The organism is Kitasatospora sp. NPDC005748 (assembly GCF_040630735.1).
In the GTDB taxonomy this organism is placed as follows: domain Bacteria; phylum Actinomycetota; class Actinomycetes; order Streptomycetales; family Streptomycetaceae; genus Kitasatospora.
Window position 1 is genome coordinate 1 of record NZ_JBEXYD010000034.1, and the last position, 55,740, is coordinate 55,740.

A 55,740-nucleotide genomic window follows, 5' to 3' on the forward strand; every position below is an offset into this window, starting at 1 on the left:
CGCCCCTTGCGAGTGCACGGCGACAACCAGCGGTCTTTGGCTTCGGTAACACTAGCCGGACTCGGCCGTCCGGGAGCACCGGCCGACCCCGTGCCGGGAGCGCCCGGGCGGGCGTCACGGGAGCCGGTCGGGGTCGGAGGCCGGCAGGTCGGACGGCTGCCACTCGATCATCATGATGGTGGCGTCGTCGGTCAGCGTGCTGTCCTGGTTCTCCAGGAGGGCGTGGATGAGACGGCGCAGCGCCTCGGGGGCCGCCTCGCCGGCCGCGGTGGCGCGGATGACGAAGTCGGCGAAGCGCTCCAGCCCGAACATCTCGTGGTTGGTGCCCTTGGCCTCGATGACGCCGTCGGTGTAGAGGAGGATCCGGTCGCCCGGCCGGAGCGAGAAGGTGTGCACGGCGCGCGGACCGCCCGACAGACCCGACAGCCCCAGCGGCGGCTCGGCGGTACGGGTCAGGGCGTCCGCGACGACCTCGTGGCCCCGGATCAGCAGCGGGGGCGGGTGACCGCAGTTGGACCAGTGCAGGGTGCCGGTGGCGAGGTCGAGCCGGGCGAAGATGCCGGTGGCGAAGCGGTCCGGGAACCAGCGCCGCAGGGCGTCGTCGATGGTGTCCACGAGGTCCGGGAGGTCGGCGCCGTTGCGACGGGCGTTGCGGCAGGCCGCCAGGGCGACCGCGGCGGTCAGACCGGAGGCGAGGTCGTGCCCCATCGCGTCCAGCACGGCGGCGTGCAGGACGCCGGCGGCCAGCGAGTGGTCGAAGGCGTCACCGCCGAGATCGTAGGCGGGCTCCAGGACGGCGGTCGAGATGACCTGGCCGTTGCAGACGGTCCGCAGGGGGAGGAAGGCCCGCAGCATCTCGGCCGGCAGGCTCATCGTCTCCACCCGCGTCCCCCGGGCGTAGCTGTCGCTGGTGTCGCGCTTCGAGGTGATCACCATCGCCAGCATCGCGGCGAGCAGCCGGCAGCGGCGCACCGCGGCGTTGTCGAGCGCGGCGGTCCGCACGCCCAGGACGCCGAGCCGCTCGGCGCCGTCGACCAGCGGGAACCAGGCGAGCAGCTTGCCGTCGTCGCTCTCCGCCACCCGCAGCCCCCCGGTGCGGTACGTCCAGCCGGCCAGCGTGCCCTCGATCGGGAGGGCGGCACCGCCGCCGAGGGCGAACAGGTGGTTCTGCTGGATGTCGGCCAGGTACACGGTGCTCACGCCGATGCCGAGGGTCTGGGCGTACTGCTGGGCCAGCACCGGGACGTCGGCCGGGTCGAGCGTGCGTCGCGTGGTGAGGAACTGTTCCATCAGCTGCTCACCCAGGTTGAGCGGCAGGGTCTCGTCGGTCATCGCTCCAGCCGAGCCGGGCCGGACCGCGCCGTCCAGCCGACGCGGAGGGAACCGGGCCGGAGTCACCCGCACGTGGGCCGCGCGGTCGGCCGGACGGTGGACCGGGACCGTCCCCGGCACGCCGGGGGCGGTCAGGCGGGGTGCCCCGCGTCGATGTCGGTGACGTCGCGGAAGGTGAGCGACGCTCGGTCCGCGGTGGTCCGGGTGTCGACGGGGTCGAGGAGGAAGCCGGTGTGGTCGCCGCCGTCGGTCCGGGCGTGGACGCGGCCGGCGAAGTGGGCCGCCGCGTCCGCCAGGACGGGCGCCCCGCCCGGTCCCGGCGTCCAGCGGACGTCCGCGAACTTGTCGGTGTCGTCGCCGGTGCGCCCGCCGAACAGCTCGGCGAGGTCGTGGCGGTGCCGGGGCAACAGGTGGACCACCAGGAACTCCGCGCGCGACGCGACGGCGTGGGTGTGGTTCGCCTTGGAGATCCACACCGCGAAGCGCACCGGCCGGATCGAGCACTGACCGGCGAAGCCGACCAGGCACCCGGCGCGCTCCCGGCCGGCGGCCGCGGTGACGACGTACACCGGGTAGTCCAGTAGGGCGGCGAAGGCGTCGAAGTCGGGCATGGGTGTCGCTCCTTCCGTGCGGAGGCCGCGGTGGCGGCGGTGGGGTGCGTCCGGTCCTTCGCTGCCCGCTCCCGCGGCCGCCATTCCCGGGCGGCCGTTCGTCGGGCCCTCGCACGCGCGCCCCCGGCCGAAACCTACGTCGGTCGGTCCGGCGGCGCCCGCCGGGAGGACGGCGCCCCTCAGCGGCGGTGGCGGCCGGTGGGGCGCCAGGAGGTGAACGCCGGCCGCGAGGCCGGGAGGAAGAGGCGGGCCACCTCTCCCCCGAGGTTGACGCCGATGGCCAGGGCCATCGCGGTGGCGCACGCCCGGCCGACCCAGCTGCACCCGGCCTCGGGCCGGCCCTGGACGAAGGCGAGCATGCCGAAGTACAGCACCGAGCCGGGCATCAGCGGCCCGAGCGCCGCCGTGACGTGCGGCAGCGCGGACATCGCCCGGTAGCGGGCCATCAGCTGGCCGAACAGGCCGACCAGCCCGGCGGCGAGCCCGGTGGCCACGATCGGCTCGACGCGGGCACCGGCCAGGACGGCGTAGGTGGTCCAGCCGACGGCGCTGTTGAGGACGACCGGGGCCAGGGTCGCCCGGTCGGTGCGCAGCAGGACGGCGAAGGTCAGTGCCAGCAGCATCGCGGCCGCGAGTTGGAGCGGCGGGTTCACCGTGCTGCCCGGCGCCCCGTCGGGGGTCAGGTCGGCGTCGTTGCTGACGCCCAGGTACAGCACCGTCATGACGCCGATCACGATACCGGCCATCAGGTACAGCACTTCGAGCAGCCGGGCGGCCGCGGTGAGGTAGAAGCCGGTCAGGCCGTCCTGGGCCGCGGCCACCAGCGGGCGGCCCGGCAGCAGGGCGAACAGCCCGCCGGTGATGACCACGGAGCCGCGCAGGTGGAGCCCGTTCAGCGAGAGCAGGCTGCCGATCGTCGCGGCCGGTGTCGCGGCGGCCACGAAGCCGTAGAACTCGGGCAGGTCGTGGCGGGCGACCAGGGCGGCCAGCCGGTCACCGGTCAGGGCGGCGACGAAGGCGGTCCCGAAGACCAGCCAGGCCCGGCCGTCGGCCCGGCCGCCGACCAGCAGGGTCGCGGAGCCGGCCAGCAGCCCGGAGGCGAGGACGAGGAGCCAGCCCGGGTACGGGGGCCGGCGGCCGAGCAGGACGGTCAGCCGGTGCCGGGCCTCCTCGGCCGCCACCTCGCCCGCCGTGATGGCGGTGACCAGGCGGAAGACGGCGGCGAGCCGGGTGTAGTCGCTGGCCGGACGGCGGACCGCCCGTTCGGCCGTCAGCGGCGCGACGTCCGGCGTCGGCTGGTAGGAGATCGCCACCAGGGTGTAGGTCACCTGCGGCTCGCAGGGGTACACGCGGTAGGCGTGGGCGACGCCCAGCATCGCGCCCTCCACGTCCTCCGCGGACTCGCCGCTGGCGAGCAGCGCCTCGCCCACCCGCAGGGCGAGGTCCAGGACGCCCGACGCCTCCGCCGGGCCGGGCCGCTGCCGCGGTTCTCCGCCGGCCGCGAGCGGGCGTTCGGCCATCGGCATGCGCACCAGTGGCCGCATCCGGTCCGGCCAGGGCGTGTCGCCGCGACCGCCGCGCCCCGGGACGCTTTCCCCGTCGGCGGGCGGCCGGGGGGCGACCAGCCCGCCGCGGGCGTCCTCGGGCCCGGGGCCGCCCGGCGCCGCGGGGTGCGGGGCGGGGGTCGCGCCCGGCTCCGGCCCGGGGTCGCCGGCGTCGGGCCGCCGGCCCGGGTGACCTTGCTCCGACACCGCCGCTCCTCATCGTCGTGCCGCGCACCGGGGCGGTCACCTGCGGCAGGGTGGCCGCTCGGCGGCGGTGCGGGACCATCACGATCCACTACGGATGGTCATGATCGTGCTACCCAACGTGACCTGCGGGGGAACGCCCAGGGCGGCGCGCGGGCCGCTGCCCGGCGTCCGGCCGGTTCCGTACGCTCGGCCGACCGGGTGGCCCCACCGCCTGCGGAGCACGGCCGGCCCGCCGTCGAGAAATCCGCTGGCGGGCCCAGTCCCGCAATGGCGATCATCGGCGGTATGAACGATCAACCCGTGCGATGGACCCAGGCGACCGTCTACCCCGACATGTGGGTCGATCCGGACAACGACCCGCGCAACGGCGACGGAGCCGCTCCGGACGGCGAACTCGCGACGCTGATGGGCTACCTGACGGACTACCGTGCGACCCTGCTGATGAAGTGCGAGGGCCTGGAGCCGGAGCAGCTCGCCCGCCGGTCGGTCCCGCCGTCGACGATGTCGCTGCTCGGCCTGGTCCGCCACCTCGCCGAGGTCGAACGGGACTGGCGGAACTGGCTGGACGACGCCGAGCCGCTGCCCAAGCTGTACGGCAGGCGTGACGCGGACTTCGACGACGTGGTCGGCGAACGGTCCGCCGTCGACGCCGCGTACGCCGACCTGGCGCGTGAGCAGGCGGCGACCGACGCCGCGCTGGCCGGGCACACCGACCTCGGCGCGCGCCTGGAGAAGGACGGGATCGCCGTCCGGGAGCTGCTGGTGCACCGGATCGAGGAGTACGCCCGGCACTGCGGGCACGCCGACCTGCTGCGCGAGTGCGTCGACGGCCGGGTGGGCCAGTAGCGCCCCCTCCCACCGGAGCCCGGCCGAGGCCTGTAGCGGGCGCGTTCACGGCAGTCCGGGGCCCGGTTGGGCCGGCCGGGCGGATCCGCGGGTGAGACCGTCGGCCGGTCGCCACCCCGGGCCCCCGGGCCGGTCGGGCAGCCGGCCCACCCCGAGCCGGTCGGCTGTCGGTGCGGGGTGCGAGAGTCGGCCCATGGACACCGTCACCACGCCCCACGACTGGGCGCACTGCGCCGCTCTCTTCGAACAGCGGCAGCTCCCCGCCTCCTCCTACCGCAACCTCTACGAGGAGGACTACGACGTCCACCCCGGCCCCCTGACGGTCGCCGGTGACCTGGACCTGGACGCGATGGAACCGGACGGCAGCGGCCTCGTCGTCGACGGCGACCTGGACGTCGCCGGCGCCGTCCTCAACCTGGACGACGGCTGCCCGGCGCTGATCGTCCTGGGCGACCTGCGGGCCGCGGCCGTCTACCTGGAGGGCGATGCCAGACTGCTGGTCCGCGGGAGCGTCCGGGTCGGCGCCTTCGTCGGGAACATGACGGACAAGCTGGTGATGATCCACGGCGACCTGCGCGCGGACGTGACGGTGCTGTCCGCCGAGTTCGCCCCGGACCTCGTCGGTGGGGCGCTGCACGGCCCGGTGATCGCGCCCCTTTACCTCGACGGCTACGCCCAGGACATCGACCCGGCCACCGTCCTGGTCCCCGAGGTCCTCCGCACAGAGGCGGACGACGACCCGGACGAGTACCGCGGCTTCGACGCCCCGAAGGTCCACGGCGGCCGGCTGCTGCGCCGCATCGAGGAGGGCCTCCCGATCACCCTGCCCCGGTGAACCCAGCGGGGGTGCGGCCGGGCCGTCCGGGCAGCCTGGGCTGCCCCTTTGTCGCTCGTCCCACGGGGGTAAACCCCCGCATCAATCGGAGGCCATCCGCAGCGCGCCGCCATGGAATCGCAGGCGATGATCGGTCCCACGACACGGTAGGCGAGTTGAGGGGTCGAAGACATGGCACGGCATCACCAGCACATCGGTCGACGGGGGCTGCTGGCCGCGGCGGCCGTCGCGATCGGAGCGGTCCTCGCTCCGGTCGCGGCCCAGGCGGCGCCGGCGGCACCGCCCGTCGAAGCGGCCGGGACGAGCGGCGTGGTCCGCGCGCTGGACCGGGCGGCCCACCCGCTGCGCTCGACCGAACCGGGCCGCGGCACGGCCGACCTGCGCGCCCTGGGTGCGATGATCGGCGACGCGAAGGTGGTCGGGCTCGGCGAGGCCACCCACGGCTCCCACGAGTTCTTCGCCATGAAGGAGCGGGTCTTCCGCCACCTCGTCGAGGAGAAGGGCTTCACCACCTTCGCCCTGGAACTCAGTTGGTCCGCCGGACTCCGGATCGACGACTACCTGCAGACCGGCCGCGGCGGCGACGCCCGCAGCGTCGCCAAGGCAGCCCTGGCCGACTCCCCCTGGGACCGCGAGGAGTTCGTCAGCCTCATCGAGTGGATGCGCGACTACAACCGCCACCACCCGGACCGCACCGTCCACTTCATGGGCGACGACATCGGCGCGCCCTCGCTCGACGACGCGTTCTTCGCCCGGATCACCGACTACGTGCGGCGGACCGACCCGCAGGCCCTCGCCCGGCTCGACGCGCTCTACACCGGACTGCGCCCGATCGACGACGCCTTCGCCTACCTGGGCAGGCCGCTCGCCGAGCGCCGGCGACTCGCCGCGCAGGCCCGGCAGGCCCTCGACCTGGTCGGCGGTCTGCGGGGCAGCGACCCGGAGGCAGCCGCCTGGGCCGAGCAGAACGCCCGCTCCGTCGCCCAGACCGCCACCTTCCTCTCCCTCGACCCCGGGGACGCCACGACACTGCCCGAGTTCGAACGCTTCCGGGACGAGGTGATGGCACAGAACGTCACCTGGTGGCAGCGGCGCACCGGCGGGAAGGTGCTGCTCTCCGCCCACAACGACCACGTCGGCCGCCTCGCCGGCGACCCGGCGCTGTACCCCAGAACGCAGGGCGCCTACCTGAACGACACGATGGGCCGCGACTACCTGCCGATCGGCTTCACCTTCTACCAGGGATCGCTCCTCTCCAAGGACGCCGCCCTGGGCGGCCCCTGGAAGAAGTTCACCGAGGGGCCGCCCACCCCGGACATGAGCGAGTACACCCTCGACCAGGTCCGCCACCGGGACTTCTACCTGGACGTCCGCACCGCCCCGGCCGCCGCCAGGGCCTGGCTGAGCGGCACCCGGCCCGTCCGCACCTACGGCACGCAGTACCCGTACCCGCCCGGGAACGTCGCGCTCGGCACGTCCTTCGACGTCCTGGTCCACCTCCACGACGTCCGGGAGGCCGACCGGACGCCGTAGCGCCGGGGCGGGCCGGGCTCGCTACTTGCTCCGGACGCTGCCCAGAGGCTCGGGGTCCGCCCCGAGGGCGGTGAGCGCCGCCTGCCAGTCGGCGTCCTCGGCCTGGAGGGTGCTGCGGAGGAAGGCCGTGGTGAGCCGCCGGATCAGGGCGACCCGCGCGGGGCTCTCGTCGGTCGTCTCGGCGACCTCGTACCCGACGATTCCACCGAGCGAATGCTCCGCGCCGAACAGGGTGAGCAGGCTCTTGCGGCCCGGGCTGTGGGTGTAGGGGTCGGTGAACCAGTCCGGGCCGCGGGTGGACAGGTGGGACTGGTCGCGGTCACCGGCGACCACGAGGGCCGGTGTGGTCATGGCGTCGAAGGACGGCTTCAGGAAGGGCAGGTGCTCGGCGGCGAACGCGGTCAGGTCGTCGCCCAGACCGGCTGCCGCCAGCAGGACGCCCGCCTTCACCCGGGGATCGGCCATGGACTCGCCGGGAACGCCGTCGGCGTCCAGGACGCGTGCGCCGAGCAGCGCGCTCGCCGTCTGGGCGCCCCAGGAGTGGCCGGCCACGGCGACGCGGCCGCGGTCGACGCGCCCACCGAGGCCCGGCACGGCGGCCTCCAGGACGTCGAGCCCGTCCAGCACGCGCGTGAGGTCCTCGATGCGCAGGCGCCAGATCCGCGGGGTGCGCGGGTCGTCGGCCGGGATGCCGAGGGTGCGGGAGTCCAGGTGGGTGGGCTGCAGGACGACGAAGCCGTGGGCGGCCCAGTAGTCCGCGAGCGGGGCGTAGCCGTCCATCGACCAGCCGAAGCCGTGCGAGAGGAGGACCACCGGCAGGCCGCGGCCGGTCGCGGGGGCGGACACCCGGACCTGGAGGTCCTCACCGCGGCCCGGGGCGGGCAGGACGACCGGCTTGGCGGAGAGCACCGTGGCGGGTGCGTCGGTGCTGGGGGGAACTGACATGGAGGTGGCTTCCGTTCGGGTTCGCTGCGCAGGTGGCTTCGGTGGGCCCGGCGGCAGCTGGCGCCGCCGGGCCGGGAATCGGCGATCGTGGGCGTTCCGCCGTCCGGAGGCGACGGGACAGCCGGTGGACGGCATGGCCGGTGGTCCCGTGTTCTGCCATCATGGGCGAAACGGAACCTAGCTCCGCAAACGATACGGAACGGCGTTCCGCTTTACAAGCGTCGGTCGTCGATCGTCATTCGTCGACCGGGTCCGTCACGGCCCCGGTCGGCCATGGGAGGAGGGCCGTGGTGAACGACAGCGGCCAGGGCGCGGAGAGCGCAGCCGGGTCCAAGCGAAAGGACGCCCGGCGCAACCAGCAGGCCCTGCTGGACGCGGCCGCCGCGGCCTTCGTCACCTCGGGGGTCGAGGCGCCGGTGCGCGACATCGCGGCCGCCGCCGGCGTCGGGATCGGTACCATCTACCGCCACTTCCCCACCCGGGCGGACCTCGTCATCGCGGTCTACCGCCACCAGGTCGAGGCGTGCGCCGAGGCCGGCCCTGCCCTGCTGGCGAGCAGCCCGTCACCGCACGCGGCGCTCGCGCGGTGGGCCGACCTCTTCGTCGACTTCCTGGTCACCAAGCACGGCCTGGCCGCCGCGATGCAGACCGACAGCGCCGGCTTCGAGACCCTGCACGCCTACTTCCTCGACCGCCTCCTGCCGGTGTGCACCCTGCTCCTCGACGCCGCGGCCGCCGCCGGCGAGACCGACTCCGACCTCACCGCGTACCAACTCATGCGCGGCATCGGCAACCTCTGCATCGGCGCCGACAGCGACCCCCGCTACGACGCGCGCCCGCTGGCCGCGCTCCTCGTCGCCGGCCTGCGCCGCCGGCCCTGACGGGCCGCCCGCCCCCGCTCCCCACGCCCGACGACCGCGCCCGAGGAGCTGTTCGCGCATGCCGCGCGGGTCAATGGGGATGGCATGGCATGGCATGGCGGCTCGCCGACGCATCAGCGGCGGAGGCGGACGCTCCCCGGCCGCCGGCCGGTCCGGGGGATGCCGCCGGCCGCCGCCGCGGGCGAACTCCGGCGGGTGGCATTTCGCCGGTACTGCGTCACCGTCGAATTACTGTGCGTTCCGCCGGGAGTGGATATGACGCCCCGTCATCGGAATGTCACGCATTTCCCCGAATCGATACCGGACCCCCTTCAACGGGCGGCCGGCGGTAATCGGTTCATCACGCATCGCTTTCGCTCCGCCCGGCAATTGCCGGGCGGAGCGCGGTCCGCCGCATTTCGCCTGGCCGGGGTGGCCGGTTCCGGTGGGCGGGCTCAGACGTCCAGCCCGGCCTCGATGCGCTTGAGGCTGTGCCGGGCGAGTGCCAGGTTGGCCCGCGAGCGGTCCAGGGCCAGGTAGAGGAAGAGCGAACCACGCGCGCCCGCAAGGGGCCTGATCAGGTGGTACTGGCCGCCGAGGGTGATCAGGATGTCCTCGATGACATCGTCGATCGACAGCGCCGCCATGGCCCTCAGCTTCGCCCGGACGACCTCGGTGTTGCTGGCGGCCGCGACCTCCAGATCGAGCTGCTGGTTCCCCCCGAGATGCCCGAGCGACATACCGCTCTCGTAGTCGACCAGGGCCACGCCGATGGCGCCCTCGATGCCCATCGCGTCCGTGAGTGCGCTGTCAATGTTCATGACCTGTTCGTCCTTTGCGTGCCATCCGGGCGGAACCCCCGTGTGCAGGAATCAAAGTAGCAAGAAGGTCATCGGGTGTGGCCACCGCACGGAAATGGTGAAATAAAGTACGCTGCCATCGGTTCAGAAAGCGAAGGGGTACTGGTGCACGCGCTCGAAGCTTCCCTCTCCGATGTGCTCGACTCCCCCGGAGTGGTCGGCGCCGCGCTCGTCGACGCCGTCACGGGCCTCACCTATCGGTCCGCCGGGGAGCACCGACTGCTCGGGACCGGAGCCGAACTCGCCGAGCTGGCCAACCTGATCGGCGAACGGCTGTGCGAGGCCGGGGCGGAGGGCGAGTTGGAGAGCCTGGTGGTCACCAGCACCCGCCACCACCACGTCGTCCAGGTGGTCCCCCGGCAGGGCGACCCGCTGCTGCTGGCCACCGTGCTGGACCGCGGGCAGACCAACCTCGCCCTGGCGATCCGCCAGAGCGCCGACCGGGCAGAGGGCCTGCTGGCATGACGGGCCGTCTCCACGACCCGGCCGCGCCCGCGTCCCCACGCGTGTCTCCCGCCGCACGCAACGTGCCCGCCCTCCTGCTGACGCTGCGCCAGGGCGAGTTCACCGGCTCGGTCACCGTCTCCAGCGCGCCGGGCGGCACCATCCACCTGGAGCGGGGGCTGATCACCGCGATCGAGACGCCCGGGGCCCCGACCGTCGAGACCCTGCTGCTGAAGTCACGGCGCGTCGGCGAGGCGGACTGGTCCGCCGCCGAGACGGCCGCCGCCGCCAACGCCCAAGGCGTCACCGGCCTCCAGGGCGGCGACCTCGGCGCGGCACTGGTGGCCCAGGGGTCGATCGGCGCCGCCGAACTCGAAATGGTCTGCGCGGCCGCCGCCTTCGACGGCGCCTTCGCCCTGGTCCTGAGCCCGCCCGGCAGTTGGGAGGTGGCCGAAGCGGCCGCCCCCGCCAGGATCGCGCTGCGCCCCGGCATCGAGCCGCAGCGGCTGTTCGAGGAGACCGGCCGGCGGGTGGCCCTGTTGACCCGCCTCTGGGGGCCGCCCGGACAGCTCGCCCGCAGCCGGATCCGCCCGGCCACCCCGGCCGGGTCGACGGCCCCGCGGATCCCGGACCGCTACCGGGAGATCCTGGTCGCCGCCACCGGGCGGCGCACCGCGCGCGACATCGGGTTCGCCCTCGGGCGCGGACTGTTCGCCGTGCTGCTCGACCTCGCCCGGATGGACGCCCGGCAGCTGCTCCACCGCGAGCCGGTGGTCCCGCCCGCCGCCGTGCCGAGCGTGGCGCCGCGCGCGCCGCACACCGGCCCGCCGCCGGCGACGAACGGGCCGCTGCCCCGCCGGGTCCCCGTGCGGCGCGGCCCGGAGGTCCTGGACGGACCGACCGCAGCCGGCGGGCTCCCCCGCCTGCCCACCCGGCCCGAGGGCCCGGCTGCCGTCTCCGGCCAGCCATCGAACGTTCACCGCGCCGAGCGGACCGAGAAGACCGAAGAGACCGAGAAGAGCGCACCATGAGCAGCCAGACGTCATCCGCAGCACTCGTCGACGAGTTGAAGTCCCTCCGTGACCGGGTCGTGGGCATCTCCGAGAGCGTCGTCTCGACCGCCGACGGCCTGCTCGTGGCCGCCGACACGGCCGCCGTCCATCCCGAGTCGGCCTCCGCGCTGTCCGCCGCCATGCTCGGCCTCGGCCGGCGCACCGCCGCCGAGGTCGGCCTGGGCGGCCTGCGCGACGTGGTCACCCGCTGCAACGGCGGCTACGTCGTGGTGCTGGCGATCGGTGAGCAGGCGCTGCTGATGATCCTGGGCGACGAGGGCATGGACGTCGCCGGTCTGCACCGCGAGGCTCCCGCCACGATCCAGCGCCTGGGCGAACTCCTCGGACTGGTCCCTACGCGCTAGGCCCGGACCGGGGCCACCGGCGCGCCCGGGTCGCCGACGGGGCCCGGACCGGGGCTACCGGCGCGGGCCGTAGTCCCAGTAGTGGTCGGGGTAGTCCCCGCACGGGTACTGCATCAGCGGCGCCTGCGGAGCGGTACTGCGGTAGGTGACGGCGAGGCACTGGTGGCTGTTGTCGTTGACGAACCGCATGCCGCGCGGCCACTTCTCGATCTTCCAGGACTGCCCGGGGCTGCTCCGGCACTCCGACTGCACCACCTCGGCGGTGGCCCGGGTACTGGAGTCCCGGACGGACAGACAGAGGGCACTGTTGTAGCTGACGATCCGGTAGTAGGTGTCGCCGTCCGGGTCCGTGTAGGCCTTCTGCGCCTCCCAGAAGTGGTCGGGGAAGTCCCCGCAGGGGTACTGCTGGACCTCCCGGCCGTCCTCCCGGGTGCCTCCGGGCGTGGCGATGCACTGCTGGCTGTTCCCGTTCCTGATCTCCACCGATCCCGTCGGCGGAACCACCGGGGCGCCGCCGAGCCGGCCCGGTGCCGGGACCTCCGCCGTCGGTGTGGAGCTGGCGGGCGCCGAGGGCGTACCGGCGGGCGTGGCCTCGGCCGAGGGGACGGCGGGAACGGCGGGATCCGGCGGCTGGCCGGCTCCCGTGCTCCGAGCGGCCGTCCCGCCCGGTTCGGGTGCCACCGGAGCGGACGGCAGCGGCACCGGCGGTGCGGTCGGCGTCCCGCCGGACCGGTCGGGCGCACTGCTCGGGGTGGCAGGAGCGGAAGGGGTCGGCGAGACCGGCCCCGGAGCCGGTGCCGAGGGGCTCCCGGCCGCCGGTGAGGGGGCGCCGGAGCCCGGCCTGCCCCAGGCGCCGGCCGCCTGCGGGACGGCGTCGAAGGGTCCGTGCGCCGCCGCGCCCAGTCGGACGCCCACCAACACCCCGGCCAGCACCAGGATCCCGGCCAGCACCGCCCCCGTCGCCCCGACGACCACCCCCGCCCCGGCCTTACGGCGCCATCGCGCACCCGTGGGCCCGCCGCGCGGCGGGCCGAGGACGGTCGCACCGACCGCGACCTCGCGGGTCGGGCCGGTCGGGCCGCTCCGGCCGTGGTCCACGACCCGGACCAGCTCCCCCCGGACGATCCGGGGCCCGGCCGGGACGAGAGCCATCCCGCTCACCTCCCGGTACTGGCCGGCCAGCGCCTCCCGCACCCCCACGAGGTCGGCCTCCAGCCGCCGCAGCACCGGCAGGTGCGCGTCCACCCCGTTGCTCGCCGGCTCCGCCCCGACCCGTGACCGTTCCTGGTCGACCAGGAGCCCGACGGCCTCCTGCTCCCGGCCGGCCGTGTGCCGCGCCTCACGGGCGCTCTCCCTGATGCGCCGTACCTCGGCCAGACACCAGGTCGCCTCCCGCAGCCGGACCTGCCGGACCTGCCGGAGCGGCGCTGCCACCGGGTCGGTCGTGGCACCTTCCGGGTCGTCGGTACCGCCGGTACCACCGACACCCTCGACACCCTCGACACCATCTGCACCACCGGCCAGCTCACTCCGCAGCTCGGCCACGATCGCGACCAGCACACGGATCAGGTCCTCCGCCTCCGCCATGCCCTCCTCGGCCTGCCGCTGCGCGTCCCGGGCCCGGTCCAGCGCCTGCTGCGCGGCCGACCGCCGGGCCGCGGGCGGCTGGATCCCCTCGGCCGCCCGGGTGGCCTGCTCGTGCAACTGGGCGGCCCGGGCCAGCAGCGCCGCCCGGGCCCGCGGGTCCTCCACCTGGTCGTGGACCAGCCGTTGGAGCAGGTGCCACGGGATGTCCTTCTCCGCGGAGCGGTACGCGCTCCAGCTCGTCCGACCGGCGGGGTAGCGCTGGGCGAGCCTGCGGAGGGTCACCCCCGAGGTCACCTCCCGCACGAACCGTGCCAGGGCGTCCGCCTGTTCGGTCTCCCCCTTCAGGCGCCCCTGCGGGCGTCCAGCACTACCCACCTCTTGCCCCCTCCCGTGTACGCGGACGATCCGGGCTGTCCGCCGCTCGGTCGGCCCTCGGCCGATTCCTCGTAGCCGGACAATCCAACATGGCGCGCCGTGGGACCTCCACCGGTTCTTCGGACAACTTCCCGGTTCCGTCAGTACACCACCGGGCCGGGTGCGAAGACCGAACTTCTGCCGGGATGGCACCCCCTGAGCGCCCGCCAGGTGGGGCCGACCGCTCCGCCGCAGCTCTCCCGTCGATGGCGACCGGCACCGTCGCCCCCTCCACCCGGGCCGTCGGCCCTCCGGTAGTCTCCGCTGTCAAACGGCCGGGCGCGGCGCGGCCGGGAGGCGGACCGTGGCGACAACGTACGGAGTGGGCATGACCGGTGAGGTCGTAGTCGTCGGTGGCGGGGTCATGGGGTCGTCGGCGGCCTGGCACCTGGCGGCGCGGGGCCGGCGGGTGACGCTCCTGGAGCGGTTCGCCCCGGGGCACGACCGCGGCAGCTCGCACGGCAGTTCACGGATCTTCCGGCTGGCCTACCCGGAGCCCGAGTACGTCGCCCTCGCCGTGCGGGCGCTGCCGCTGTGGCGGCGGCTGGAGGAGGAGACGGGCACCGCCCTCCTGGAGCTCACCGGAGCGGTGGACCACGGCCCGGCCGCCGCGACCTCGGCCCTGCACGCCGCGCTGGCCGCCGCCGGGCGGCCCGCCGAGCTGCTCGACCCGGCGCGGGTGGCCGAGCGGTGGCCGGGATTGCGGGCCGACACCTCCGCGCTGTTCCACCCCGAGGCCGGGCGGCTGCACGCCGACCACGCGGTGGCGGCGTTCCAGCGGGCGGCCGCGGCGCACGGGGCCGAGGTCCGGCACGGCGTCCGGATCGCCCGGATCGCCGTACGCGGCGGCGGGAACGGCGACGGGAGCGGCGGCGGGGGCAACGGCGGCGCAGGCGTCGAGCTGGTGACCACGGAGGAGGAGGTGATCCTCGCCGAGCAGGTCGTGGTGGCGGTCGGCGGGTGGGCGCCGGGCCTGCTGTCGGGGCTCGTGCCCGGGCTGCCGCCGATGCGGGTGACCGAGGAGCGGCCGGTGCACTTCCCGGCCGCCGCACCGCTGGACTGGCCGAGCTTCATCCACCACGGCGGGGCGCAACTGGTCTCGGACGTCGGCGTGTACGGCCTCGGGAGCGTCGACGGCGTCAAGGTCGGCTTCCACGGCGTCGGCCCGGTCGTCGACCCGGACCACCGCACGGGCGACCCCGACCCGCGCGCGGTGGAGCGGGTGCGGGAGTACGCGCGGCGCTGGCTGCCGGGCGTCGACCACACCGCGCCGACCGCCACCACCTGCCTGTACACCACCACCCCGGACCACGACTTCGTGGTCGACCGGCGGGGCCCGGTGACGGTCCTGGCCGGGTTCTCCGGGCACGGGTTCAAGTTCGCGTCGGTGCTCGGCGCCCTCGCCGCGGACCTGGTCGAGGGCCGCCCGGCCGCGCGCCGCTTCGCCCTCGGGGCCGGCCGGGGGCGCTGACCGCCCGCACCGGAGCGGCCGGCTCAGCCGTGGCCGTCCTCGGCCGCCTCCGCCCGCTCCCGGGCCGCCATCACGCCCTCGCCGTGCTCGAAGGCCCAGGCGCCGAACGCCTCGACCGGCTCCAGCAGCGTCCGCCCCAGCCCGGTGAGGGTGTACTCCACGTGCGGCGGCGACCCGGCGTACGCGCGGCGCTCCACCAGACCGTTGAACTGGAGCCGGCGCAGCGTCTCCGTGAGGACCTTGGGGCTGATGCCGCCGATCCGCTCGCGCAGTTCGCCGGGCCGTGCGGGACCGTCGCGCAGCGCCCACACCACGACGGCGTTCCAGGTGTTGGCGAGCAGATCGAAGGCGAGCCGGGCTCGGCAGTCGGCGAGGAAGCCGTGGTCGGTGGTCACTTACCAGATGGTGCCCCAGCGGTTTCGTAGTGTCGTCCCGATTCTGAAGGACGGGTCACGACAGAGGGGTCGAGCATGATGAGGATCGGGATCGTCGGCACCGGAACGATGGCGCGGGCGCTGGGTGAGCAGTGGGCGCGGGTCGGCCACGAGGTACTGGTGGGCGGGCGGGACGCGGACCGCGCCGGCGCCCTCGCCGACCGGATCGGCGCACGGGCGGGGACCGCGCGGGAGGCGGCCGAGCACGGCCGGGACGCGGTGCTGCTGGCCGTGCCGTACGCGGCGGCGGTCGGCGTGGTGTCCGGTCTGGCCGGCGCTCTGCGGGGCAGGGCACTGATCGACTGCACCAACCCGGTGGCCCCGGGCTTCGTCCTCGAAACCCGGGGCGGCCCCTCGGCCGCCGAGCGCATCGCGGCCGCGGCGCCCGGCGCCTCCGTGGTCAAGGCGTTCAACCTCTGCCACGAGAGCGTGTGGCGCAGGACGCCGCCGGTCTTCGACGGACGCCCGCTCGCGGTGCCGCTCTGCGGTGACGACGCGTCGGCCCTGGAGACCGTACGGGGCCTCGTCCGCGACCTCGGCTGCACACCGGTCGACGGGGGCGGCCTCGACCGGGCGGGCCTGCTGGAGGCGACGGCAGCGTTCCTGATCGGTCTGTGGGTCGGCGAGGGCGCGGACGCCCAGGCGATCGCCCCACCGCTGGCGTACGCGGGGGGCCGGCCCTCCTGATCCGCGCGCGGGCCGGACCGCCCGCCACGTGGTCGCCGGGGGACGTGCCGGCCCTCGGTGACCACGTGGTGGCCGGGTGTTCGGACCCCGGGCGGGTCACCGGTCCTTGAACTCCTCGATGGCCGCCCGAGAGGCCTCGGCCATCGCCTCGCTCCCGACGTGCCCGGAGTCCTCGAAGATGTGGAGCCGCGCGTCCGGCCACACCTTCGCCAGCGCCCACGCCGTCTCCACCGGGCTCCCCATGTCGTGCCGGCCGTGCACCAGCACCCCCGGGATCCCGGCCAGCCGGTGGGCGTCGCGCAGCAGTTGGTCCTCCTCCAGCCAGGCACCGTTGCTGAAGTAGTGGGCGCAGATCCGTACGAAGGCGATCTGCTCGTCGACCTCGCGGTCGCTGTACATCCCCGGGATGCCGTTGGGCTCGTTCGAGACGACGGCGTCCTCCCAGGCGAGCCAGTCGGCGGCGGCCTTCGCGCGGACGGCCCGGTCGGGGTTCTCCATCAGCCGGGCGTAGGCCGCGAGCAGGTCGCCGTCCCGCTCGCCCTCCGGGACGCCGTCGCGGAACCGGTCCCAGGCCTCGGGCTGGAACCGCCCGGCGCCCCGGTAGAGCCAGTCGGTCTCGGCGGGGCGGGTCATCGTCACCGCCTGGATGAGGATCCCGGTGACCCGCTCCGGGTGTCGCTGCGCGTAGGCCAGCGCGAGCGTGGATCCCCAGGACGCGCCGCTCAGCAACCACCGTTCGACACCGAGGTGTTCGCGCAGTCGCTCGATGTCGTCGATGAGGTGCCGGGTGGTGTTCAGGCGCATGTCCGCCGCCGGGTCGCTCGCGTGCGGGGTGCTGCGGCCGCAGTTGCGCTGGTCGAAGCGGATGAGCCGGTAGCGCTCCGGGTCCCAGGCCCGTGTCGGCCGGCGCGGGGCACCCGCCCCCGGGCCGCCGTGGACGGAGAGGGCGGGCTTGCCTTCGGGGTTGCCGAGCTCCTCGTAGTAGATCCGGTTGCCGTCCCCGGTGTCGAGGAAGCCGTGGCTGTACGGGTGGGTGGGAGCGTAGAGGTCGACCATGGCCGCCGATCCTACGGGAGCGGTCGTGCTCGAACCAGGCCGTGACAGAGGCCGGTTGGGGCTCCGCCGCACGTCGGCAGGACGTTCGGCGGAGCCGCCAGGGGCCCCGTCCCGCTACGCGCCCTCCCGGGTCAGGACGGCGGGCGGGGGCGCCGGGGCGGGGTCGGTGAGGAGTCGGGCGGTGAGGGCGTACTGGGTGAGGGCGCCGGCGAGCAGGACGGCGACGCCGCCGACGGCGTCCAGCACCCAGTGGTTGGCGGTGGCCACCACCACGAGGAAGGTGAGCAGCGGGTAGACCGCCGCCAGGGGTGCCAGCCGGCGGTGGCCGACGGTGGTGATGACGACCAGGGCGCACCAGCAGGACCAGGCGATGTGCAGCGACGGCATCGCCGCGTACTGGTTGGAGAGCGAGGTGAGCACGCCGAGCGGGGCCTCGCCGGGGATGCCGGACGGGTCCTCCCGCAGGTTGAGCCCCGGGACGAGCCGGGGCGGGGCGAGCGGGTAGCCCCAGAAGCCGACCAGCGCCAGGCCGGTCGCGGCGAACAGGACGGTCCGGGCCGTGCGGTAGCGGTCCGGGTGCCAGACGTAGAGCCAGACCAGCACGCCGAGCGGCACCACGAAGTGCAGCACCTTGTAGTACCCCTGGGCCGCGTCCAGCAGCCAGTCACCGGTCCGCAGGGCCCAGGCGTTGACGACCGGCTCGATGTCCACGTGCAGCAGCTGTTCCAGCCGGAAGACGCTGCGGGCGTGGCCGGTGGCGGTGGCGACGCGCTCGGGCGCGACGTTGCGGATGTAGGAGTAGACGCCGTAGCCGACCTGGACGAAGAGCAGCTCCAGCACCGGGTTCGGGCGGGAGACCGGCCGCAGCGGAGCCGGCAGCAGGGGGATCCAGGGCAGCGCGGGACGCCGCCGCAGGGGCGGGCCAGGGGCGCGGCGCAGGTGCCAGAGCGGGTCGTCGCGGGCCAGGAACGGCAGGGCGGCGGCCGCGGCGAGGGCGACCAGGGTGGGGGCCTTGCGCAGCAGCAGGCCGCTGACCGGTTCGATCTCCGGGTCGAGCAGCGTGCTGGGCAGCAGCGCGACGGTGACCGCGATCACCGGCCACAGCGCGCGGGACTCGGGCCGGCGGCCGAGCCGACCGGTGGCGGCGAGCAGCAGCCACCCGAGGTGGCCCGGCCCGGCCACCGGTGCGGCGACCAGGGTGGCGCAGCCGAGCACGCCGACCGCCAGCAGCGGCTGGCCGTCCCGCGCGTAGCCGCCGGAGCGGCGGACGGCGAGCAGCACGGCGGTGACGGTGACCGCCAGCCAGCCGACCAGCAGCGCCGGGCCGTGCAGGCCGAGCCGGAGCAGCACGCCGAGGGCGGTCTGGTCGGACGGGTCGCCGGTGACGGCCGGGGCGTCGAAGCGGCGCCAGAAGCGGGCGGCGCGGTCCGGGTCGGCGATCAGGACGGTGCCCTGCACCAGGGCGGCCACCGCGAGGGCGGTCAGGGCGGCGGACGCGGGGACGGCGCGCCGGCGCGGGAGGGCGACGGCGAAGAGGGCCAGGACGGGGTGGAACGCGATCGCCAGGCCGAGCGCGAACCCGGCCCGGCGGTTCGGGCCGCGCGGCAGCACGTCGAGCAGCACCAGGGCGGTGCCGGCGAGGCCGACCACGGCGTCCACGGGGTGGCCCCGCTGTTCGGCGCTGATCAGCAGGGTGGCGGCCGCGACCGGGGCGACGGCGGCCGGGGCGGGCAGGTCCGGGGGCGGGTGGCGGGCGACCAGGGTGCCGATCACGGCCACCGCGGCGACGGCGGTGAGCACCAGGCCGACCCGGGTCGCGGTGGCGGGCCAGCTGCCGAGCAGCAGCGGGAGGAGGGGCCGGTCGTCGGCCTCGTCGCCGAGGGACGTCCAGGTGACGACCGCGGCCGCGGCGAGGGCGAGCACCAGGCAGGTGGTGGTGAGGAGGGCGGCCGGGGGGTGCCGGGTGGGCGCTCCGGGCGCCGGCCTGCTCGCGCCCATCCCGCTCCTCCCGTCGTGCCGCCGCGCCCCGGGCCGGTCCGCCGGTCGGGTCGCCTTCCTGCCGACTCTCGGGGGTCGGCGGCCGCCCCGCACGCCGGACGGCGCCGCGTGGGGGACGGCCCGGGCGGCGGCGGCCCCGACGGCGGGCGACGCCCACACACACCGCTCACCCGTGCGGCGGACGGCGGCTCCCGGCCCGGTGCTCGGCGAGGGCCTGCCCCACCTTCTCCCACAGGAACGGCGCCTCGGTGAAGCGGATGCCGGTGGCGTCGCGCAGCGCGCTGGCGAAGGCCGGCGGCACGGGGTTGAACGGGCTCTCGCTCATCGACTGGGCGCCGAGCGGGTCGATCGGGTCGGAGGTCTCGGCGAAGTGCACGGCGGTGCGCGGTACGTCGGCGTGGGCGGGCAGCCGGTAGCGGCGGAAGGCGCGGGGCTCCTCCCCGTGCTTGACGCCGCGCACCGAGTCCTCGATCGCCCGGTAGCCGGTGCAGCGGCCCAGGTTGCCCTTCAACGACCTGGGCGGATCGTCGAGTCGTCCTTCGTCCAGGTGGCCGCGATCTCCAGGTCGCTCCCGGCGGTCACCCGTAGCGGCTCCCGGCCGACCCGGCTCAGGTCGATCAGCCGCCGGATCTGCGGCTGCGGCTCGGAGAACGGCTGGGTGCCGCCGCCGAGGAAGGCGCCCCCGGCTGCCACACCCCGCGACGGCGGGCGTCCGCAACTCATCGTGGCGTCGCAAGAGCAAGCCGGGCAGCCCGACCGGGCCGTCGCTGCCCCGGGCATACCGGCCCCGCCCCGGGCGGCGTCGGCCACCGCTCAGTAGACGTCCCGGACGTAGCGCTTGTCGCTCGCCAGCTGCCGGACGTACGCGGCGGCGGCCTCCTCGTCCAGGCCGCCGTGGGCGGCGACGATCTCGCGCAGCGCCAGGTCGACGTCCTTGGCCATCCGGCCCGCGTCGCCGCACACGTAGAAGTGCGCGCCGTCCTGGAGCCAGCGCCACAGGCGCGGGCCGTGCTCGCGCATCCGGTCCTGGACGTAGACCTTGTTGCGCTGGTCGCGCGAGAAGGCCACGTCCAGGCGGTCCAGGTGGCCGGCGGCGCGGAAGGCCGCCAGGTCCTCCCGGTAGTAGAAGTCGGTGGCTTCGCGCTGCTCGCCGAAGAAGAGCCAGTTGGGGCCGGTGTGGCCGCGGGCCTGCCGGTCCTCCAGGAATCCGATGAACGGCGCCACCCCGGTCCCGGGGCCCACCATGATCATCGGCGTGGTCGGGCCGGTGGGCGGCCGGAAGTGCGGGGAGCGCTGCACGAACACCGGCACCGGGCCGTCGTCGGCGCAGTCGGCGAGGTAGGTGGAGCAGACGCCGCCGCGGTCGCGGCCGAGGTCGTTGGTGTAGCGGACGACGGACACCGTGAGCCGGACCTCGCCGGGGTGGGCCAGGGGGCTGGAGGAGATCGAGTACAGGCGGGGCTGGAGCCGCTTGAGCACTCCGACCCACTCGGCGGCGGTGGCGCGCAGGGGGAAGGCGCCGACCACGTCGGCGGCCTGCCGGCCCCAGCTCCACTTGGCCAGCTCGCCCTTGTTGTCGGGGCGCAGCAGCCGCTTCAGGACGCGGTCGCCGGTGCGGTCGGCGACGAACCCGAGCAGGTCCGGGGTGAGGCGGGCGATGTCGAGGCGGGTCCGCAGCGCCTCCCCCAGCGGGAGGTCGTCGCCGTCGGCCAGCCGGACGTGCTCCTCGGGGTCCAGGCCCGTCAGGGCGAGCCATTCGGCGACCAGTCCGGCGCCGTTGGCCGGCCACACGCCGAGGGCGTCGCCGGCCTCGTAGGCGAGTTCGCCGCCGCGGGTGTCGAAGGCGAACTGCCGCACCTCCTTCTGCGATCCGGGCAGGCTGAGCAGACGGTTGCCGACCAGCAGGGTCGGGAAGGGGGCCGCTCTGGTGAAGCCGCCCGGTGTGGCGGCCGGTGTGGCGGCCGGGGTGGCGGGCGGGGTGGCGGGCGCGGCGGACACGGGCACGGGCACGGCGGGAACAGCGGGCGCCGGCGCCCGCTCCACCGGCGCCACGAGCGTGCCGGTCACCTGGTCGAGCCACTGCCCGGCGGGCCCGTCGTCGTCGGCCTCGCAGTCGGTGCGCGCGTGCAGGCGGGTCGCGCCCAGCTCGGCGAAGCGCTCGTCCAGCCGGCGGCCGTGACCGCAGAAGTCGTCGTAGCTGGAGTCGCCGAACGCCAGGACGGCGTAGCGCACGCCCTCCAGGCGCGGGGCGTCCGGGGCGGTGAGGCCCTGCCAGAAGTCGGCGCCGTTGTCGGGCGCCTCCCCGTCGCCGAAGGTGCTGGTGACGACGAGCACGTCGGTACCGGCGGTGAGCCGCCGGGGGGTGGTGTCGGCCATCGCGAGCAGGGTCGGGGCGCGGCCCGCCCCGGCCAGGCGGGCCGCGGCGGCGGCGGCGAACTCCTCGGCGTTGCCGGTCTGCGAGGCCCACAGGACGAGCAGTTCCCGGGCCGGCGCGGCGGGCTCGGCGCCGGCCGCCACCGGCGCGGCCGGGACAGCCGGCCCGGGCGCGCCGGCGGCGCCCCGGGAGAACATGCCCGCCAGCACCCCGTCCACCCAGAGCGCCGTCGCCGGGGCGAACGGCGCTCCCGCCGGGAGCACCGGAACGGCGCCGGACGGCGCCGTGGCGGCGGCCGCGACGTACCCGGAGAGGTATCCGGACAGGTAGCGGCGCTCCGGTTCGGCGAGTACCGGCGGGGCGAGGTCGGCGAGGCCGAAGAGCGCGGTCAGGGCGGAGACGGCGTCGGACGCGCCCCCGGGCACCGCCGGCACGGGCAGCACGGCGAGGGGCGGCTGCCCCGTCCCCGCACTCGGGTCTGCGGTCACCGGCACGGGCGCGGTCTCCTCGGGGGTCGGGGCGGGCACCACGCGCAGCGCCACGGCGCAGGCCTTGAACTCGGGCTGGAAGGAGACCGGGTCGACGGCGTCGTTGGTGACGGCGTTGATGCCGAGGTACTCGCCGAAGAGGTCGTTCCAGTGGAACGGCGCGAAGCAGTTCCCGGGGCGGACCCGGTCGGTGACGACGGCGGGCAGCACGGCGCGGCCGCGGCGGGAGGCGACCTCGATGTGGTCGCCCTGCCCGGCGCCCATCGCGGCGGCGTCGTCGGGGTGGAGCTCGACGAACGGGCCGGGGTCGAGCTTGTTGAGCTTGGCCACCTTGCCGGTCTTGGTGAGGGTGTGCCACTGGTGCTGGAGGCGACCGGTGCTGAGGACGAACGGGTAGTCGTCGTCCGGGAGTTCGGCGGCGGGCAGGTGCGGGCGGCCGAAGAACCGGGCGCGGCCGGTGGGGGTGGGGAACGCGAGTCGGGGTCTGCTCCCGTCGGCGCGCTCCAGCAGGGTCTGGCTGACGCCGTCGTTGAGGTACCGGATCGGGTTGCGGTCGGGGCCGTCCGCGGCGGGCGCCGGCCACTGGACGGGCGTCCCGCGCAGCCGCGGGTAGCTGACGCCGCGCAGGTCCCAGCCGGTCGCCGGGTTCCAGGCCCGCTTGAGCTCCTCGAAGACCTCCTCGGCGCTCGTGTAGCCGAAGGCGTCGGCGTAGCCCAGCTCGCAGGCGACCCGGGCGATCAGCTGCCAGTCGGGCAGGGCCTGCCCGGGCGGGTCGACCACGCCCTCGACCAGGGTGAGGTTCCGCTCCGAGTTGATCATGACGCCGTCGGACTCGGCCCAGAGCGTGGCGGGCAGCAGCACGTCGGCGTAGGCGTTGGTCTCGGTCTCCGTGAACACGTCCTGGGTGATGACCAGTTCGGCGGCCTCCAGGGCGGCGATGACGGTCTTGCGGTTGGCGACCGAGGCGACCGGGTTGGTGCAGATGATCCAGCAGGCCTTGATCTCGCCGGCGGCCATCCGCTCGAACATCTCCACCGTGCCGCGCCCGGCCTCGGTCCGCAGCGTGCCGGCCTCGACACCCCAGAGCTCCTCGACGAAGGCCCGCTCCTGCGCCACCAGGACGGAGCGCTGGCCGGGCAGGCCTGGGCCCATGTACCCCATCTCGCGGCCGCCCATCGCGTTGGGCTGGCCGGTGAGCGAGAACGGACCGGAGCCCGGGCGGCAGATCGCGCCGGTTGCCAGGTGCAGGTTGATCAGGGCGTTGGTGTTCCAGGTGCCGTGGGTGGACTGGTTGAGGCCCATCGTCCAGCAGCTCATCCACTCCCCCGCCTCGCCGATCCACCGCGCGGCCTGCCGGATGTCCGCCTCGGGTATCCCGGTGATCTCGGCGACCTTCGCGGGCGGGTAGTCCGCCAGGAAGGCGGGCATCTCCTCCCAACCCTCGGTGAACTCCGCGACGAACGCCTCGTCGGTGTGCCCGTTCTCGACCAGCAGGTGCAGCAGTCCGTTCAGCAGGGCGAGGTCGGTGCCCGGCCTGATCTGCAGGAAGAGGTCGGCCTTCGCGGCGGTGGCGGTGCGCCGCGGGTCGACGACGATCAGCTTCGCCCCGGCCGCCTTGACCCGGTCCATCATCCGCAGGAACAGGATCGGGTGGCAGTCGGCCATGTTGGCGCCGATGACGAGGAACGCGTCCGCGTGGTCGAAGTCCCGGTAGGAGCCGGGCGGCCCGTCCGCGCCCAGCGAGAGCTTGTAGCCGGAGCCCGCGGAGGCCATGCACAGGCGGGAGTTGGACTCGATCCGGCTGGTCCGCACGAACCCCTTGGCGAGCTTGTTCGCCAGGTACTGCGCCTCCAGGGACATCTGCCCGGAGACGTAGAGGGCGAGCGCGTCGGGGCCGTGCTCGTCCAGGATCGCCCGAAGCCGCCCGGCCACCGCCGTGATCGCCTCGTCGACGTCCACCGGGACGGGTTCGGCGCCGCGCCCGGCGCGGATCAGCGCGGTGGCGGCCCGCCCGGAGACGGCCATCATCTCGGCACTGGTCGCGCCCTTGGTGCAGAGCCGCCCGGCGTTCGTCGGGTGGCCCTTGTCCCCCGACACCTTGGCGACGGTGCGCCTGCCGGTGGCGGCGTCCCGGCCGATGTCGAGCACGACGCCGCAGCCGACGCCGCAGTACGAGCAGACCGTCCGTACGCTGTCCGCCTTCGAAGCCGGCATCGTCACCGAGACTCCCTCCCCAGGGATCACGCGGTGGGAAGGTCCCACGATCGTGACCCTAGGAAGAGCGCATTACCGCCTCGTCACAGCGCCTGTTTCGCGAGGTTAACCGGACCGCACGGGCGCCTCCCGGTGGACGTGAGCACCACGGCGCGCTGCCATGCCTCCCGCCAAGCCGTCGATCACGCCACGCCCGGCACGATCCGGGGTGCGGCCCGCGACGAGGGCCCCGCGAGGCGGCGCGGCGCCCCTGCGTTCCCGGCCCTGCGTGCCCGGGCCGGTCGCCCTAGGGTGGAGGGGTAACGGCGCCGCCGGGCGGCCGGTGGACCTGCCGTCGGGCCCGCTCCCGCACGAGGTGCCCCGGGGGAGGGCGGCCCGGTCCCGACCCACCGGCGGAGCGAGGTGCGATGCGGTTGCCCCACCGGCCGGCGTCCCCGCTCCTGCCCCGCCCCGATCCCCCGGTGGCGCACCGCGCGGTCCGGGTCACCGCCGCCGCGTGCACGGGCTTCTACGTCTTCCGCTACGGCTTCGACCAGCCGGTGACGGCCACCTACGCCCTGTTCGGGGCGATCGCGGTCGGCGTACTGGCCCGGGTGGAGGGCGGCGCGCGCGCCCGGGGTCGGACGCTGCTGCTGACCCTGCCCTTCGCCTGGGCGCTGGTCTGCCTGGGCACCGCGCTGGCCGTGCACGCCTGGACGGCGGCGCTGGGCATGGTGGGCGTGGGCTTCGCGGTGTCCTTCGCCTCGGTGGGCGGACCACGGCTGGTCGGGCTCACCAACGGGCTCCAGCTCTTCTACATCCTGCCGTGCTTCCCGCCCTACGCCCCGGACACCCTGCCGCAGCGGCTGGCCGGCGTGACCGCGGGCCTGCTGCTGCTCGCCGCCGCGGAGCGGCTGCTGTGGCCGGAGCCGCCGCCGAGGGACTACCGCGACCGCGTGCGGAGCGCCGCCCTGGCGCTGGCCGGGCTGGCCGACCGTGCCGCCGCGCACTTCGGCGGGCCGCCGCCGACCGCCACCGGCGCCGTGCCGGACGATGCCACCGCAGCGGACCGCGCCCGGGCCCTCCTCGACGACCTGCGGTTCTCCCGGATCCCGCTGATGCAACGGCCCGCCGGCCCGGGCGCCGCCGACCGCGCGCTCACCCACTGCGCGACCACGCTGCAGTTCATCGGAGCCGAGCTGCTGCGGATCCGCCGGCTGGGCGCCACCGGCGGGCCCTACCCGGAGGCGGCCGCCCTGGTGGCGACCACCGCCGGTGCGCTGCGCGCGGCCGCGGCGGGGGTTCGGCCGGACGGTCCGGTCCCGTCCGCCGCGCCGGTCGAGACGCGGATCGCCGCCTTCGGCGCCGACCGCACCTCACCGGCCGGCGGTACCGACGCGTCGGACGGCCCCACCGGCCCCACCGTCGCCCGGCTGGCGCTCGGCACCCTCGCCCTGAGCGCCGCCGAGGGCGCCCGCTTCCTCACCCTCGCCACCCGCACCAGCCGCCGGGCACCGCCGCCGCCCGACAGCACCCCGCCCGACCAGCGCCCCGGCCCGTTCTGGTACGCCTACGAGCCGACGCCGATGCTCTGGTGGCGCCGGATCCGCGGCAACCTGACCCCTCGCTCGGTGTACTTCCGCAACGCCCTGCGCACCGCCGGCGCCCTCGGCGCGGCCCGTCTGGTGGTCGGCGCCCTCGATCTCACCCACGGGTTCTGGGTCCTGCTGGCGACCCTCACCCTGATGCGCACCAGCGCGGCCGACACCCGGATCACGCTGCGCCCCGCCCTGGCCGGCACCGCCGGCGGCGCCGCCGTGACGGCGCTGCTGCTGATCGCGGTCGGCGAGCACCCCGTCTTCTACGCCGCCGCGCTGCCGCCCGCGATGCTGTTCGCGTTCGCCTTCAGCCCGGGGCTCGGGCTGGCCTGGGCGCAGGGGACGTTCACCGTCGTGGTCGCCATGGTCTTCACCCAGCTCGCCCCGGCCGGGTGGCGGCTGGCCGAGGCCCGGCTGGTCGATGTGGCGACCGGTGCCACGATCGGCATCCTCGCCGGGCTCTGCGCCTGGCCGCGCGGCGGCGGTCACGACCTGCGGCGGCGTACCGCCGAGCTGCTGGACCGCAGCGCCGCCGCGCTCTCCGAGACCGTCGCCGTGGTCACCGGGTCCGGCCCGGCCCGGGGCGCGCTGCAACGGGCCCGGCACAGCACGCTGCTCACCGAGGCGCTGTACGCCCAGTACCGCAGCGAGCGCCACCAGCCGGCCGGGGAGGGCCCGAACTGGCAGGCCGCCGTGCTGACCGGGCAGCACACGGTGCGCGGGGCCGAGCCGCTGCTCGCCCGGATCCCGCCGGGCACCGCGGCCTCCGGCCCGCACGGCGGAGCGGCCCTGGTCGGCCGCGCCGAGCAGGTCGCCGCGGCATTCCGCCGCGAGGGCGCGGCGCTGCTCGACCCGGCCGGGTCCGCCGCGGCGGACCGGGCGCTGGCCGAGGCCCTCGCGGCCCTGCACGAGGACCGCGTCACGGCCACCCGAACGCCCGAGGACCCGGTCTCACTGCATACCGTGGACGTCACGCTCTGGCTCACCGGGCTGCTGGACGACCTCGGCCGGGTCCACGACTCCGCCCGTGCCGCCCCGGGCGGCACGCCGGCCCCGGCAGAGCGCCACGCTTGACAGGTAGGCAAGGCTTACCTAAGTTCAACGTCCATGTTCCGCAACCGCCCCGACACCACCCACCCGGCCGCCCTGCTGCGACGCCTGCGTCCGGGACCGCTGCCGATCGACCCGCAGGCCGATGTCGGGCGGCGGGCCTGGGCGGCCTGTCCGGGCTGCGACGACGCCCGCGGGTGCGCCGGCTGCGCGGAGCGGCGCAACTGCCGCGAGCACTGGCGCTACCTGCTCTCCCACACCGGCAGCGTGCTCCACCTCCAGTGCCCCACCTGCACCCACGTCTGGGACCACGAGACCGGCTTCGGCGCCACCCGGCAGGAGATCCGGCGACCGGCCTGAGCGGCGCCGCCGAGAGCACCGCCGAGAGCACCGCCGAGAGCACCGCCGAGGGCACCGCCCGGCCACCGGGCGGGCGGCCGTGTTCGGGTAGAGTCACCGGCACGGGGCGGCCGTTCGCCGTCCCACGGCCTGCGCGAGGCGCGCGGGCCGACCGTCGTACCGGGGCCGATGACGCCCCCGCGAGGATCCGCCGGCAGGAGAAGAAGCGTGTGCGAGCCCCGGGTACCCGGCGCCACCGCCTGCCCGCCGTGAGCTTCCACGCCTGAACCGCCCGGCCGCCCCCACGGGGCCACCGCACTCACGCGTCGGAGCCCCGGGCCACCGGAGCACCCGCCCCCGGGCGACGCGTGGGACGTGGCCACGGCCGTCCGCACCCCGTCCGTCCCCCGCGCACCCGCCGGTCGCGCCCGAGCACGACAGGTCCACGCCGTCTTGCAGACTCCCCCGCCCACCGCTGCCGCACGCCTGCGCGCCGCACGCCCCGACTGGCTGACCGACCCGAAGGTCTGGCGCACCGAGGTACTGGCCGGCCTGGTGGTCGCGCTCGCGCTCATCCCCGAGGCGATCTCGTTCTCGGTCATCGCCGGCGTACCCCCCAAGATCGGCCTGTTCGCGTCCTTCACGATGGCGGTGACGATCGCGATCGTCGGCGGGCGCCGCGCGATGATCTCGGCCGCGACCGGCGCCGTCGCGCTGGTGATCGGGCCGCTGAACCGCGAACACGGCTTCGGCTACCTGGTCGCGGCGGTGATCCTGGCCGGCGTCTTCCAGATCGTGCTGGGCGCGCTCGGGGTGGCGAAGCTGATCCGGTACGTGCCCCGCTCGGTGATGGTCGGCTTCGTCAACGCGCTGGCGATCCTGGTCTTCATGGCCCAGGTCCCCGAGATGACGGACGTGCCGTGGCCGGTCTATCCGCTGATCGCGGCCGGCCTGGCGCTGATGGTGTTCTTCCCGAAGGTCACCACCGTCGTCCCCGCGCCGCTGGTCTCGATCACCGTCCTCACCGTGGTCACCGTGGCAGCCGGCCTCGCGGTACCGACCGTCGGCGACAAGGGCGGCCTGCCGTCCTCGCTGCCGGTGCCCGGGCTGCCGGACGTGCCGTTCACCCCGCACACCCTGGCGGTCGTCGCTCCGTACGCCCTCGCGATGGCGCTGGTGGGGCTGATGGAGTCGCTGATGACCGCCAGGCTCGTCGACGACATCACCGACACCCGCTCCGACAAGACCCGGGAGTCGGTCGGCCAGGGCGTCGCCAACATCGTCACCGGCTTCTTCGGGGGCATGGGCGGCTGCGCGATGATCGGGCAGACCATGATCAACGTGAAGGTGTCCGGCGCCCGGACCAGGCTCTCCACCTTCCTGGCCGGTGCCTTCCTGATGGTGCTGTGCATCGTCTTCGGCCCGGTCGTCTCCCGCATCCCGATGGCCGCGCTGGTCGCCGTGATGGTGATGGTCTGCTTCGCGACCTTCGACTGGCACTCCGTCGCGCCGAAGACCCTGCGGCGGATGCCGGCCGGCGAGATCGCCGTCATGGTGATCACCGTCGCCCTGGTCGTCGCCACCTCCAACCTCGCCGTCGGCGTCGTCGCCGGCTCGATCACCGCCATGGTGATCTTCGCCAAGCGCGTCGCCCACCGCGCCGACCTCACCGCCGTCACCGACCCGGACGGCGGCCAGGTGACCTACTCGGTCACCGGGGAGCTCTTCTTCGCCTCCAGCAACGACCTCGTCGCCCGCTTCGACTACGCGGGTGATCCGGACCGGGTGGTCATCGATCTGAGCCGGGCGCACATCTGGGACGCCTCCTCGGTGGCCGCCCTCGACGCGGTCGAGGCCAGGTACGCGCAGCGCGGCAAGTCCGTCGAGATCACCGGCCTCAACCGGCCCAGCGCCGAGATCCACCGCAGCCTGAGCGGCGAACTCGCCGGCCACTGAGGCCGCCACCGGTACCACCGCGCCCGCCCTCCGGTCCGTCGGAGGGCGGGCGCGGTGCTGTGCCGGCGCCGATCAGCCCGGCAGCGCGTCCAGCAGGAGCTCCGGGCGCACCGGGAGGTCCCGCACCCGGACCCCGGTGGCGTGGTGGACGGCGTTGGCGACGGCCGCGGCGGTGCCGACGATGCCGATCTCGCCGATCCCCTTGGAGCCCATGGGGTTCAGGTGCGCGTCCTCCTCGTCGATCCAGTGGGCCTCCACGGACGGGATGTCGGCGTTCGCGGCCACGTGGTACGCGGCCAGGTCACGTTCGGCGTGGTCTCCGAACTCCCGGTCCATCGTGCTGTGTTCGAGGAGCGCCATCGAGACGCCCATGATCATCCCGCCCACCAGCTGCGACCGGGCGGTCCGCTCGTTCAGGATCCGCCCGGCCGCGAAGACCCCGAGCAGCCGGCGCAGCCGCACCTCTCCGGTGTCGGCGTCGACCGCGACCCGGACGAACTGGGCGCCGAAGGCGTGCCGGGCGTACTCGCGACCGGCCTTGACCGCCCCCGTGGTGTCCGCCAGGTGGCGCAGCCCCTCGGCGGGCAGCGGCGCGGTGCCCCGTTCGGCCAGCGTGCGGCGCAGCCCGGTGCACGCCTCGTGGACCGCCCAGCCCCAGGACGCGGTGCCCGACGACCCTCCGGCGAGCGGAGCCCGGGGCAGGTCGGTCCGGCCGATCGCGACGCCGACCCGGTCCACCGGCACACCGAGCGCCTCGGCCGCGATCCCGGTGAGGGCCGCCCGGGCGCCGGTGCCGATGTCGGTGGCGTTGGTGCGCACCAGGAAGGTGCCGTCCGGGAGGGCGACGGCCTCGGCGGTGGAGGGCGACACCAGGACCGGGTACGTCGAGGCGGCGACGCCGCAGCCGAGCAGCCAGGCCCCCTCGCGACGGGGCCCCCGGGCGCGCTCGCCCGCCCAGTCGAACCGGCGCGCACCCTCCCGCAGGCACTCCACCAGGTGGCGGCTGCTGAACGGGCGGCCGGAGTCCGGCTCCACGGCCGGTTCGTTGCGCAGGCGCAGGTCGACCGGGTCCAGCCCGCAGGCCTCGGCGAGCTCGTCCATCGCGCATTCCAGGGCGAACATGCCCGGCGTCTCGCCCGGGGCCCGCATCCAGGAGGGGGTGGGCACGTCCTGGCGGACCACCCGGTGCGACGTCCTGCTGTGCGGCGCCGCGTACATCACGCGGGCCGGCACGGCGGCCTGCTCGACGAACTCGCGCAGCGTCGAGGAACGGGTGACCACCTCGTGCGCCAGGGCGGCGAGCCGGCCGCCGTCGTCGGCTCCCAGGCGCAGCCGGTGCACCGTGGGCGAGCGGTGGCCGGTGAGGGCGGGCAGCTGGGCCCGGGGCAGGGCGAGCCGGACGGGACGGCCGACGTGCCGGGCGGCCATCGCCGCCAGGACGACGTGCGGCCTGGTGGTGCCCTTGCTGCCGAAGCCGCCGCCGACATGCTCGCTGATCACCAGGACGTCCTGCGGCGCCACCCCGAACAGTGCGGCCAGGGTCTCCTGGACGTTGTTGCTCCCCTGGCTGGAGTCGTGCACGGTGAGCCGGCCGTCGGCCCACCGGGCGGTGGCGGTGTGCGGCTCCATCGGGTGGTTGTGCAGCGGGCCGATGCGGTAGGTGCGGTCGATCCGGACGTCGGCCTGCTGGTAGGCGTGGTCGAAGTCGCCGTGGGTGCGGACGGCGGGGTGGCCGCCGTTGGCCTTCTCGGGCGTGTAGAGGCCGGGGTGGTCGTCGGTGAGCACGACGTCGTGCGGTTCGGCGGCGTAGCCGATCCGGACGGCCTCGGCCCCCGCCCGGGCGTCCTGCGGGGTTTCGGCGACGACCAGGGCGGCCACCTCGCCGCGGTGCGCGACCCGGGGGGACTGCAGCACGGCCAGCGTCGGGTCGCCGTCCGCGGGCAGGGTGAGCACGGGTGCGTCGCGGTGGCTGAGCACCGCGACGACCCCGGGGATCGCCAGGGCGGCGGCGGTGTCGACGGCGGTGATGTCGCCGCGGGCGACGGTGGTGGGGACCGGCCAGGCGTGGAGCAGCCCGTCGGGGTGGTGGTCGCCGGCGTAGCGGGCGGCTCCGGAGACCTTGTCCAGGCCCTCCGGTCGGGCGAGGTCGCTGGTCATCGCTGCTCCTGACCGGTGGCGAGCAGGCCGAGTTCGCGGACGGCGATCCGGCGGGCCAGCGCCACCTTGAACCCGTTGTCGGGCAGCGGGCGGGCGGCGGCCAGTTCGGCGTCCATGGCGGCTCCGACGGCGGCCTCCGTGAACGGCTCGCCGAGCAGCGCGGCCTCCGCGGTGAGGGCCCGCCACGGCCGGGGGGCGAGGGCGCCGAAGGCGAGCCGTACGGTCTCGACCCGGCCGTCGCGCAGGGTCAGGAGGGCGGCGAGCGAGCACGTCGCGAAGGCGAAGGAGGCCCGTTCGCGGACCTTGCGGTAGACCGAGCGCGCCCCGGCCGGGGGCGGCGGCAGCTCGACGGCGGTGACGAGTTCGGCGGGCCCGAGTTCGGTCTCGCGGTCCGGGGTCGAGCCCGGCAGGCGGTGGAAGGCGGTCAGCGGCATGGTCCGGTCCCCGGCGGGGCCGGTCAGGTGCAGGACGGCGTCGACGGCGACGAGCGCCACCGCGAGGTCGGAGGGATGGGTCGCCACGCAGTGCTCGGAGGTGCCGAGGACGCCGAGGTCGCGGTGGACGCCGGTGCGGGCCGGGCAGCCGGAGCCGGGCAGCCGCTTGTTGCACGGCTTGGAGACGTCCTGGAAGTAGAGGCAGCGGGTGCGCTGGAGCAGGTTGCCGCCGGTGGTGGCGGCGTTGCGGAGCTGACCGCTGGCCCCGGCCAGGACGGCCCGGGACACCACCGGGTGGCGCTCGCGGACCAGCGGGTGGTCGGCGAGGTCGCTGTTGCGCACGTTGGCGCCGATCAGCAGGCCGCCCTGCGGTGTCTCCTCGACGCGGTCGAGCGGTAGGCGGGCGATGTCGACGAGCAGCCCGGGCCGTTCGACGCCGAGCTTCATCAGGTCGACCAGATTGGTGCCGCCGGCCAGGGCCTTCGCGTCCGGACGCCCGGCCAGCAGGGCGACGGCGGCGGCCACCTCGGTGGGCCGGGTGTAGCCGTGGGGCTTCATGCCGGACCCTCCTCGTTCCCCGCCCCGGCCCCGGTGGCCGACGCGCCCCGGCCCTCGGCCTGGGCCTGCCGGACGGCCCGGACGATGGCCGGGTAGGCGCCGCAGCGGCAGATGTTGCCGCTCAGCAGTTCGCGTAGCGTCGCCTCGTCGGTCGGAGCGGGGTCACCGGCGGTCTCCGCGAGGACGCCGGCCGCCGAGCAGAGCTGGCCCGGTGTGCAGAAGCCGCACTGGAAGGCGTCCTGTTCGAGGAACGCCCGCTGGAGCGGGTGCGGGCCGTCCGGGCCGGCCAGGCCCTCGACGGTGGTGACCGCGCGGCCGTCCTGGGCGACGGCCGGCAGCAGGCAGCTGTTGACCCGCCGTCCGTCCAGCAGCACGGTGCAGGCACCGCACTGGCCGTGGTCGCAGCCCTGTTTCGCACCGGTCAGACCGAGCCGGTCGCGCAGCACGTCGAGGAGGGTGGCGCGGTGGTCGACCGTGAGGCTGTGCGGCCGATCGTTGACGGTCAGGGCGATCCCGCTGCTCGTCGCGAGGGTGTCGGTGGCATCCATGGCCCACGCATTCCACGCGGAGCCCCGCCGGACACCCCCCGACCCGCCCGACAACCGCTTCGCCGTACACCGCCCCGGCGGGCGCGCCGGCGGTGAGCGGGTCCGCCGGTGGTCACGGCGGTGCGAGGTCGCCCTCCGGGCGGCCGCCTCCGCCGTCGGGGGCCGGTGCGGACACGAACAGGTCGAGGGTGTCGGTCAGCACGAGGAGCCGCCGCACCACCTCGCTGACCGCGGTGAGGACCACGTCGCGCCCCCCGTGGTGGGCGGTCACCCGCAGGTCCAGCAGGGTGTTGAGGCCGGTGCTGTTGCAGAAGGAGACGCCGGACAGATCGACGTCCAGGCCGCTGCCGCTGGCGTCCAGGGCCCGTTCGAGCGCCTCGTCGAGCGGCCCGGCGGCATCGAGGTCGATCTCCCCGGTCACCCGCACCAGGACCCGGTCCCCGTTCCGCGCGGTCTCCCAATGCATCCACAGGCCGTGGGCGAGCCGCTGTCCGAGCGGGCGGCCGCCGTTCACCGCCGCCGCCGGCGAGGCCGGCGCGGCGTCGGTGCTCCTTCGGTACGGGTCTTCGACCATGGCCTCCTCCTCCGGGCGACGCAGGCGGACCCTTCAAGGGTGAGCCCTTCAAGGGTGGGACCCATCGCTTCGCTCGTCAACCGATGCCTGAACGCCGATTCGCCTGTGGCAAGAAGGGAATCGACACTCCTAGGATGGGGGTATGGCCCTGGAAGGATCAGCGCGAACGGGCTGGACGTTCGTGACCAACCACGCCCGGGTGCTCGCCGCGATCGCCCGCGACCCCGGGGTCCGGCTGCGCGATGTCGCGCTGGAGGTCCAGCTGACCGAACGCGCCGTCCAGGCCATTGTGACCGACCTGGAGCAGGCCGGCTATCTCACCCGGTCCCGGACCGGGCGCCGCAACCTCTACCGGATCGCCGCCGGCACCTGGCTCCGGCACCCGGCGGAGTCCGGGCTGAGCGTGGCCGAACTCCTCGACCTGCTGGCCCGGGCCCACCACGACGGCGCCCCGGGGCAGGGGGCCGCGGAACCCCCCGGGGCCGGGGAGCAGGACGGCGACGGGCGCCGACGCGCCCCGCAGCGGTCCGACCGGCACGCCGGCCGCCAGGTGTCTTGACCGGGTGGGTCGTCAGTCCGCCGGGACGTGCGCGAGCATCCGCTCAACGCCGCCCACCCAGGTGGCCCTGAGCGCGTCGATCGCCCTTCTTCCTCGGCCTGGAGGCCGGCCGGCCGGAGCCGGCGGGCCCGGAGGCCCGGCCCGCCCGCGGCGCGGCGGGGACCGTCAGCCCTCGGCCGGCAGCTCGTAGACGTGGTCCGGGGTGATGATCGAGGTGATCGCCCTGGCCAGCAGGGTGCTCGGCTCGAAGCCGTCGTGCAGGATGTCGGTGTTGATCAGGAGCACCATGGTGGCCTCCTGCTCCGGCAGGTACATCGTCACGCTCTCGTAGCCCGGCAGCGAGCCGTTGTGCCCGACCCAGCCGTGCGTCCGGAAGAGCCCCAGGCCGTACCCGGCGCCGTCGAAGCCGGGGACGGTGATGAACTTCTCCCGCTGCGCCTGGGTGGCCGGGGACAGCAGGGTGCCGGTGGCGACCACCTTGGCCCAGCGGCGCAGGTCGTGCAGGTCGGAGATCATCGCACCGGCCGCCCAGCCCCAGCTCGGGTTCCAGTCCGTGGTGTCGGCGACGTCGCCGCTCAGCGTCTGGTTCGTGTAGCCGTGCGCGTGCGGCTGCGGGAACTCCGCGCCGGTCGGGAGGAAGGTGTGGTCCAGGTGGGCCGGCCCGGTGACCCGCTGGTGGACGAAGTCCTTGAGCGGCATCCCGGCGAGCTTCTCCACCAGCAGGCCGAGCAGCACGTAGTTGGTGTTGGAGTACTGGAACGCCGCGCCCGGGGCGAAGACGTTCTGGTGGGTGAAGGCGTAGGCCAGCACCTCCTGCGGGGTGAACGACCGGGTCGGGTCGCTGAGCAGCGCCTGCTGGAAGGCCGGGTCGGCCGTGTAGGAGAACAGGCCGCTGCGCATCTCCAGCATCTGCCGGACGGTGATGTGCTCGCCGTCGGGGACGCCGTCCAGGTAGGCGGCGATCGGGGTGTCCAGCCCGACCAGGCCGTCGTCGACCAGTTCCAGGACGGCGGTGGCGGTGAAGGTCTTGGTCTCGCTGCCGATCCGCATGTTGAAGTCGGTCCGCATCGGCGCGCCGGTCACGGTGTCGGCGACCCCGGACGAGCGGACGTAGGTGCCCCGGCCGGGCAGCCAGAGCCCGACGATCACCCCGGGGATGCCCGCCTCCAGGCGCGTGCACTCGATCGCCTCGTCGAGGCGGGCCGCGAGCGCGGGGTCCAGCCCGTACGGCGGCCGGCCGTCGGCGGACCGGTCGGCGGCGGTGGCGGCCACCGCCACCGGCTCGGCCTGGACCGGGGACACCGAGAGGGTGACGGGCGCGAGGGTGGCGAGGGCGAGCAGGGCGGTGGCCAGTCTGCGTGCGGGCACACGGCGCATGGGTGGGGGTCTCCTCCGGAAGTGGGCGGACGCTGCGAGGCCAAGGTCACCACCCCCCGTGGCCCCGCCCCGCGCGCCCGCCGCCCACCCCCCGGCGAGTCCATCCGTACGGACCACCGCCACGCTCGGTCCCCTCAGCTCACCGGACCGGGCCCGGCGGCGCCCCGGGACCCACCGGGCGGGCCGGGCCCGGCGGCGCCGCACACCGCCGCCGGAAATCCTGACGAAATCCTTACGCGAGCGCCTCCGGGCCGGACACCACCCCCCTGACCTGCCGCGACGACCGTCCGCCGGCCGGGCGGGCCACCGGCCGCGCCCCGGCGCCCCCGGTCCGCCCCCTCCGCTCCGGGAGCGGACTCGCCGAGGGGAGTACGATCGCGCCGACGAAGCGCCAAGTGGGGTCGACCGCAAGCCCGGTGACGCTCAGCGCACCCGGCGGCCAGGCCGCCGGGAGCCGCGGAACCGCTCGCCGTCCCCCCACCGGGCGCGTGAGGCGACGAGTCGAACGGGGGCGGTCGGCATGAGCACACCGGCGGGTAGTGGTCAGTTCAGCGTGAACAGTCAGGCGATGAAGGGTTCGCAGTCGGCCTTGAACGGCATGGCCCTCGACTGCCCCACCATCGGCGCGCTGGCGGACGAGTCGACCAATGCGGCGGCCGCCGCGCACCAGGGCTGGGACACCGCCGGTGCGCTGCGCGCGGCACTGGCCGAATGGCACGAGCAGGTCGAGCAGTTGACCGCGCGGCTGCACCGGAACAGCTCCGCGATGGAGCAGACGACGCTCAACTACCACACCACCAACCAGTCCATCGCCGACCTGCTCAAGGTGAAGTGACCATGCTCGGATACGAGGACGTCCTCCACGCGAACCCCGGCACGCTGTCCACCGCCGCGACGCAGTGGCGGGCGATGGCCGACCGGTTCCACACCATGGAGGGCAGCTTCGACCGCGACGTGCTCTCGGTGACCCGCGACGGCCTGTGGACGGGCGGCACGGCCGGTCTGGCCGACTTCCAACTGATGGCGACCAAGGGGCAGATCGTGGCCGCCCAGGTCGAGGCGAAGGCGATGGCCTCCCTGCTCGACGACGCGCGGGCGGACTTCGAGGCCGCGCAGAAGCAGGTCCGCGACGCCGCGGACGGTGCGGTCAAGGCCGGCTTCAAGGTCACCGGCACCGGCGTCGCCGTGCTCGATCCCAGCACGCTCGACCCGGGCACGCTCAACGACCTCCACCACGACGCCGACACCCAGCGGGCCTACCAGGAGGCCGCGGGCAAGTGGACGCAGGCCATCGAGGCCGGCCTCCAACGGGCCACCGACGCCGACCAGCGCGCCGCCCGCGCCCTGCGCAGCGCCTCGAAGGCCGGCAGCTTCGACAACTCCTTCAACGGCTCGGCGCTGGGCGGCGGCGACCAGGCGGACGCGCGGCGCGCCGCCGACCTCGCCACCCGGATCGACAGTCTGAACGGCGACGAGCGGGCCCAGCTGGCGAACCTGATGAAGGCCAACGCGGACAGCCCCGAGTTCTCCCGGACACTGCTGGACACGCTCGGCCCCGACGGCACCCTGAAGCTCGCGGAGAAGCTCAACGACCCGGGCAAGGACGACGGGAAGAAGGGCAGCTACCCCGGTCTGCAGACCGACCTCACCCGGGCCGTCGCCTCCGCCACCCAGGACCCGAACACCGAGTTCTACCGGAAGTGGCGGGCCGGCCTGCGGGAGAACGGCACCAGGAACTTCGGCTCCAACACCGAGCCGGTCTACGGGTACCAGATCCTCGGCACCCTGATGGGCAAGGGCGACGCGAAGTACTCCACACCCTTCCTCACCGACCTCGGCGACGACATCATCGCCGCCGAGAAGAAGCAGCCGGGCCTGTGGAGCTACCGGGCGTCGCACGACGGCACCTCGCTCGGCGCCGACCCGCTGGACGAGCTGCTCGGCGTCATGGGCCGTCAGCCCGAGGCCGCGACCTCCTTCCTGGACCCGGGCGCGGACGGCTCCAACCAGCGGCTGCACTACCTGCTGAAGGACCGGGACTGGCCGCAGGGCTACCTCACCGGCTACACCGGCGAGATGAAGATGCCCGACCCGCTCTCCCAGAGCGGCCTGGCCGCCGCCGTCGAGGCCGCCGCCACCGGCGAGCGGGCCGGTACCGCGCACGACGGCAAGCACACCGAGGCCCAGGCCCGCGTCATGCACGACACCATCGTCACCATGGACGAGGGCCACGGCGGCGACAAGATCAAGGACACCCTGCGCCGGCCGCTCGCCAACGCCCTCGCCGACTACGTCGGCGACACCCACGAGCTGCTCAACGGCCGCAACGACGTCTACAACGGCCACACCGGCCACGACTCGGTGTGGAAGGACGGCGACACCACCCGGATGGCCGTCGGACAGGACAGCCTGGTCCGGTTCATGCGCGGCCTCTCCGACGATCCGGCCGCCTACGGCACCCTGCACCGCGCCGAGACGGGCCGGATCGACCAGGAGCTCGCCGCCATCGGGCCCAACCCCACCGAGGCCCAGATGAAGGACCCGATGGGCAAGGGCGCGGCGGCGCTCGGGGTCTTCGACGCGATCCGCGCCGACGCGGACCTGGACATGCGCGACGACAAGAACGCCCAGGCGGACTGGAAGGCCAAGGTCCTCTACCACACCATCGGCGCCCCGATCACCCCGATCGCACCGCTCGGCGACGCCGCCCAGCGCCTGGTCGACACCTGGACGTACGAGGTCAGCCTGGAGGAGAAGGACCGCAACAACAGCGAGGCCAACGCGAAGGTGTCGGACACCTACCTCGGTGCCAACCGCCAGATGTCCGACATGGTCGGCATCTGGGCCAGGGACCGCGGCATGGACCCGGACGGCCCGACCGTCAACTCCCTCCAGGACGACATGCTCAACAGCCGCAACCGCAGCAACGACGTCGCCGGCCGCTACCTCGGCCGGGGCAACGCCTGATGGCAGCCACGCCCGGGGCCCGCCGCACCGCGGCCGCCGCCACCGCCCTGGTGGTGGCGGCCGCGGTCGGCACCGGGCTCTGGTGGACGCTCGGGCGCGACGACCCCGACCGGGACTGCGCGGGCCTGCGCACGGACGCCCGCGTCCGGACCGTCCTCGGTGACACCTGGCGGTCCGACCTGCCGTGCGGCGAACTCGCCGCCGGGCTCCGCCGCGCCACCGTCGGGACGCGGCCCGGCGCCCACACCCTCGGGCAGGCCCACGCGATGCGCACGGTCGTGCTGGCCGTCGCCGACTCCGCCGGCCACCGGGTGCACCCGGACGTCCGCGGCCCGCTCGCCGAGGCCCTCGCCGACTACGCGGCCGACACGCACACGGTGCTCACCGGCGTCAGCAACACCGCGATGGCGCACGACGGCCCGGACGACGACGCCTGGCAGGACGACCGGGGGGTGCACTTCGCCGTCCGCGAGGACCAGTTGATCGAGGTCCTGCGCGGCCTCGCCGAGAGCCCGGCGGCCTACGCCGGCCTGCGCGGGGCGGACCTGCGGCAGGGCGCGGCGGGCCTGGCCGCCGTCCCGGCCGACCCGTCGCCGGCCGCGATCGAGGACCCGCTGGCCCGCGCCGCCGCACCCGCCGGGGTCTTCGACGGGATCGCCGACGACGTCCTGCGCGGGCGCTCCGGCGCCGCCCGGACCGCCTGGCAGGAGGGGGTGCTCCAGGGCCTGGCCCCCGCCGGGGCACCACCCGCGTTCGGCGACGCCCCTGCCGAGTACCTCGCCCGGACCTGGCTGGGTCGGCTCGCGGAGCCCGCGCCCACCGCGCGGGAGCGGTTCGCCCGCCTCGACGACCAGGCCAACGGTCTCCTGGGCCTCTGGGCCGACGCCACCCACCAGGACGGGGCCCGGATCGGTCTGCCCGCGCTCCGGGACCGGGCCCGCGCGTCCACCGACCGCGAACGGGGCGCCGCGGCCGGACAGCTCGAGCAGGAGGCCTGACCGGCGCCGCCCCGACCGCCTAGGCCGGCCGGGGGCGCTGTTCCTCGTGGCCGCAGAGCCAGGCGAGCGCCTGGTAGGCGCCGAGGGCGTAGTCGGCGTCGTCCCGCAGCGGCTCGCTCACCCGGACGGCCGCGGCCTGGCACTCGGCCAGGAGCTGTGCCCGGCACGGCCCTCCGGCGGCGCCGAGCGGGGCCGCCGCGGTCACCGGGGCGCCGGGCTGGGCGCCGGCGGCCCAGCGGTAGGCGCCGAGTACTCCGTGTTCGAAACCGGTCCACGGTTGCGGCGACTGGTTGGCTTCCTCGATCGCCTCGAACACCTCGTCCAGCCCCCGCACCCCCACGGCCGGGATCGTCGTTTCGTCACTGGTCATGACCGCAACCTACGTCCGGCGGCGCCCGGTCGCCCGCCGAGGACGCCCGGCGGCGCGGTCCGGCCCACCGGGACCGGGTGTCCGTTCCCCTGGCGGTACGGGGGACGGCGGGCCGCGCACGCGGCCGGCGGCGTTGGGCCGCGGGAGGGGTCCGGCCCGCCCCGGGCAGCGCCCCACCCGTGGCGGCTCAGCCCGTGGCGGCTCAGCCCGTGGCAGCTCAGCCCGAGGTGGCGACCCGGTCCCGCCACCACCGCAGCGTCGCCGCGACCTGCTCGTCGACGGGGGTGGCCCGCACCGCGAACTCGGCCTCGTAGGCGCTCGCGTCGACGACGAACGGGCGGTCGAACTGGTAGCGGGTCTCCTTCAGCTCCCGGAGCAGCGGGGAGAAGAGTGCCGCCACCCCCAGCACGGCCGGCGCCAGCCTGCGCACCGCGACCGGCCCCGTTCCCGCCCCGGCGGCGAGGCGGTCGACCATCTCCCGGGCGGACCGCGCGGGCGCCGTCGGGACGTGCCAGGCCCGCCCCCAGGCGCGTTCCTCGCCCGCGACCTCGACCAGCGCCCGGGCCACGTCGGGCAGGTAGCTCCAGCTGTGCGGGGCGTCCGGATCCCCCAGCGTGGAGACCGGCTTGCCGCGCAGCACGCGCGGCACGACCCGCCCCGCCAGGTGCCCGCCGTCGGTCACGCCGGGCCCGAAGAAGTCCGAGGCCCGCACCTCGACCGCCCGGATCCGGTCCTGCTCGTGCAGTCGGCGCGCCTGCTCCCACAGCGCGGCGCGCACCCGACCCTTGGGCCCGGTGGCCGCGAGCGGCAGCCGCTCGGTCAGCGGGCCCGCCACCGGGCCGTAGCCGTAGAGGTTCCCGAGCATGACCAGCACGGCGCCGCTCGCCTCGGCCGCCGCGCAGGCCGAGGAGGCCAGCGGCGGCCAGTCCCGCACCCAGTGGTGGTACGGCGGCGCGGCGCAACTGTGGATCGCGGCCGCGCCCTTCGACAGCTCGGTCAGCCGGGCGCTGTCGGCCGCGTCCGCCGCGACGTGCTCGATCCCCGGTTCCGGGCTGCGGCCCGACCTGGTGACCACCCGTACGGTATGCCCCTGCTCGGCCAGCAGCCTGGCGGTGGCAGCCCCGGCGGGCCCGAATCCCATAACGACATGAAGGCTCACCCACGCACACTAGCGCGACCGCACGGTGTCCTTTCGGCCGTCGGTCCGCGCTCCGGGGCCCGAAGTTGGCCGCCCGGCGCCCCTGGGGGACCGGCTCAGGCCGGGCCCGGCGGCGCGTCGATCGCCAGCACCTCGGCGGTGGCCGGGCCCGCAGGCGTGTCGTAGGAGACGGCCTCCCCGGTGCGGCGGCCGAGCAGCGCATGGCCGAGCGGGCTGTCGTAGGTCACCAGGGTCTGCTCGAACTCGTTGGCGAGCTCGCCGATCTGGAACGTCTCCTCGCCGCCGTCGGCGAACCGGAGGGTCACGGTGCTGCCCACCCCGATGACACCGGGCAGAGCGGCGGGGGCCGTCGCCGCCTCGCTCAGTCGCGCGGTGATCCCGGCGATCCGGGCGTCCAGCCGGGCGGTCTCGGTGACGCGCTGCAACTCGTCGGCCTGGTCGGCCAGATCGCCGGCGGTATCGGTGCCGGTGCCCTTCAGGGTCGCCGCGACGGCGTCGCGTTCGATCCGCAGCTGCGCGAGCTCCTGTTCGAGGGCCTCACGGGCCTCGGGGCTGATGGGCTCGGGGACACCGGTCATTCCTGCTCCCGTGGTGCGGCGGGACAGAACAAATCGCCCTGAAGCGGGTATTTCCAAGCATAGCAAGGACCGTTCGGGCCGGTCGCCCCGGCGGCGCTCCCGGCAGGGCGACCGACCGGCCCCGTGTCCGGCCGGCCACCCCCCGGGGCCGGTCAGTCGCCGGCCGTGGTGGGGCGGTGGTGGACGTACTCGACCACCGTGCCGTCGGGGTGGCGGACGTTGAACCCGGCACCGGTGGGAACGTCCCGGAGCGGGACGACGATCTCCGCCCCCTCGGCGAGCAGCCGCTCGTAGTAGGGGCGGACGTCGTCCACCAGCAGCGTGCCGCTGGTGTCCCGGTACGGCGCCAACTCGCCCTCCTCGCCCGCGATCAGCAGGAACGCGCCGACGGTCGCCAGCCGCAGGGCGCCGAAGTCGAAGCCGGAGTCGGCCGTCACCGCCTGCAGCCGCTCGTAGAAGGCGACGGCGCCGTCCAGGCCGTCCGGTTCGAGGAAGACCCGGATCAGGACACGGGGCTCGGCGAGGTGGGAGGAGTCGTTCTGCCGGCGCCACACCCGGGGCGTCCGCTGCTCAGCTGTCATACCGTCAGCCTCGCCCGTCCCGGGCGGTGGTGGCAGCCCACCGTTCATGGGGTGAGTCGCACTCATAGGATCAGCCCATGGACGAGTCGCTACGCCGAGAGCTCGGTGCCCATCTGCGCGCGGCCCGGGCGTCGATCGCCCCGCAGGACGTCGGCCTCGGCGCCGGCGGCCGGCGCCGCTCCCCCGGGCTGCGCCGCGAGGAGGTCGCCACCCTCGCCGGGGTCAGCGTGGCCTGGTACACCTGGCTGGAACAGGGCCGGGTGAGCACCTCGCGACAGGTGGTCGACGCCGTCTGCCGGGCGCTGCGGATGGATCCGGTCGCCCACCGGCACGCCCTGGCGCTGGCCGGGTTCCTCCCCCCTCCCCCGCGCGCCGGGCAGTGGGCGGCGGCCGTCCCCGACCCGGACACGCTGGCGCTCGTCGACAGCTGGCACGCCACCCCGGCGCTGGTACTGGACGAGCGCTTCGACGTCCTCGCCGCCAACGCGGCCCACCGACGCCTGTGGGGGCCCCTGGAGGAGGCCCCGGCCGAGGAGCGCAATCTGCTGCTGCACCTCGCCGCGGGCCCACCCGGACGCCACCGGATCACGGCCGGCCCCGCCGACGGGAACGGCCCCGGCGGACACGCGCTGCTGCGCGGCCTCTACGAGCAGTTCCGGGCCGCCACCGCCCACGTCCCCGACGACCCCCGGTCCGCGGAGATCGTCCGCCGGCTGCACGCGCTGCGGCCGGACGCCGCGCACTGGTGGCAGTGCCGCGCCGTCGCGGACTTCCGGCCGAGCACGGTCGAGGTGGTGGACACCGGGCGCCCGGACCGGGTGCTGCGGCTGACCTTCTCGCTGCTGCGGCCGGCGGCCGACACGGGGGTGCTGCTGCTCACCCAGCACCCGGCCGACGCCACCGGAGCCGCCCTGCTCGCCCGGCTCGCGGCGTGCGCCGACCCGACTGACGCGGCGTCAACCGGTCCGTAGGCAGAGCATGGTGTCCGGCGGTCCCGGCTCGTTCGCGCGGGTTCGGCCACCGCCGCGGGTGGAACACCCCCCAAGGGACTTCCGGTGGAGGGAACAGCGCCATGGGCCTCTTGCACACCGCCTGCACGGTGGCCGTTCCGCTCCTCGCGATGTGGTCCGTCCTGCGCGTGTGGTTCCGCGGCGACGCCGTGGTCGCGGACTCGCTCGCCGCGTACTGCTGGTCGGCCGTCGGCATCGCGCTCGGCCGGACGGCCGGTCCGTGGTGGCTGCCGGCCGTCTGCTGGACCACCGCGGGCGCCACCCTGCTGTCGCACGTGATCTCGCTGCTGAGGCTGCTGTTCGAGAAACCGCTGGTCCGGGTCGACCCGGCACGCTTCCGGGAGAGGCTGCTGGAGATCTGCGGGACGGAGACCGGGCCGGAGGCCTTCCTGGTCGGCGTGGGCCCGGACGGCACGGTCGTGGTCCGGGGCCTGGAGGCGGCCGGAGTGCCGCGCCACCGGCACCGGCCGGGCCCCGGCTGCGCCACCTGCTACCTGGAGGAGTTCGTCCGCGAGCTCGCCGTCAACGGCACGGACGCGGTGGACCGCTACCGCGGCCTGCTGAAGCGCCGCGCCAACCGGCTCTTCCTGCTGCGGCGCGGCGTGATCGACAACCGGTGGACGGCGGAGCTCCGGCAGGTGCCGGGCTTCAGGACGCCGTTCGAGTACTCTCCGTGCGCCGTCCACCGCCTCTGACGGCGCTCCGCACACCCCCGGTCGCACCGAAGCGGCCGTTCGAGACCGGCGCCGCGGTGGCACCGGTCTCGAACGGCCCCGGCAGCGGGTCCGCGGAGCGGAGGCGCTCAGGGAAGCAGCTTGTCCAGGGCGGCGGGGCCCTCCGCCGCCAGCTTCCGCTCCGCCCACGCGAGGGTCTCCGGGGTGATGTCGCGCCCGGAGGCCAGCACCAGGTCCTCGGGGGTGACCTCACCGCCGGCGCCGGTGTGCAGCAGGGCGTCCGGCGTGACCTCGCCGGGCCACTGAATCGAATCGGGTCGGTCGTTCATACCGCCTCCTAGTTCGTTCACTGCCTCCATCCTGGCGCCTGGAGGGCGAAAACGGACAGCCGTACGGGGTACGCGGGGCCAGATGGTGGAACCGGCCGCGCGCTCGGCCCGCGCGGGGGTGGCACCGGGAGCGCGCCGGAACCCGGACAATGACGGGATGAGCAGCGCACACCAGCAACCCCGTGGCCTCACCTCGCTGATCCCCCAGTCACGGGCCACCACGGCCAGTGAACGGGCCGCCGCCCAGCTCCTGCACCTGCGCGAGACCTCGCTGCCGGTGCCGGTGGTCGCGGCCGCCGCCGAACTGATCGCCGACCGCCTGGACGACCCGGATCCGGTCACCCGCGAGGTCGCCGCCGCCGTCCACAGCCGCCTGCTCGCCGCCCTGGCGGACATCGCGCCCGGCCGGTGAGCCCGCCCGGCGACCGGGGGCCGCTCAGCGGGTGCCGACGGCGTCCAGGACGCGCAGCGCCCGGTCGGGCAGCTCGACCGAGGCCGCCGCGATGTTCTCGCGCAGGTGCGCCACCGAGGAGGTCCCGGGGATGAGCAGGATGTTCGGGGAGCGCCGCAGCAACCAGGCCAGCGCCACCTGCCGGGCCGTGACGCCCAGGTCACGGGCGACGTCCTCCAGGGCGTCGGCCTGGAGCGGGCGGAAGCCGCCCAGCGGGTAGTAGGGCACGTAGGCGATGCCCTGCTCGGCGCACCGGTCGACCAGGTCGTCGTCCCCGCGCAGGGCGACGTTGTAGTGGTTCTGCACACAGGTCACCGGGGCGATGTCGCGAGCCGCCCGGACCTGCTCGGCGCTGACGTTGCTGACGCCGAGGTGGCGGATCAGGCCCTGCTCGCGCAGTTCGGCGAGGACGGCGAACGGCCCGGCGAGGTCGGCGGCGGCCCGGGTGTCGGTCATCCGCAGATTGACCAGGTGCAGCGCCGGTACGTCCAGCCGCCGGAGGTTGTCGTGGACGGCCCGGACCAGCTCGTCGCGGGACAGGGCGGCGGGCCAGGCCCGGTCCGGGGTGCGGCGGGCGCCGACCTTGGTGGCGATGCACAGGTGCTCCGGGTACGGGTGGAGGGCCTCCCGGATCAGGTCGTTGACCACGTGCGGGCCGTAGTAGTCGCTGGTGTCGAGGTGCGTGATCCCGGCCTCGACGGCGGCGCGCAGGACGGCGAGGGCGGCGTCCCGGTCCCGGGGCGGCCCCCACACCTTCGGGCCCGCCAGCTGCATCGCGCCGTAGCCGAGCCGGGTGAGGGCCAGCCCACCGATCTTCCAACTGCCCGCCGCGGCCGGGGCGGTCGTCTCTGAGGTCATGCCCGGATGATCTCCGGGCCGTACACTGGGCCGCCAACGATTAAGGGATGTCCGAATCCTGAGGAGGCCGCGTGCACGCGGAACTGGCGTTCTCGGCCGCCGACCTGGCCCTGGTGCGGTTCGCCGTCTCGCCGATGTGGGAGGTGGGCACCAGCTACCGGCTGCTGGCCTCCGGCGCCGCGCACCCCGTGCACCAGCCGTGGATCCAGCAGGTCCGGCCGCGGGTCACCGCCGCGGGCCTGGACCGGGGGCTGCTCGCCGAGCTGGTGCCGCGCGCCGGCTACGTCGCCGACTTCCTCAACCCGGCGCCCGCCGGGCCCGCGCCCACCCTGGCGCGGGAGCTGGCCGGGATCCGCGCCACGCCCCCGTCCCGGGTGCACCAGGACCTCGAACGCCTGCGGGGCGAACAGGGCTCCCCCGGCCCCCGGCTGCGGGCCCTCCAGGCCTCCCCGCCGGCCCAGCTGGAGCGGCTGGCGGAGGAGATCGAGACGTACTGGGAGCTCGCCCTGGCCCCCTACTGGGCGCGGATCCGGGCGGTGCTCGACGCCGATGTCTTCCACCGGGCCCGCCAGGTCGCCGAGCACGGCACCGGGCGACTCCTCAACGAACTCCATCCCTCGGCGAGTTGGGACGACAACGCGCTGCGGATCGCCCGCCGGCGGCGGACGCTGTCCCGGCAGGGCGCCGGCGACGGGCTGCTGCTGATCCCCTCGGCGTTCACCGGGCCACACCTGCTCACCCGGCTGATGCCGCCGGAGCCGCCCCAACTCGCCTATCCGGCCCGCGGCATCGGCGCTCTGTGGGAGTCCCGGCCGGCCCCGGCGGCGAACGCCCTGGCCGCCGTCCTCGGCCGCTCCCGGACCAGGCTGCTGACCGAACTGGACTCTCCGGCGTCCACCACCGAACTAGCCCGCCGCACCGGGCTCTCGCCGGCCGGGGTGTCGCAGTACCTCACCGCGCTGCGCGACGCCGGCCTGGTCAGCGCCCACCGGGCCGGCCGCTCGGTGCTCTACGCCCGTACCTCCGTCGCCGAAGCCGTGCTGGCGGCACCCCGGCCCTGAGGGCGCCGGCCGAGGGGGCTTGACCGGTCGTCACCCGTCCTGCGATCTTGGCGGGCGACCGGGCGACCGGGCGACCGGGCGGCCGGGGGCCGCCGCGAACGGCAGTACCGAGGGGGAACAGAGTGAGCACGACGGGGGATGCGGGAATTCCGACGGGAGCGGCGACCCGGCGGCGGGCGCTGCTCGCCGGAGCCGTCGCCGGGCTGACCGGCGTGGCCGCGGTCGCCGGCGCCGGACCGGCCGGCGCGGCGACCACCGGGAGCGGCACACCGGACTGGTTCGACGTCCGGGCCTACGGCGCGGTCGGCGACGGCGCGGCCGACGACACCGCCGCCGTCCAGGCCGCGATCAACGCGGCGGCCGCGGCCGGCGGCGGGACGGTCTACTTCCCGATCGGCAGGTACCGGGTCGTCCCGGCGGCGGGCGCCCCGGCGCTGACCGTCGGCGGCAACGGGATCCGCCTGGTCGGCGCCGGCAGCAAGGCGTCCATGCTGGTCAAGGGCGCGGACGGGATCCTGCTGCGGCTCTCCGGCGGCGGCGCGGACGGCAGCGGGGCCACCCACCGGCGGTACTGCGCGATCGAGGACCTGGGCTTCAACGGCAACCACCGGACCGGCCTGGTCCTGGAGCTGTACTACAACGACAACACCTACGTCCGCGACGTCTACATCACCACCAACAACGACCTATGCATCGACGCCGTGGAGTGCTGGGACTCGCGCTTCTCCAACCTCGTCGTCGAGTCGAGCACCGGACCGGCGGGCAGCACGACCCAGCCGAACGTCTGGCTGCGCAACAGCTCCGCCGTCGAGGGCTGGGGCTACAGCGAGGACAACGTCAACCAGATCCACTTCACCGGCTGCCGGTTCGAGGCGTTCGGCACCGGCGGTCTCTGGATCACCCAGGGCCCGGCCGCGCGGAACAACCCGAACGGGATCTACCTCACGGACTGCAAGTTCGAGACCTCCCAGCTGCAGGGCGGCCCGCACCTGAGGGTCGACGCCTCCTGCAAGCACGTCTACGCCCGGGACATCTACGCCTACGCGGGGAACTTCGCGCCCGGCTACGCCACCCCGCAGAACATCATCGCCTGGGCCGGCATCGCCAGCGCCCTGGAGAACGTCCTGATCGCCAACGGCCCGGTCGCCACCGTCAATTCCGGGGTCGACCTCTACTCCGGCCCCGGCACGGTCGCCGTCCTGCGCGACGTGGTCGGCCTCTACGGCACCAGGCCGACCGGCCACCACGTGTACTACGAGAGCTCCAGTTCGGGCGAGTTCCGGGTCGAGAACACCTACGGGAGCACCACCCAGGCCGGTACCGGCGTCAGCCAGTCCGGCGGCACCCTCCCGACGAAGCACGCGCCGAACCCGCCGCTGCGCCTGGTCGCCGGCCCGGTCGGCGACGCGAGCTTCACCCGGCCGCCGGCCGACGGGACGCTCGCCGTGGACACCGCGTCGAAGCGGCTGTACGTGCGGGTGGACGGCGCCTGGCTCTGGTCGCCGCTCAACCCGTAGCCGGACACCCGGCCCGACACCGCGCCCGCGCCCGCGCGGTGTCAGGCCGGGCCGGTGCCGCCCTCGGAGACGGCGGCGGTGTCCACGACCGGCGCGGGGTCGGCGGTGACCCGGGTGCCGGGGTGCAGCAGCGCGCAGACGAAGGCGACCGCGAGCGCGGCCGCCATGCCGTAGAGCACGGGCCCGTTCGCCTCGGCGAAGTCCTGCCGGATCGCGTCCAGCAGCGTGGCGCCGACGCCGTTCGGCGCTTGCGAGCCCGAGCCGTGGCCGGTGATGCCCTTGGTGACGGTGTCGGCGACACCGGGCGCGGCGTCCACCGGGACGCCGTTGGCGACCAGCGTGCTCCGCACGTTCCTGGTGGTGCTGTGCAGCAGGACGGTGCCCAGCACCGCCAGGCCCAGGCTCGCGGAGTAGTTGCGCACCGTCTGGGTGATCCCGGTGACCTCGCCGTACGAGGCGTTGATCGAGCGGTTGACGGCGTCCGTCGAGGCGGGGGTCAGCAGCAGCCCGATCCCCGCGCCCGCCAGGACGATGTACGGCCACTGCGCGCCGAGCGACAGGTCGGTGATCTTCGAGGCCCACAGCGCGAAGCCGACCGCGGACACCGCCGTGCCCAGCAGCATCGGCGGGCGCGCGCCGCGCCGGTCCAGCATCCGCCCGCCGATCTGCGAGCCGGGGGCGAACCCGGCGAAGAAGACCAGCAGGTAGAGACCCGCCTCGTTGGGCGTCTGGTCCAGCGCCACCTGCGCGTAGACGGAGGCGAAGAAGAACACCGGGACGAAGGCGATCATCGCGAAGAAGAGCACGGCGTTGTCCGCCGCGAAGGCCCGGTCGGCGAAGACCCGCATCTTGATCAGCGGGTGCTCGGTGCGCAGCTCCAGCGCGACGAACACCACCAGGACGACCAGCCCGCCGACGATGCACAGCCAGGTCGCCCAGCTGCCCCAGCCCCAGGCCGCCGCCTGCTGGAGGCCGAGCACGCTCAGACCCATCCCGACGGCCACCAGCGCGGCGCCCGGCCAGTCGACCGGCTCGCGGCGGGGGTGGTTGCGGATGCCGGCGAGTACGGTCAGGACCACCGCGACGACCGCGACCGGCACGTTGACCCAGAAGATCGCCCGCCAGGTCCAGCTGGTCAGCCAGCCGCCGAGGATCGGGCCGATCGCGGTCAGACCGCCCGCGACACCGAAGAACAGCGCCAGCGCCCGGCCGCGCCGCTCGACCGGGAACACCTCCACCACCACGGCCAGCGCCGCCGGGAACATCAGCGCCGCGCCGAGGCCCTGCACCGCCCGGAAGCAGATCAGCCAGGTCTCGGCGGCACCGCCGGAGGGCACCGCGCCGCAGAGCGCCGAGGCGATCACGAAGGTGAGTGTCCCGATCAGCATCATCCGTTTGTGGCCGAGGACGTCCGCCAGCCGGCCGCCGAGGGCGAAGAAGGCCGCGAGGGAGAGCAGGTAGGCGTTGACCACCCACTGCATCCCGACGGCCGACAGGCCCAGTTCGCGAATGATGTCGGGCGCGGCGATCGAGACGATCGTCTGGTCGATGAAGGTCATCGAGACCGCGAAGAGCATGGCCGCGAGCGTCAACGACTGGCTCGCCGCGACCGGCGCGGACTCCTTCGGGGTGCGGTCGGGCCGCGGTGTACCCATCCGTCGCGTCCTTCCGTTCCTCCGGGGCCTCCCGGTCCTCCGGTGGGTCCTCCGGTGAGCTCTTCGAGCCCGGAGGGCCCGAATCCCACGGTCGACACCCCCCTGCGACCGGTCCCGCACGGCGTTCCCCGCGGTGGCCGCGTACCCGCGGCTCGGTGGCGGAGACGGCGCGAGACCACCGGCGGCCCCTCGCCGGGCCGCCGGTGGCCGCTCAGGAAGTGCTCAGCACTGGGGCCGACGGCCGTGATTGGCCCCGCGCTTGGCTCGTGCCTTCTTCTTGCGACGTCGCTTCGACGACATGGCCACTCCTCTCCCGACGGGGTGCGCTGACCCCGGATTCCACCGTGGCACATCGGGCCGCGACGGGCCTCCGGAGCGCGTACGGGAGGGGGATCGGTGAGCGCGGCGGCCGGGCCGGCCGCCCGGGCCCGGTGCGGCCTCCGCGCGTCGGCCCGCACACCGGAGCGGCCCACGTCCCGAGTCGAACCTCCGCTGTTCAGAGTGCTTTTGACTGCTCATCAGATCTGTGGCTCGCGCCACCGGGGGCGCGCCGTGGCATCGCGGATACGGCCGCGCCCGGCCCGGGCGAACGGGCGGAACCGCGCGGGCGGGGAGTGGTCCGGGACTGCCGGGGACCGGCCCCGACGACCGGGGCCGGCCCCCGGCAGTCAGAACGCCGAGGTGTAGGCGGTGAGGAACGGCGCCGACACCGGCGATCCGGCGGCGTTGAAGCAGATCGTGTAGAGCTTCACCGTGCCGGCGCTGCGGGCCCACGGCAGGGCCAGCCCGCACCAGCCCGGGCCGGGCCCGTACGCCGTGGCGTGCGCGGTGTCCGAGGGGACGGCCACCCCGGGCAGTGTGATGGTGAACGGGACCGAACCGGCCAGCGTGTTGGTCGCGCCGCTGGAGTTGAAGTTCGTCGCCGCGGGGACCCCGCCGTTGAACCAGAGGTAGCCGAACGACTTCGGCGGGAACGCCGGTCCGTGCAGGGCACGCTTGAGGGAGTAGCTCAGCGTCCACCGGGTGTCGTACGGCGCGCCCGCCGCGTTGAAGCAGCTGACCACCACGGTCTGACCGGACGCCGCCGGCGCCCAGTCGGCCACCTTGCAGCGCGCGCCCTGGACCGCGTCGACCGCGGTGACCTCGATGTTCCCGGCAGCGGTGGACAGGCCCAGACCGGGCAGCCAGGCCTTCCAGATCCCGGTCGAGCCGTGACTCACCGTGTTGACCGCGCCGGCGGAGTTGTACTGCGCGAGCACCGCCCCCGAGATGTCCGAGAAGGTGTAGCCGTAGGAGCCGCCGGCCGGCGACGGAGTCCCGCTGCTGGTGGTGTAGAGCACGGTGAACAGCGTGTTGTCGGGGGCGCCGCCCGGCCGGTAGCAGTCCACCGCGACGTCCTGCCCGGTGCCCGCCGTGGACCAGCCCTTGATCTGGCACCAGTTGCCGGTACGGCCGACGGCGGTGGCGTGGGCGATGCCGCCCGGGCCGGCGATGAACGGGAAGTGCACGAGGTACGAGCCGACCGCGAGCTGGTCGACCTTGACGGGGTTGCTCGCCGGGGAGGGCCAGCTGCCCCACTGCCGGGTGGGGTCGGGAACGTACCCGGCGGGCGGGGTCGGGTTGTCGAGGAACGCGAAGCCCCAGCGGTCCGGCACGGCGGCCCGGGCGGGGCCGGCCGTCGGCAGGGCGACCGCCACCACGGCGGCCAGCACGGTCAGAACGAGCAGGACGGCGCGGACGGGTCTGAACGACGGTGCGACAGTGCGGGCATGCATGGGCGTACTCCCTGGGTGGTGAGGAGGGGTGTGCGGCCTGCGTCGGTGCAGCCTGCGCTACGAGCCCGCTCCCGGTCCCCGGGGCGGGCCGTGGCCGACGGGACGCACCGGTGCCCGGAGAGCCCGGTGGTGTCCGACGTCGGCCGACGCTGTCGGGGTCAGGCCGACGGCGCCTCACATCGTAGGAGCGCACCGGCCGCAGGCCCAGGCCTCTGGCATGTCCCGGAGGGCGGTTGTCGGCCGTTCGCCGGACCGCCCCACCCGCCCCGGCGGCGCCCGCCGGACGCTCCGCCCCCACCGGCCGGTGGCCACCGGCACCCGGGACCTCACGGCCGGTCGGCGGCCCCAGCCGTACCGCGCCGCCGGCGCCGCGGCGGTGACCGGAACCCGGCCCGGTGGGGCGGGCGGGCGGGCCCGTACGGCGGGCCGGCGCGCCCGGCCCCGGCCGCCCCGCCCGTCGCGGAGTGCGACCGCCACCCATCCGGCCTATGGTCGGTGTACGGGGGCACGGCAAGGCGAGCGGTCCGCTGCTCCCGGAGACGACGTGCCGGCCCCTCCCGGCGAAGGAGATGGCCCGGTATGACCAGCGCGTCCGAAACTCCCGTGCTCGACACCCTGGCCGCCATGACGCTCGACTCGGTCGAGCGGTGCGGCCTGCCGATGGACACCTTCCTCCTCACCCGGATCGCGGCGCTCGTCGCGATGGACGCACCGCCGATGTCCTACCTGGTCCACATCGGCGCCGCCGACGGAGCCGAGCTGACGGCCGCACAGCTCCAGGACGTGCTGGTCGCCATCGCGCCGATCGTGGGCACCGCCCGCGTGATGTCGGCGGCCGGGCACATCGCGGAGGCCCTCGGCATGGCCATCGCGGTGGCCGAGACCGACATCGCGGCGGGCGGCTGACACCCTTCCTCCACCGGCGGGCGGCGTGCCGCGAGGCCGGCGCCCAGCCGCGACCACCCGAACCGGGTGGCCGGTCGACACGGTCCGGGCACCCGGTGACCGGACGCCCCGCGCCCGGGCGCGCCGCGAGCGTCGTGCCCGGTGCCGGGCGAAGACCGAGGAGACGCGCAGCATGGCGTCCCGTTCCCTCCTGAGTGCCCGCTGGTCCGCCCGGGCGGCCCTGGCCTGTGTGCTGGGCGCGGTGGCCGTGCTGGTGGGCACGGTCGGCGCCGGCGGCATCCTGGTGCTCGCCGTCGGGCTGGCCGGGCTGGCGCTCACGGCGGCCGGGACGTGGTGGGTGGTCTCCCACCACGGGGTCGTCCGGCTGGCGGGCGCCCTGCTCGTGGTCGCGGCGCCCGCGGCCGTCGTGGTGGGCTATGCCCGGGCCGGGCTCTGGCCGGTGGCGCTGGCCGCGCTCGCCCTGTGGGCGGTCGCCGCGGCGTTCGCGCGGTCGGCGTTGCGCGCGGCCCGGCCCTTCCACGGCATGCGGGCGGTGGCCCGCGCACTCCCCCGGCACCCCGTGCTGATCATGAACCCGAGGTCCGGCGGCGGCAAGGTCGACCGGTTCGCCCTGGTGGAGCGGGCCGAGGCCCTGGGCGCCCGGGTCGTCCTGCTGGACACCGCGACCCACGTGGACGTCGCCGAACTCGCCCGCCGGGCCGTGGCGGAGGGCGCGGACCTGCTCGGCGTGGCCGGCGGCGACGGCACCCAGGCCACGGTGGCCGAGGTCGCCGCCGAGCACGACCTGCCGTTCCTGGTGATCTCGGCGGGGACGCGCAACCACTTCGCCATGGACCTCGGCCTGGACCGCGACGACCCGGCCCGCTGCCTGGACGCGCTGACCGACGGGGTGGAGCTGCGGGTCGACCTGGGCACCGTGGGCGGCCGGGCCTTCGTCAACACGGCCTCGTTCGGCGCCTACGCCGAGATCGTGCAGACCCCGCAGTACCGCGATGCCAAGGCCGGCTCGGCCCTCAGCGCCCTCCCCGACCTCCTCCTCGGCCACTCCGGGCACGCCCTGGAGGCGGTGCTGGCGGACGGCACCCGGCTGACGGGACAGCAGGCGCTGCTGGTCAGCAACAACCCGTACACGGCTCCCGAACCGACCGTGGTGGGCAACCGCCGGCCGCGGCTGGACCGGGCGACGCTGGGGGTGGTGGGGATCCGGGTGGGCAACGCGTCGCAGGCCGCCGCCGTGGCGCTGCGGGGCAGCCGGGCGGCGGGCCTGCGCGTCCTGACCGCGCCCCGGGTGGTGGTCGACGCCGATGCCGGGCGGATCTCGGTCGCCGTGGACGGGGAGGCGCTGCGGCTCCCGACCCCGGTCACCTGCGCCGTCCGGCCCGGTGCGCTGCGGGTGCTGGTGCCGCGCGACCGCCCGGGGGCCCCGCCGGCCCGGCCCGCCATGGACTGGCGCGAGGTCGCGGCCCTCGCCCTGGGCCGCCGGCCCCCGTCGGGGTGACGGGGCGCCTGGAGACGGGGGCGCGCGACGGTGGGGCGCGTCGGAGCACCCGCGCGCCGGTCGCGGACTTCGACCGCCCTGCGCGGGTTCCGCTCACGCCGGGCCCACCGGACCGGCGCGCCGCCGAGCACCGGCGGCGTACGCCGGTCCGCCCGGACCGTCCGGGGAACGCCGCTTCGGGGGAACGGCCTTGGCGGTTCACCGGAGCCGGCATCCACCGCACATCACCTGCCGAAGTCCCTCCGCACGGCCCGTCGCAGGCCCGTCGAAGGCCCGTCGCAGACCTCGGCTTAGCACGAACTCGCCACGCTGCGGGGGGATTTCCCGGGGATACCCCTCACATGAGCGAACCCCGCCCCGGCCACGGTACGGCGGGCCCGGGACAGGGCAAGTCTGGTGCCTGTGCTCAGCCGGCCGGCCCGATCTAGCCGGCGTCCGGGTTCCGCGGAACGTGCGACAGAGCCACACCGAATCGGCTATAAAACACTGTTACTGATCTTTCGTCAGGAATGTCCCGGAGTTCCGGTTGTCCCGACCCCGGGCCGGGTCCCGGCGCGCACCCTTCGCGCCGGGGCCGCCCGGCCGGGTGCGGGCGCCGGTCCGCCCACGGTCCGGCGCCGCCGGAGCCGGCCCCCGCCCACTCTCCCCACTCCTTCGAGCGCTTGAGGATGCTGATGCTTCGTGCTGGATCGTCACCCGGAGGCCGACGCCCGGCTCCCGTTCTCGTGTGGCTGGTGCCCACGGTCGTGACGGCGGGCGCCGCTGTCGTCGCCGCGCTGGTGGTCTCCACCGGCGCCCGCGCGGGGGTCCTCTGGTCCGGAGCGGTGGGCACCGCGGCGGTGGCGGTGGTGGCGGCCGAGACGGCCCGCCGGGGCCGCGCCCTCGCCGCCCTGCGCGAACGGTTCGCCCTCCAGGAGAACGAGCTGCGCCGCCGGCTGGCCCGGCAGGAGGCCGAGACCCTCCGGCTCGCCCAGACGACCATGCCCGAGGCGATCGCCCGGCTCCGGCGCGGCACCTCGACCGACGAGATCGTGCGCTCGTACGAGCCCCAGGACACCGGCACCGGCCCGCAGTTCCACGCCGCCCGGCTGGCGGTGCTGCGCAGCATCCTGGAGATCGTCGACACCGAGGAGGGCATGCGCGAGGCCACCCAGCGGGCCTTCGTCAACATCGCCCGCCGCGTTCAGGCGATCGTGCACCGGCAGGCCCAGGAACTGCGCCAGATGGAGGACCGGCACGGCAACGACCCGGCGGTCTTCGAGGACCTGCTGCGCCTGGACCACGGCAACGCCCTGATCGGCCGCCTCGCCGACAGCATCGCCGTCCTCGGCGGCGCCCGCCCCGGTCGCCAGTGGCGCAGGGCGGTCCCGCTGTACAGCGTGCTGCGCGGCGGCATGTCGCGCATCCTCGACTACCGCCGGGTGGAACTGCACCCGGTCTCCCAGGTCGCCGTGGTCGGACCGGCCGTCGAGCCGCTCATCCACGCGGTCGCCGAGCTGCTCGACAACGCCACCCGCTACTCCCCGCCGCAGACCAGCGTGCACCTGACCGCCGTCGAGGTGCAGACCGGCATAGCGATCGAGATCGAGGACGGCGGCCTCAGCCTGAGCGAGGAGGGCCGGGCCCGCGCCGAGCGGATGCTCCTGGAGGCGCAGGCCGGCATCGACCTCAACGACCTCGGGGAGACCCCCCGGCTCGGCCTGGCCGTGGTCGGACGGCTCGCGCAGGCCTACGGGTTCCAGATCTCGCTGCGGCCCTCCGCCTACGGCGGGGTGCGCGCGGTGCTGATCGTGCCGCAGGAGCTGATCACCACCGCCCCCGCCACCGGCCGGGCCCACGGCATCGGTGCCGCCGCGAACCCCCTGCCGGCGCCGGACACCGCGCCCCGGCCCTCGGAGCGGACGCGTCCGGTGTCCGTCTCGCGGCCCTGGGGTTCGCGGACCGTCGCCACCGCCTCGCAGCCGTTCCCGGTCGGCGACGACGTGCCGGTGGTGACCGAGCGGACCGCGAACGGCCTGCCCCAGCGCCGCCGCCACGCCGCGCCCTACCGACGGGGCGCGGCCGAAT

47 protein-coding genes and 2 pseudogenes (1 of these 49 only partly in view) are annotated in these 55,740 nt (G+C 75.2%); 24 read left to right on the forward strand and 25 right to left on the reverse strand.

Translation table 11 applies throughout. The features are described 5' to 3' along the window. Nucleotides 1-114 precede the first annotated feature (114 nt). From ABZ495_RS23175 to ABZ495_RS23185, 3 genes are all read right to left on the reverse strand, one after another. Nucleotides 115-1,332 (reverse strand): PP2C family protein-serine/threonine phosphatase, encoded by a 1,218-nt coding sequence (locus ABZ495_RS23175; protein WP_359837811.1) that lies wholly within the window; start codon nucleotides 1,330-1,332, stop codon nucleotides 115-117. A 131-nt stretch (nucleotides 1,333-1,463) separates the two neighbouring features. Next, nucleotides 1,464-1,943 (reverse strand): flavin reductase family protein, encoded by a 480-nt coding sequence (locus ABZ495_RS23180; RefSeq protein WP_359837813.1) that lies wholly within the window; start codon nucleotides 1,941-1,943, stop codon nucleotides 1,464-1,466. A 179-nt stretch (nucleotides 1,944-2,122) separates the two neighbouring features. Continuing rightward, entirely contained in the window at nucleotides 2,123-3,694 is a 1,572-nt protein-coding gene (locus ABZ495_RS23185; RefSeq protein ID WP_359837815.1) for a threonine/serine exporter family protein, read from the reverse strand. A gap of 285 nt (nucleotides 3,695-3,979) precedes the next feature. On the opposite strand from ABZ495_RS23185, the gene ABZ495_RS23190 reads away from it, so the two are divergent. The 3 genes from ABZ495_RS23190 to ABZ495_RS23200 all read left to right on the forward strand — a co-directional run bounded on the left by ABZ495_RS23190 (nucleotide 3,980) and on the right by ABZ495_RS23200 (nucleotide 6,908). Next, a complete protein-coding gene (locus tag ABZ495_RS23190) occupies nucleotides 3,980-4,540 on the forward strand; it encodes a DinB family protein (protein WP_359837817.1) in 561 nt (186 codons plus the stop codon). Nucleotides 4,541-4,733: 193 nt separating this feature from the next. Beyond that, entirely contained in the window at nucleotides 4,734-5,375 is a 642-nt protein-coding gene (locus ABZ495_RS23195) for a hypothetical protein (RefSeq protein WP_359837819.1), read from the forward strand. A gap of 171 nt (nucleotides 5,376-5,546) precedes the next feature. After that, nucleotides 5,547-6,908 carry an erythromycin esterase family protein gene (locus tag ABZ495_RS23200; RefSeq protein WP_359837821.1) on the forward strand — a complete coding sequence of 454 codons (1,362 nt, stop codon included), beginning with the start codon at nucleotides 5,547-5,549 and terminating at the stop codon, nucleotides 6,906-6,908. Nucleotides 6,909-6,929: 21 nt separating this feature from the next. Here the strand turns inward: ABZ495_RS23200 and ABZ495_RS23205 are convergent, their stop codons facing one another. Then, nucleotides 6,930-7,853 (reverse strand): chlorophyllase, encoded by a 924-nt coding sequence (locus ABZ495_RS23205; protein ID WP_359837823.1) that lies wholly within the window; start codon nucleotides 7,851-7,853, stop codon nucleotides 6,930-6,932. Nucleotides 7,854-8,143: 290 nt separating this feature from the next. On the opposite strand from ABZ495_RS23205, the gene ABZ495_RS23210 reads away from it, so the two are divergent. Continuing rightward, nucleotides 8,144-8,734: a helix-turn-helix domain-containing protein gene (locus ABZ495_RS23210; protein ID WP_359837876.1), complete on the forward strand. Its 591-nt coding sequence runs from the start codon at nucleotides 8,144-8,146 to the stop codon at nucleotides 8,732-8,734. Between the two features lie 434 nt (nucleotides 8,735-9,168). Here the strand turns inward: ABZ495_RS23210 and ABZ495_RS23215 are convergent, their stop codons facing one another. Continuing rightward, a complete protein-coding gene (locus tag ABZ495_RS23215; protein ID WP_329485690.1) occupies nucleotides 9,169-9,534 on the reverse strand; it encodes a hypothetical protein in 366 nt (121 codons plus the stop codon). Nucleotides 9,535-9,678: 144 nt separating this feature from the next. Here ABZ495_RS23215 and ABZ495_RS23220 point away from each other — a divergent pair, with 144 nt between their 5' ends. From ABZ495_RS23220 to ABZ495_RS23230, 3 genes are read left to right on the forward strand one after another with little or no spacing between them, the layout of a single operon-like run. Beyond that, nucleotides 9,679-10,038: a hypothetical protein gene (locus ABZ495_RS23220; RefSeq protein ID WP_359837825.1), complete on the forward strand. Its 360-nt coding sequence runs from the start codon at nucleotides 9,679-9,681 to the stop codon at nucleotides 10,036-10,038. A 41-nt stretch (nucleotides 10,039-10,079) separates the two neighbouring features. Further along, on the forward strand, nucleotides 10,080-11,048 hold the full coding sequence (locus ABZ495_RS23225) for a hypothetical protein (RefSeq protein ID WP_359807604.1): 969 nt from the start codon (nucleotides 10,080-10,082) through the stop codon (nucleotides 11,046-11,048). Further along, entirely contained in the window at nucleotides 11,045-11,434 is a 390-nt protein-coding gene (locus tag ABZ495_RS23230) for a roadblock/LC7 domain-containing protein (RefSeq protein ID WP_359807602.1), read from the forward strand. Before ABZ495_RS23225 ends, ABZ495_RS23230 begins: the two co-directional genes overlap by 4 nt. 54 nt (nucleotides 11,435-11,488) lie before the next feature. Here the strand turns inward: ABZ495_RS23230 and ABZ495_RS23235 are convergent, their stop codons facing one another. Beyond that, nucleotides 11,489-13,303: an RICIN domain-containing protein gene (locus tag ABZ495_RS23235; RefSeq protein WP_359837827.1), complete on the reverse strand. Its 1,815-nt coding sequence runs from the start codon at nucleotides 13,301-13,303 to the stop codon at nucleotides 11,489-11,491. Nucleotides 13,304-13,763: 460 nt separating this feature from the next. On the opposite strand from ABZ495_RS23235, the gene ABZ495_RS23240 reads away from it, so the two are divergent. Next, nucleotides 13,764-14,906: an FAD-dependent oxidoreductase gene (locus ABZ495_RS23240; protein ID WP_359807597.1), complete on the forward strand. Its 1,143-nt coding sequence runs from the start codon at nucleotides 13,764-13,766 to the stop codon at nucleotides 14,904-14,906. A 23-nt stretch (nucleotides 14,907-14,929) separates the two neighbouring features. On the opposite strand, the gene ABZ495_RS23245 is transcribed toward ABZ495_RS23240, so the two are convergent. Then, nucleotides 14,930-15,301 (reverse strand): helix-turn-helix domain-containing protein, encoded by a 372-nt coding sequence (locus ABZ495_RS23245; RefSeq protein WP_359837829.1) that lies wholly within the window; start codon nucleotides 15,299-15,301, stop codon nucleotides 14,930-14,932. A 78-nt stretch (nucleotides 15,302-15,379) separates the two neighbouring features. On the opposite strand from ABZ495_RS23245, the gene ABZ495_RS23250 reads away from it, so the two are divergent. Next, complete coding sequence (locus ABZ495_RS23250) at nucleotides 15,380-16,027, forward strand: NAD(P)-binding domain-containing protein (RefSeq protein WP_359807689.1); 648 nt, start codon at nucleotides 15,380-15,382, stop codon at nucleotides 16,025-16,027. A gap of 96 nt (nucleotides 16,028-16,123) precedes the next feature. Here ABZ495_RS23250 and pip read toward each other — a convergent pair whose 3' ends face one another. The 5 genes and pseudogenes from pip to ABZ495_RS23275 form a co-directional block, all read right to left on the reverse strand. Further along, nucleotides 16,124-17,083 (reverse strand): prolyl aminopeptidase, encoded by a 960-nt coding sequence (pip, locus tag ABZ495_RS23255; RefSeq protein ID WP_359807592.1) that lies wholly within the window; start codon nucleotides 17,081-17,083, stop codon nucleotides 16,124-16,126. Between the two features lie 114 nt (nucleotides 17,084-17,197). Beyond that, on the reverse strand, nucleotides 17,198-19,081 hold the full coding sequence (locus tag ABZ495_RS23260) for a phosphatase PAP2 family protein (RefSeq protein ID WP_359837831.1): 1,884 nt from the start codon (nucleotides 19,079-19,081) through the stop codon (nucleotides 17,198-17,200). Between the two features lie 166 nt (nucleotides 19,082-19,247). Continuing rightward, nucleotides 19,248-19,508, reverse strand: a pseudogene (locus tag ABZ495_RS23265) (hypothetical protein); the annotation flags it as partial. Between the two features lie 158 nt (nucleotides 19,509-19,666). Next, nucleotides 19,667-19,776: pseudogene (locus ABZ495_RS23270) on the reverse strand (FAD-binding molybdopterin dehydrogenase); the annotation flags it as partial. Between the two features lie 118 nt (nucleotides 19,777-19,894). Continuing rightward, nucleotides 19,895-24,157 carry a molybdopterin-dependent oxidoreductase gene (locus ABZ495_RS23275; RefSeq protein WP_359837878.1) on the reverse strand — a complete coding sequence of 1,421 codons (4,263 nt, stop codon included), beginning with the start codon at nucleotides 24,155-24,157 and terminating at the stop codon, nucleotides 19,895-19,897. 407 nt (nucleotides 24,158-24,564) lie between these two features. Between ABZ495_RS23275 and ABZ495_RS23280 the strand changes: the two genes are divergently transcribed. The 3 genes from ABZ495_RS23280 to ABZ495_RS23290 all read left to right on the forward strand — a co-directional run bounded on the left by ABZ495_RS23280 (nucleotide 24,565) and on the right by ABZ495_RS23290 (nucleotide 29,079). Next, nucleotides 24,565-26,808: an FUSC family protein gene (locus ABZ495_RS23280; RefSeq protein ID WP_359837833.1), complete on the forward strand. Its 2,244-nt coding sequence runs from the start codon at nucleotides 24,565-24,567 to the stop codon at nucleotides 26,806-26,808. 33 nt (nucleotides 26,809-26,841) lie between these two features. Next, complete coding sequence (locus ABZ495_RS23285) at nucleotides 26,842-27,144, forward strand: hypothetical protein (protein ID WP_359807586.1); 303 nt, start codon at nucleotides 26,842-26,844, stop codon at nucleotides 27,142-27,144. A gap of 432 nt (nucleotides 27,145-27,576) precedes the next feature. Next, nucleotides 27,577-29,079: a SulP family inorganic anion transporter gene (locus ABZ495_RS23290; RefSeq protein ID WP_359837835.1), complete on the forward strand. Its 1,503-nt coding sequence runs from the start codon at nucleotides 27,577-27,579 to the stop codon at nucleotides 29,077-29,079. Between the two features lie 72 nt (nucleotides 29,080-29,151). Here the strand turns inward: ABZ495_RS23290 and ABZ495_RS23295 are convergent, their stop codons facing one another. From ABZ495_RS23295 to ABZ495_RS23310, 4 genes are all read right to left on the reverse strand, one after another. Then, nucleotides 29,152-31,236, reverse strand: coding sequence for a xanthine dehydrogenase family protein molybdopterin-binding subunit (locus tag ABZ495_RS23295; RefSeq protein ID WP_359837837.1), 2,085 nt, complete (start codon nucleotides 31,234-31,236; stop codon nucleotides 29,152-29,154). Then, complete coding sequence (locus ABZ495_RS23300; RefSeq protein WP_359807578.1) at nucleotides 31,233-32,228, reverse strand: xanthine dehydrogenase family protein subunit M; 996 nt, start codon at nucleotides 32,226-32,228, stop codon at nucleotides 31,233-31,235. Before ABZ495_RS23300 ends, ABZ495_RS23295 begins: the two co-directional genes overlap by 4 nt. Then, nucleotides 32,225-32,776, reverse strand: coding sequence for a (2Fe-2S)-binding protein (locus tag ABZ495_RS23305; RefSeq protein WP_359837839.1), 552 nt, complete (start codon nucleotides 32,774-32,776; stop codon nucleotides 32,225-32,227). The genes ABZ495_RS23300 and ABZ495_RS23305 overlap by 4 nt, the downstream gene beginning before the upstream one ends. A gap of 112 nt (nucleotides 32,777-32,888) precedes the next feature. Next, nucleotides 32,889-33,350, reverse strand: coding sequence for an STAS domain-containing protein (locus tag ABZ495_RS23310; RefSeq protein WP_359837841.1), 462 nt, complete (start codon nucleotides 33,348-33,350; stop codon nucleotides 32,889-32,891). 142 nt (nucleotides 33,351-33,492) lie between these two features. Between ABZ495_RS23310 and ABZ495_RS23315 the strand changes: the two genes are divergently transcribed. Beyond that, a complete protein-coding gene (locus tag ABZ495_RS23315) occupies nucleotides 33,493-33,909 on the forward strand; it encodes a helix-turn-helix domain-containing protein (protein WP_359837843.1) in 417 nt (138 codons plus the stop codon). 165 nt (nucleotides 33,910-34,074) lie between these two features. Here ABZ495_RS23315 and ABZ495_RS23320 read toward each other — a convergent pair whose 3' ends face one another. Then, nucleotides 34,075-35,286, reverse strand: coding sequence for a serine hydrolase domain-containing protein (locus ABZ495_RS23320; protein ID WP_359837845.1), 1,212 nt, complete (start codon nucleotides 35,284-35,286; stop codon nucleotides 34,075-34,077). A 568-nt stretch (nucleotides 35,287-35,854) separates the two neighbouring features. Between ABZ495_RS23320 and ABZ495_RS23325 the strand changes: the two genes are divergently transcribed. From ABZ495_RS23325 to ABZ495_RS23335, 3 genes are read left to right on the forward strand one after another with little or no spacing between them, the layout of a single operon-like run. Then, entirely contained in the window at nucleotides 35,855-36,121 is a 267-nt protein-coding gene (locus ABZ495_RS23325) for a hypothetical protein (protein ID WP_329485709.1), read from the forward strand. Nucleotides 36,122-36,123: 2 nt separating this feature from the next. Beyond that, nucleotides 36,124-38,253 (forward strand): DUF6571 family protein, encoded by a 2,130-nt coding sequence (locus ABZ495_RS23330; protein ID WP_359807567.1) that lies wholly within the window; start codon nucleotides 36,124-36,126, stop codon nucleotides 38,251-38,253. Then, nucleotides 38,253-39,251, forward strand: coding sequence for a hypothetical protein (locus ABZ495_RS23335; protein ID WP_359807565.1), 999 nt, complete (start codon nucleotides 38,253-38,255; stop codon nucleotides 39,249-39,251). Before ABZ495_RS23330 ends, ABZ495_RS23335 begins: the two co-directional genes overlap by 1 nt. A gap of 19 nt (nucleotides 39,252-39,270) precedes the next feature. Here the strand turns inward: ABZ495_RS23335 and ABZ495_RS23340 are convergent, their stop codons facing one another. From ABZ495_RS23340 to ABZ495_RS23355, 4 genes are all read right to left on the reverse strand, one after another. Then, complete coding sequence (locus ABZ495_RS23340) at nucleotides 39,271-39,621, reverse strand: hypothetical protein (protein ID WP_359807563.1); 351 nt, start codon at nucleotides 39,619-39,621, stop codon at nucleotides 39,271-39,273. 217 nt (nucleotides 39,622-39,838) lie between these two features. Beyond that, a complete protein-coding gene (locus ABZ495_RS23345) occupies nucleotides 39,839-40,780 on the reverse strand; it encodes an NAD-dependent epimerase/dehydratase family protein (protein ID WP_359807561.1) in 942 nt (313 codons plus the stop codon). A gap of 95 nt (nucleotides 40,781-40,875) precedes the next feature. Next, a complete protein-coding gene (locus ABZ495_RS23350) occupies nucleotides 40,876-41,358 on the reverse strand; it encodes a GreA/GreB family elongation factor (protein WP_359837847.1) in 483 nt (160 codons plus the stop codon). A 152-nt stretch (nucleotides 41,359-41,510) separates the two neighbouring features. After that, on the reverse strand, nucleotides 41,511-41,939 hold the full coding sequence (locus tag ABZ495_RS23355) for a VOC family protein (RefSeq protein ID WP_359837849.1): 429 nt from the start codon (nucleotides 41,937-41,939) through the stop codon (nucleotides 41,511-41,513). Nucleotides 41,940-42,016: 77 nt separating this feature from the next. On the opposite strand from ABZ495_RS23355, the gene ABZ495_RS23360 reads away from it, so the two are divergent. After that, nucleotides 42,017-42,910 (forward strand): helix-turn-helix domain-containing protein, encoded by an 894-nt coding sequence (locus tag ABZ495_RS23360; protein ID WP_359807554.1) that lies wholly within the window; start codon nucleotides 42,017-42,019, stop codon nucleotides 42,908-42,910. A gap of 101 nt (nucleotides 42,911-43,011) precedes the next feature. After that, nucleotides 43,012-43,644 carry a hypothetical protein gene (locus ABZ495_RS23365; protein ID WP_359837851.1) on the forward strand — a complete coding sequence of 211 codons (633 nt, stop codon included), beginning with the start codon at nucleotides 43,012-43,014 and terminating at the stop codon, nucleotides 43,642-43,644. Between the two features lie 107 nt (nucleotides 43,645-43,751). On the opposite strand, the gene ABZ495_RS23370 is transcribed toward ABZ495_RS23365, so the two are convergent. Further along, nucleotides 43,752-43,952, reverse strand: coding sequence for a hypothetical protein (locus ABZ495_RS23370; protein ID WP_329485718.1), 201 nt, complete (start codon nucleotides 43,950-43,952; stop codon nucleotides 43,752-43,754). Between the two features lie 157 nt (nucleotides 43,953-44,109). Here ABZ495_RS23370 and ABZ495_RS23375 point away from each other — a divergent pair, with 157 nt between their 5' ends. Then, a complete protein-coding gene (locus ABZ495_RS23375) occupies nucleotides 44,110-44,364 on the forward strand; it encodes a hypothetical protein (RefSeq protein WP_329485719.1) in 255 nt (84 codons plus the stop codon). 24 nt (nucleotides 44,365-44,388) lie between these two features. On the opposite strand, the gene ABZ495_RS23380 is transcribed toward ABZ495_RS23375, so the two are convergent. Beyond that, a complete protein-coding gene (locus ABZ495_RS23380) occupies nucleotides 44,389-45,261 on the reverse strand; it encodes an oxidoreductase (protein WP_359837853.1) in 873 nt (290 codons plus the stop codon). A 71-nt stretch (nucleotides 45,262-45,332) separates the two neighbouring features. On the opposite strand from ABZ495_RS23380, the gene ABZ495_RS23385 reads away from it, so the two are divergent. Continuing rightward, entirely contained in the window at nucleotides 45,333-46,322 is a 990-nt protein-coding gene (locus ABZ495_RS23385; protein WP_359807545.1) for a DUF5937 family protein, read from the forward strand. Between the two features lie 122 nt (nucleotides 46,323-46,444). Next, a complete protein-coding gene (locus ABZ495_RS23390) occupies nucleotides 46,445-47,839 on the forward strand; it encodes a glycosyl hydrolase family 28-related protein (protein WP_359837855.1) in 1,395 nt (464 codons plus the stop codon). Nucleotides 47,840-47,880: 41 nt separating this feature from the next. On the opposite strand, the gene ABZ495_RS23395 is transcribed toward ABZ495_RS23390, so the two are convergent. Together ABZ495_RS23395 and ABZ495_RS23400 are read right to left on the reverse strand one after the other, a co-directional pair. Further along, nucleotides 47,881-49,494 carry an MFS transporter gene (locus tag ABZ495_RS23395; RefSeq protein WP_359807541.1) on the reverse strand — a complete coding sequence of 538 codons (1,614 nt, stop codon included), beginning with the start codon at nucleotides 49,492-49,494 and terminating at the stop codon, nucleotides 47,881-47,883. Nucleotides 49,495-50,162: 668 nt separating this feature from the next. Then, the gene (locus ABZ495_RS23400) at nucleotides 50,163-51,269 is read right to left on the reverse strand and encodes a hypothetical protein (protein ID WP_359807539.1); all 1,107 of its coding nucleotides are present in this window, start codon (nucleotides 51,267-51,269) and stop codon (nucleotides 50,163-50,165) included. A gap of 579 nt (nucleotides 51,270-51,848) precedes the next feature. Here ABZ495_RS23400 and ABZ495_RS23405 point away from each other — a divergent pair. The 3 genes from ABZ495_RS23405 to ABZ495_RS23415 all read left to right on the forward strand — a co-directional run. Then, the gene (locus ABZ495_RS23405; protein WP_359807536.1) at nucleotides 51,849-52,175 is read left to right on the forward strand and encodes a carboxymuconolactone decarboxylase family protein; all 327 of its coding nucleotides are present in this window, start codon (nucleotides 51,849-51,851) and stop codon (nucleotides 52,173-52,175) included. Nucleotides 52,176-52,347: 172 nt separating this feature from the next. Beyond that, nucleotides 52,348-53,673 (forward strand): diacylglycerol kinase family protein, encoded by a 1,326-nt coding sequence (locus ABZ495_RS23410; RefSeq protein WP_329485727.1) that lies wholly within the window; start codon nucleotides 52,348-52,350, stop codon nucleotides 53,671-53,673. Between the two features lie 674 nt (nucleotides 53,674-54,347). Continuing rightward, nucleotides 54,348-55,740, forward strand: the 5' portion of a protein-coding gene (locus ABZ495_RS23415; RefSeq protein WP_329485728.1) for an ATP-binding protein. The gene runs 176 nt beyond the window's last position; the window shows 1,393 of its 1,569 coding nt (coding positions 1-1,393); it begins with the start codon at nucleotides 54,348-54,350; its stop codon lies off the right edge, out of view.

What these genes read in the sequence shown, in the direction of transcription:
- ABZ495_RS23175 (WP_359837811.1), bottom strand. Translation starts at nt 1,332, where the DNA reads ATGACCGACGAGACCCTGCCGCTCAACCTGGGTGAGCAGCTGATGGAA.
- ABZ495_RS23180 (WP_359837813.1), bottom strand. Translation starts at nt 1,943, where the DNA reads ATGCCCGACTTCGACGCCTTCGCCGCCCTACTGGACTACCCGGTGTAC.
- ABZ495_RS23190 (WP_359837817.1), top strand. Translation starts at nt 3,980, where the DNA reads ATGAACGATCAACCCGTGCGATGGACCCAGGCGACCGTCTACCCCGAC.
- ABZ495_RS23195 (WP_359837819.1), top strand. Translation starts at nt 4,734, where the DNA reads ATGGACACCGTCACCACGCCCCACGACTGGGCGCACTGCGCCGCTCTC.
- ABZ495_RS23200 (WP_359837821.1), top strand. Translation starts at nt 5,547, where the DNA reads ATGGCACGGCATCACCAGCACATCGGTCGACGGGGGCTGCTGGCCGCG.
- ABZ495_RS23205 (WP_359837823.1), bottom strand. Translation starts at nt 7,853, where the DNA reads ATGTCAGTTCCCCCCAGCACCGACGCACCCGCCACGGTGCTCTCCGCC.
- ABZ495_RS23215 (WP_329485690.1), bottom strand. Translation starts at nt 9,534, where the DNA reads ATGAACATTGACAGCGCACTCACGGACGCGATGGGCATCGAGGGCGCC.
- ABZ495_RS23230 (WP_359807602.1), top strand. Translation starts at nt 11,045, where the DNA reads ATGAGCAGCCAGACGTCATCCGCAGCACTCGTCGACGAGTTGAAGTCC.
- ABZ495_RS23240 (WP_359807597.1), top strand. Translation starts at nt 13,764, where the DNA reads ATGACCGGTGAGGTCGTAGTCGTCGGTGGCGGGGTCATGGGGTCGTCG.
- ABZ495_RS23250 (WP_359807689.1), top strand. Translation starts at nt 15,380, where the DNA reads ATGAGGATCGGGATCGTCGGCACCGGAACGATGGCGCGGGCGCTGGGT.
- pip (WP_359807592.1), bottom strand. Translation starts at nt 17,083, where the DNA reads ATGGTCGACCTCTACGCTCCCACCCACCCGTACAGCCACGGCTTCCTC.
- ABZ495_RS23260 (WP_359837831.1), bottom strand. Translation starts at nt 19,081, where the DNA reads ATGGGCGCGAGCAGGCCGGCGCCCGGAGCGCCCACCCGGCACCCCCCG.
- ABZ495_RS23275 (WP_359837878.1), bottom strand. Translation starts at nt 24,157, where the DNA reads ATGCCGGCTTCGAAGGCGGACAGCGTACGGACGGTCTGCTCGTACTGC.
- ABZ495_RS23280 (WP_359837833.1), top strand. Translation starts at nt 24,565, where the DNA reads ATGCGGTTGCCCCACCGGCCGGCGTCCCCGCTCCTGCCCCGCCCCGAT.
- ABZ495_RS23285 (WP_359807586.1), top strand. Translation starts at nt 26,842, where the DNA reads ATGTTCCGCAACCGCCCCGACACCACCCACCCGGCCGCCCTGCTGCGA.
- ABZ495_RS23295 (WP_359837837.1), bottom strand. Translation starts at nt 31,236, where the DNA reads ATGACCAGCGACCTCGCCCGACCGGAGGGCCTGGACAAGGTCTCCGGA.
- ABZ495_RS23300 (WP_359807578.1), bottom strand. Translation starts at nt 32,228, where the DNA reads ATGAAGCCCCACGGCTACACCCGGCCCACCGAGGTGGCCGCCGCCGTC.
- ABZ495_RS23305 (WP_359837839.1), bottom strand. Translation starts at nt 32,776, where the DNA reads ATGGATGCCACCGACACCCTCGCGACGAGCAGCGGGATCGCCCTGACC.
- ABZ495_RS23310 (WP_359837841.1), bottom strand. Translation starts at nt 33,350, where the DNA reads ATGGTCGAAGACCCGTACCGAAGGAGCACCGACGCCGCGCCGGCCTCG.
- ABZ495_RS23315 (WP_359837843.1), top strand. Translation starts at nt 33,493, where the DNA reads ATGGCCCTGGAAGGATCAGCGCGAACGGGCTGGACGTTCGTGACCAAC.
- ABZ495_RS23320 (WP_359837845.1), bottom strand. Translation starts at nt 35,286, where the DNA reads ATGCGCCGTGTGCCCGCACGCAGACTGGCCACCGCCCTGCTCGCCCTC.
- ABZ495_RS23325 (WP_329485709.1), top strand. Translation starts at nt 35,855, where the DNA reads ATGAAGGGTTCGCAGTCGGCCTTGAACGGCATGGCCCTCGACTGCCCC.
- ABZ495_RS23330 (WP_359807567.1), top strand. Translation starts at nt 36,124, where the DNA reads ATGCTCGGATACGAGGACGTCCTCCACGCGAACCCCGGCACGCTGTCC.
- ABZ495_RS23335 (WP_359807565.1), top strand. Translation starts at nt 38,253, where the DNA reads ATGGCAGCCACGCCCGGGGCCCGCCGCACCGCGGCCGCCGCCACCGCC.
- ABZ495_RS23340 (WP_359807563.1), bottom strand. Translation starts at nt 39,621, where the DNA reads ATGACCAGTGACGAAACGACGATCCCGGCCGTGGGGGTGCGGGGGCTG.
- ABZ495_RS23350 (WP_359837847.1), bottom strand. Translation starts at nt 41,358, where the DNA reads ATGACCGGTGTCCCCGAGCCCATCAGCCCCGAGGCCCGTGAGGCCCTC.
- ABZ495_RS23355 (WP_359837849.1), bottom strand. Translation starts at nt 41,939, where the DNA reads ATGACAGCTGAGCAGCGGACGCCCCGGGTGTGGCGCCGGCAGAACGAC.
- ABZ495_RS23360 (WP_359807554.1), top strand. Translation starts at nt 42,017, where the DNA reads ATGGACGAGTCGCTACGCCGAGAGCTCGGTGCCCATCTGCGCGCGGCC.
- ABZ495_RS23365 (WP_359837851.1), top strand. Translation starts at nt 43,012, where the DNA reads ATGGGCCTCTTGCACACCGCCTGCACGGTGGCCGTTCCGCTCCTCGCG.
- ABZ495_RS23370 (WP_329485718.1), bottom strand. Translation starts at nt 43,952, where the DNA reads ATGAACGACCGACCCGATTCGATTCAGTGGCCCGGCGAGGTCACGCCG.
- ABZ495_RS23375 (WP_329485719.1), top strand. Translation starts at nt 44,110, where the DNA reads ATGAGCAGCGCACACCAGCAACCCCGTGGCCTCACCTCGCTGATCCCC.
- ABZ495_RS23380 (WP_359837853.1), bottom strand. Translation starts at nt 45,261, where the DNA reads ATGACCTCAGAGACGACCGCCCCGGCCGCGGCGGGCAGTTGGAAGATC.
- ABZ495_RS23395 (WP_359807541.1), bottom strand. Translation starts at nt 49,494, where the DNA reads ATGGGTACACCGCGGCCCGACCGCACCCCGAAGGAGTCCGCGCCGGTC.
- ABZ495_RS23400 (WP_359807539.1), bottom strand. Translation starts at nt 51,269, where the DNA reads ATGCATGCCCGCACTGTCGCACCGTCGTTCAGACCCGTCCGCGCCGTC.
- ABZ495_RS23405 (WP_359807536.1), top strand. Translation starts at nt 51,849, where the DNA reads ATGACCAGCGCGTCCGAAACTCCCGTGCTCGACACCCTGGCCGCCATG.
- ABZ495_RS23410 (WP_329485727.1), top strand. Translation starts at nt 52,348, where the DNA reads ATGGCGTCCCGTTCCCTCCTGAGTGCCCGCTGGTCCGCCCGGGCGGCC.